The organism is Lentzea sp. NPDC051213, assembly GCF_044455585.1.
In the GTDB taxonomy this organism is placed as follows: Bacteria; Actinomycetota; Actinomycetes; order Mycobacteriales; family Pseudonocardiaceae; genus Lentzea.
The window spans coordinates 1,376,997-1,434,667 of sequence record NZ_JBITEX010000001.1 but is presented as its reverse complement, the minus strand read 5'-3'; the positions used below and the strand labels follow the sequence as shown (position 1 = coordinate 1,434,667).

At 68.5% G+C, this 57,671-nt stretch carries 49 protein-coding genes and 6 pseudogenes (2 of these 55 cut by a window edge); 21 read left to right on the top strand and 34 right to left on the bottom strand.

The window, feature by feature from the left end; genetic code table 11:
• From ACIA8G_RS06220 to ACIA8G_RS06185, 8 genes and pseudogenes are all read right to left on the bottom strand, one after another.
• Window positions 1-480, bottom strand: the 5' portion of a protein-coding gene (locus ACIA8G_RS06220) for a DUF3800 domain-containing protein (RefSeq protein WP_396417168.1). Its footprint begins 555 nt before the window's first position; 480 of the gene's 1,035 nt are visible here — the first part of the coding sequence; the start codon lies at window positions 478-480; the stop codon falls past the left edge of the window.
• 215 nt (window positions 481-695) lie between these two features.
• Entirely contained in the window at window positions 696-1,736 is a 1,041-nt protein-coding gene (locus tag ACIA8G_RS06215; protein WP_396417167.1) for a hypothetical protein, read from the bottom strand.
• A 365-nt stretch (window positions 1,737-2,101) separates the two neighbouring features.
• Window positions 2,102-3,544, bottom strand: coding sequence for a recombinase family protein (locus ACIA8G_RS06210; RefSeq protein ID WP_396417166.1), 1,443 nt, complete (start codon window positions 3,542-3,544; stop codon window positions 2,102-2,104).
• 314 nt (window positions 3,545-3,858) lie between these two features.
• Entirely contained in the window at window positions 3,859-3,993 is a 135-nt protein-coding gene (locus ACIA8G_RS06205; protein ID WP_396417165.1) for a hypothetical protein, read from the bottom strand.
• A gap of 1,105 nt (window positions 3,994-5,098) precedes the next feature.
• Window positions 5,099-6,070 carry a hypothetical protein gene (locus ACIA8G_RS06200; RefSeq protein WP_396417164.1) on the bottom strand — a complete coding sequence of 324 codons (972 nt, stop codon included), beginning with the start codon at window positions 6,068-6,070 and terminating at the stop codon, window positions 5,099-5,101.
• 199 nt (window positions 6,071-6,269) lie between these two features.
• The gene (locus ACIA8G_RS06195) at window positions 6,270-6,722 is read right to left on the bottom strand and encodes a hypothetical protein (RefSeq protein WP_396417163.1); all 453 of its coding nucleotides are present in this window, start codon (window positions 6,720-6,722) and stop codon (window positions 6,270-6,272) included.
• A gap of 347 nt (window positions 6,723-7,069) precedes the next feature.
• A pseudogene (locus ACIA8G_RS06190) lies at window positions 7,070-7,282 on the bottom strand (winged helix-turn-helix transcriptional regulator); the annotation flags it as partial.
• Window positions 7,283-8,074: 792 nt separating this feature from the next.
• Entirely contained in the window at window positions 8,075-8,548 is a 474-nt protein-coding gene (locus ACIA8G_RS06185) for a recombinase family protein (protein ID WP_396417325.1), read from the bottom strand.
• 110 nt (window positions 8,549-8,658) lie between these two features.
• Here ACIA8G_RS06185 and ACIA8G_RS06180 point away from each other — a divergent pair, with 110 nt between their 5' ends.
• From ACIA8G_RS06180 to catC, 5 genes are all read left to right on the top strand, one after another.
• Window positions 8,659-9,237, top strand: coding sequence for a transposase family protein (locus ACIA8G_RS06180; RefSeq protein ID WP_396417162.1), 579 nt, complete (start codon window positions 8,659-8,661; stop codon window positions 9,235-9,237).
• Window positions 9,238-9,301: 64 nt separating this feature from the next.
• Window positions 9,302-10,216, top strand: coding sequence for a LysR substrate-binding domain-containing protein (locus tag ACIA8G_RS06175; RefSeq protein ID WP_396417161.1), 915 nt, complete (start codon window positions 9,302-9,304; stop codon window positions 10,214-10,216).
• On the top strand, window positions 10,213-11,316 hold the full coding sequence (locus ACIA8G_RS06170) for a mandelate racemase/muconate lactonizing enzyme family protein (RefSeq protein WP_396417160.1): 1,104 nt from the start codon (window positions 10,213-10,215) through the stop codon (window positions 11,314-11,316). The genes ACIA8G_RS06175 and ACIA8G_RS06170 overlap by 4 nt, the downstream gene beginning before the upstream one ends.
• Before the next feature lie 21 nt (window positions 11,317-11,337).
• Complete coding sequence (gene catA, locus ACIA8G_RS06165; RefSeq protein WP_396417159.1) at window positions 11,338-12,204, top strand: catechol 1,2-dioxygenase; 867 nt, start codon at window positions 11,338-11,340, stop codon at window positions 12,202-12,204.
• A complete protein-coding gene (gene catC / locus ACIA8G_RS06160) occupies window positions 12,204-12,482 on the top strand; it encodes a muconolactone Delta-isomerase (RefSeq protein WP_396417158.1) in 279 nt (92 codons plus the stop codon). Before catA ends, catC begins: the two co-directional genes overlap by 1 nt.
• Window positions 12,483-13,067: 585 nt before the next feature.
• Here catC and ACIA8G_RS06155 read toward each other — a convergent pair.
• Window positions 13,068-13,208 (bottom strand): annotated as a pseudogene (locus ACIA8G_RS06155) (IS3 family transposase); the annotation flags it as partial.
• A gap of 624 nt (window positions 13,209-13,832) precedes the next feature.
• Between ACIA8G_RS06155 and ACIA8G_RS06150 the strand changes: the two are divergent.
• The 4 genes and pseudogenes from ACIA8G_RS06150 to ACIA8G_RS06135 form a co-directional block, all read left to right on the top strand.
• The gene (locus ACIA8G_RS06150; protein WP_396417157.1) at window positions 13,833-15,380 is read left to right on the top strand and encodes a substrate-binding domain-containing protein; all 1,548 of its coding nucleotides are present in this window, start codon (window positions 13,833-13,835) and stop codon (window positions 15,378-15,380) included.
• The gene (locus ACIA8G_RS06145; protein ID WP_396417156.1) at window positions 15,377-17,125 is read left to right on the top strand and encodes a hypothetical protein; all 1,749 of its coding nucleotides are present in this window, start codon (window positions 15,377-15,379) and stop codon (window positions 17,123-17,125) included. The genes ACIA8G_RS06150 and ACIA8G_RS06145 overlap by 4 nt, the downstream gene beginning before the upstream one ends.
• Window positions 17,126-17,145: 20 nt before the next feature.
• The gene (locus ACIA8G_RS06140; protein WP_396417155.1) at window positions 17,146-17,880 is read left to right on the top strand and encodes a class I SAM-dependent methyltransferase; all 735 of its coding nucleotides are present in this window, start codon (window positions 17,146-17,148) and stop codon (window positions 17,878-17,880) included.
• 50 nt (window positions 17,881-17,930) lie between these two features.
• A pseudogene (locus tag ACIA8G_RS06135) lies at window positions 17,931-19,892 on the top strand (DUF3367 domain-containing protein); the annotation flags it as partial.
• Between the two features lie 2,013 nt (window positions 19,893-21,905).
• Here ACIA8G_RS06135 and ACIA8G_RS06130 read toward each other — a convergent pair.
• Entirely contained in the window at window positions 21,906-23,111 is a 1,206-nt protein-coding gene (locus tag ACIA8G_RS06130; protein ID WP_396417154.1) for a lipopolysaccharide biosynthesis protein, read from the bottom strand.
• 92 nt (window positions 23,112-23,203) lie between these two features.
• On the opposite strand from ACIA8G_RS06130, the gene ACIA8G_RS06125 reads away from it, so the two are divergent.
• The 3 genes from ACIA8G_RS06125 to ACIA8G_RS06115 are packed head-to-tail and all read left to right on the top strand — an operon-like array spanning window position 23,204 to window position 25,780.
• Complete coding sequence (locus tag ACIA8G_RS06125) at window positions 23,204-24,892, top strand: hypothetical protein (protein ID WP_396417153.1); 1,689 nt, start codon at window positions 23,204-23,206, stop codon at window positions 24,890-24,892.
• Entirely contained in the window at window positions 24,880-25,050 is a 171-nt protein-coding gene (locus ACIA8G_RS06120) for a DUF2613 family protein (RefSeq protein ID WP_396417152.1), read from the top strand. Before ACIA8G_RS06125 ends, ACIA8G_RS06120 begins: the two co-directional genes overlap by 13 nt.
• 31 nt (window positions 25,051-25,081) lie before the next feature.
• Window positions 25,082-25,780, top strand: a complete 699-nt coding sequence (locus tag ACIA8G_RS06115) for a class I SAM-dependent methyltransferase (protein ID WP_396417324.1) — start codon at window positions 25,082-25,084, stop codon at window positions 25,778-25,780.
• On the opposite strand, the gene ACIA8G_RS06110 is transcribed toward ACIA8G_RS06115, so the two are convergent.
• From ACIA8G_RS06110 to ACIA8G_RS06100, 3 genes are read right to left on the bottom strand one after another with little or no spacing between them, the layout of a single operon-like run.
• Entirely contained in the window at window positions 25,777-26,778 is a 1,002-nt protein-coding gene (locus tag ACIA8G_RS06110) for a DUF3068 domain-containing protein (RefSeq protein ID WP_396417151.1), read from the bottom strand. The two genes, ACIA8G_RS06115 and ACIA8G_RS06110, sit on opposite strands and share 4 nt — an antisense overlap.
• Window positions 26,763-27,929 carry a glycosyltransferase family 4 protein gene (locus ACIA8G_RS06105; protein ID WP_396417150.1) on the bottom strand — a complete coding sequence of 389 codons (1,167 nt, stop codon included), beginning with the start codon at window positions 27,927-27,929 and terminating at the stop codon, window positions 26,763-26,765. Before ACIA8G_RS06105 ends, ACIA8G_RS06110 begins: the two co-directional genes overlap by 16 nt.
• On the bottom strand, window positions 27,930-28,685 hold the full coding sequence (locus ACIA8G_RS06100; protein ID WP_112224995.1) for a glycosyltransferase: 756 nt from the start codon (window positions 28,683-28,685) through the stop codon (window positions 27,930-27,932). It lies immediately after the preceding gene.
• Between the two features lie 555 nt (window positions 28,686-29,240).
• On the opposite strand from ACIA8G_RS06100, the pseudogene ACIA8G_RS06095 reads away from it, so the two are divergent.
• Window positions 29,241-29,420 (top strand): annotated as a pseudogene (locus ACIA8G_RS06095) (IS3 family transposase); the annotation flags it as partial.
• A gap of 239 nt (window positions 29,421-29,659) precedes the next feature.
• On the opposite strand, the gene ACIA8G_RS06090 reads toward ACIA8G_RS06095, so the two are convergent.
• The 7 genes and pseudogenes from ACIA8G_RS06090 to ACIA8G_RS06060 form a co-directional block, all read right to left on the bottom strand.
• The gene (locus tag ACIA8G_RS06090) at window positions 29,660-31,891 is read right to left on the bottom strand and encodes a hypothetical protein (RefSeq protein ID WP_396417149.1); all 2,232 of its coding nucleotides are present in this window, start codon (window positions 31,889-31,891) and stop codon (window positions 29,660-29,662) included.
• Window positions 31,888-33,405: a hypothetical protein gene (locus ACIA8G_RS06085; protein WP_396417148.1), complete on the bottom strand. Its 1,518-nt coding sequence runs from the start codon at window positions 33,403-33,405 to the stop codon at window positions 31,888-31,890. Before ACIA8G_RS06085 ends, ACIA8G_RS06090 begins: the two co-directional genes overlap by 4 nt.
• Window positions 33,406-34,390: 985 nt before the next feature.
• Window positions 34,391-34,729: a VOC family protein gene (locus ACIA8G_RS06080; protein ID WP_396417147.1), complete on the bottom strand. Its 339-nt coding sequence runs from the start codon at window positions 34,727-34,729 to the stop codon at window positions 34,391-34,393.
• A gap of 551 nt (window positions 34,730-35,280) precedes the next feature.
• Window positions 35,281-35,991, bottom strand: coding sequence for a cold shock domain-containing protein (locus ACIA8G_RS06075; protein WP_396417323.1), 711 nt, complete (start codon window positions 35,989-35,991; stop codon window positions 35,281-35,283).
• A 24-nt stretch (window positions 35,992-36,015) separates the two neighbouring features.
• Window positions 36,016-36,219 (bottom strand): annotated as a pseudogene (locus ACIA8G_RS06070) (cold-shock protein); the annotation flags it as partial.
• Window positions 36,220-36,780: 561 nt separating this feature from the next.
• Entirely contained in the window at window positions 36,781-37,140 is a 360-nt protein-coding gene (locus ACIA8G_RS06065; protein WP_396417146.1) for a cupin domain-containing protein, read from the bottom strand.
• Window positions 37,137-37,505 (bottom strand): nuclear transport factor 2 family protein, encoded by a 369-nt coding sequence (locus ACIA8G_RS06060; RefSeq protein WP_396417145.1) that lies wholly within the window; start codon window positions 37,503-37,505, stop codon window positions 37,137-37,139. The genes ACIA8G_RS06065 and ACIA8G_RS06060 overlap by 4 nt, the downstream gene beginning before the upstream one ends.
• Window positions 37,506-37,610: 105 nt before the next feature.
• Between ACIA8G_RS06060 and ACIA8G_RS06055 the strand changes: the two genes are divergently transcribed.
• The 3 genes from ACIA8G_RS06055 to ACIA8G_RS06045 all read left to right on the top strand — a co-directional run bounded on the left by ACIA8G_RS06055 (window position 37,611) and on the right by ACIA8G_RS06045 (window position 41,427).
• On the top strand, window positions 37,611-40,568 hold the full coding sequence (locus tag ACIA8G_RS06055) for an ATP-binding protein (RefSeq protein ID WP_396417144.1): 2,958 nt from the start codon (window positions 37,611-37,613) through the stop codon (window positions 40,566-40,568).
• A complete protein-coding gene (locus tag ACIA8G_RS06050; RefSeq protein WP_396417143.1) occupies window positions 40,552-40,953 on the top strand; it encodes an SRPBCC family protein in 402 nt (133 codons plus the stop codon). Before ACIA8G_RS06055 ends, ACIA8G_RS06050 begins: the two co-directional genes overlap by 17 nt.
• Window positions 40,954-41,019: 66 nt before the next feature.
• Complete coding sequence (locus ACIA8G_RS06045; protein ID WP_396417142.1) at window positions 41,020-41,427, top strand: nuclear transport factor 2 family protein; 408 nt, start codon at window positions 41,020-41,022, stop codon at window positions 41,425-41,427.
• Window positions 41,428-41,577: 150 nt separating this feature from the next.
• Here the strand turns inward: ACIA8G_RS06045 and ACIA8G_RS06040 are convergent, their stop codons facing one another.
• The 9 genes from ACIA8G_RS06040 to ACIA8G_RS06000 form a co-directional block, all read right to left on the bottom strand.
• A complete protein-coding gene (locus ACIA8G_RS06040; protein WP_396417141.1) occupies window positions 41,578-42,453 on the bottom strand; it encodes a hypothetical protein in 876 nt (291 codons plus the stop codon).
• Between the two features lie 46 nt (window positions 42,454-42,499).
• Window positions 42,500-44,152 carry a choice-of-anchor B family protein gene (locus ACIA8G_RS06035; protein WP_396417140.1) on the bottom strand — a complete coding sequence of 551 codons (1,653 nt, stop codon included), beginning with the start codon at window positions 44,150-44,152 and terminating at the stop codon, window positions 42,500-42,502.
• A gap of 62 nt (window positions 44,153-44,214) precedes the next feature.
• A complete protein-coding gene (locus ACIA8G_RS06030) occupies window positions 44,215-45,447 on the bottom strand; it encodes a cation:proton antiporter (RefSeq protein ID WP_396417139.1) in 1,233 nt (410 codons plus the stop codon).
• A 31-nt stretch (window positions 45,448-45,478) separates the two neighbouring features.
• On the bottom strand, window positions 45,479-45,709 hold the full coding sequence (locus ACIA8G_RS06025) for an anti-sigma factor family protein (protein ID WP_396417138.1): 231 nt from the start codon (window positions 45,707-45,709) through the stop codon (window positions 45,479-45,481).
• Window positions 45,706-46,314, bottom strand: coding sequence for an RNA polymerase sigma factor (locus tag ACIA8G_RS06020; RefSeq protein ID WP_396417137.1), 609 nt, complete (start codon window positions 46,312-46,314; stop codon window positions 45,706-45,708). Before ACIA8G_RS06020 ends, ACIA8G_RS06025 begins: the two co-directional genes overlap by 4 nt.
• Before the next feature lie 10 nt (window positions 46,315-46,324).
• Window positions 46,325-47,029, bottom strand: a complete 705-nt coding sequence (locus tag ACIA8G_RS06015; protein WP_396417136.1) for a flavodoxin family protein — start codon at window positions 47,027-47,029, stop codon at window positions 46,325-46,327.
• Entirely contained in the window at window positions 47,026-47,283 is a 258-nt protein-coding gene (locus tag ACIA8G_RS06010) for an SRPBCC family protein (protein ID WP_396417135.1), read from the bottom strand. Before ACIA8G_RS06010 ends, ACIA8G_RS06015 begins: the two co-directional genes overlap by 4 nt.
• 73 nt (window positions 47,284-47,356) lie before the next feature.
• Window positions 47,357-47,518, bottom strand: a complete 162-nt coding sequence (locus ACIA8G_RS06005) for a hypothetical protein (protein ID WP_396417134.1) — start codon at window positions 47,516-47,518, stop codon at window positions 47,357-47,359.
• Between the two features lie 63 nt (window positions 47,519-47,581).
• Window positions 47,582-48,388 (bottom strand): alpha/beta fold hydrolase, encoded by an 807-nt coding sequence (locus tag ACIA8G_RS06000; protein ID WP_396417133.1) that lies wholly within the window; start codon window positions 48,386-48,388, stop codon window positions 47,582-47,584.
• Window positions 48,389-48,475: 87 nt separating this feature from the next.
• On the opposite strand from ACIA8G_RS06000, the gene ACIA8G_RS05995 reads away from it, so the two are divergent.
• Both ACIA8G_RS05995 and ACIA8G_RS05990 read left to right on the top strand, forming a co-directional pair.
• Window positions 48,476-49,516 carry a class I SAM-dependent methyltransferase gene (locus ACIA8G_RS05995; RefSeq protein WP_396417132.1) on the top strand — a complete coding sequence of 347 codons (1,041 nt, stop codon included), beginning with the start codon at window positions 48,476-48,478 and terminating at the stop codon, window positions 49,514-49,516.
• Between the two features lie 15 nt (window positions 49,517-49,531).
• Entirely contained in the window at window positions 49,532-52,441 is a 2,910-nt protein-coding gene (locus ACIA8G_RS05990; RefSeq protein WP_396417131.1) for an ATP-binding protein, read from the top strand.
• Here ACIA8G_RS05990 and ACIA8G_RS05985 read toward each other — a convergent pair.
• Window positions 52,438-52,608: pseudogene (locus ACIA8G_RS05985) on the bottom strand (glutathione peroxidase); the annotation flags it as partial. The gene ACIA8G_RS05990 and the pseudogene ACIA8G_RS05985 overlap by 4 nt on opposite strands.
• Before the next feature lie 189 nt (window positions 52,609-52,797).
• Between ACIA8G_RS05985 and ACIA8G_RS05980 the strand changes: the two are divergent.
• Genes ACIA8G_RS05980 through ACIA8G_RS05970 form a run of 3 tightly spaced genes read left to right on the top strand, consistent with a single transcriptional unit; the run spans window position 52,798 to window position 56,011 of the window.
• Window positions 52,798-54,360: a S8 family serine peptidase gene (locus ACIA8G_RS05980; protein ID WP_396417130.1), complete on the top strand. Its 1,563-nt coding sequence runs from the start codon at window positions 52,798-52,800 to the stop codon at window positions 54,358-54,360.
• On the top strand, window positions 54,342-55,277 hold the full coding sequence (locus ACIA8G_RS05975; RefSeq protein WP_396417129.1) for a Dyp-type peroxidase: 936 nt from the start codon (window positions 54,342-54,344) through the stop codon (window positions 55,275-55,277). The genes ACIA8G_RS05980 and ACIA8G_RS05975 overlap by 19 nt, the downstream gene beginning before the upstream one ends.
• 14 nt (window positions 55,278-55,291) lie before the next feature.
• On the top strand, window positions 55,292-56,011 hold the full coding sequence (locus ACIA8G_RS05970; RefSeq protein ID WP_396417128.1) for a BTAD domain-containing putative transcriptional regulator: 720 nt from the start codon (window positions 55,292-55,294) through the stop codon (window positions 56,009-56,011).
• Window positions 56,012-56,075: 64 nt separating this feature from the next.
• On the opposite strand, the gene ACIA8G_RS05965 is transcribed toward ACIA8G_RS05970, so the two are convergent.
• The 4 genes from ACIA8G_RS05965 to ACIA8G_RS05950 all read right to left on the bottom strand — a co-directional run.
• Window positions 56,076-56,441, bottom strand: coding sequence for a hypothetical protein (locus tag ACIA8G_RS05965; RefSeq protein ID WP_396417127.1), 366 nt, complete (start codon window positions 56,439-56,441; stop codon window positions 56,076-56,078).
• A gap of 69 nt (window positions 56,442-56,510) precedes the next feature.
• Window positions 56,511-56,909, bottom strand: a complete 399-nt coding sequence (locus ACIA8G_RS05960; protein WP_396417126.1) for a hypothetical protein — start codon at window positions 56,907-56,909, stop codon at window positions 56,511-56,513.
• Window positions 56,910-57,027: 118 nt separating this feature from the next.
• Window positions 57,028-57,342, bottom strand: coding sequence for a hypothetical protein (locus ACIA8G_RS05955; RefSeq protein WP_396417125.1), 315 nt, complete (start codon window positions 57,340-57,342; stop codon window positions 57,028-57,030).
• Window positions 57,339-57,671 carry the end of an RHS repeat-associated core domain-containing protein gene (locus ACIA8G_RS05950; protein WP_396417124.1) on the bottom strand. 8,688 nt of this gene lie beyond the right edge of the window, so the window shows 333 of its 9,021 coding nt (coding positions 8,689-9,021); the start codon falls outside the window, past its right edge; its stop codon occupies window positions 57,339-57,341. Before ACIA8G_RS05950 ends, ACIA8G_RS05955 begins: the two co-directional genes overlap by 4 nt.

The window sequence follows — 57,671 nt, the reverse complement described above, 5'->3', positions numbered from 1 at the left end:
GTTCTGCTTGCCAGCGGCCATGTCGACGAAACACGCCAGCAGGTGCTGCCACGCCGACCTGTCCCCGATGACGGGACCCGTGTGGAAGTAGAGAAGTCCGATCCCCTTTGCCGACCCGTCCTCGTACATGTTGTAGCCCTCAGCGTCCATCGCCTCGACCACCAGGAGATCAACCAGCTTCGTGGCCGCCACGTACTCCTTGTCTGCCACAACAGCGAAGGCCGCGTCCTCCGGCAGCTCGCCAAGCACCTCAAGCAGCACCTGCTGGGTTCTTCCGTTCCGCAGCAACGACTTGGACTTGAGCTCATCCGGAGCGGTCCAGCCCAGTTTCGCGCTCACCTGCGCCACCAGGTCCGCCGCCTCGTCGTCGTCAAGCCGCACCCCCGCGAACGCGAACACCGGTTGCGCCGAATCGGACAGGTTCTCACCCGTGTTGCCCGACTCGTCGAAATGAACGACCACCGGTTCCTCGCTCTGCATCACGCAAGTGTGCGTGACGCCGCGGCCTCGGTCACGCGAGTTTGTTGTCGCCGTATGGCACTCGCCTCAGGTGGGCGCCACCCACCTGCCCGTAGACGCGTCTTCCTGCGATGGAACGGCCGGATCAGGCTGTCTCCCGTCCCTTCTGCGGGCACTTGCGGTGCAGCCGTGAGACGCAATGCGCGAGCCATTCGGCTTTCTTAACTCCCGGCTGTTCACCCAGATGTGCGATCAAACTCGTGAAGTCCACTTTGGAGTCTGTACAGGTAGGTGTAGTCGCTCCCCCTGCACTCCTGGGGGATCAGGTTCGAGGCCCAGTTCGCCGCAACCGAACCCGCGGCGGCACCGATCGGACCAGCCATCGCGCCCGCGCTGCTCGCCACGGTGAACCACGCGGCTCGGCGCATCCAACTCCCGAATGCTCGCCGTCCGGCTTGCTTCATGTCGGACAGCGCTTGATCGAGCTCTTCACGCACGTCACGATCGATGTCCGCCGGTTCATCCATTCCGTGCGCACGGGCAGCCTCCTTCACCAGGCGTTCAACGGCGCGGATAAGCCGTCTACGCTCGTCGTCGTAACGCTCCCTGAACGCGATCACGGCACTGGTATCGATGCCAGGCGGTGGTTCCGGCAGGAATCGACCTACGTCGACACGGGCCAGCAGATGACCAGCAGGACCTACAGCGGTGAGATCGCGTACAACCTGAGCCGCCTCGTTCGGGTAACACGGCACGACGAGCGGTGCTGTGGCATCACGTCGAAAGCGTCCAGCTAGTGCTAGGCCGGTTGCAATCAAGACTCCATTATGCCAATTCACTACAGAGGCTGGTGGCGATGATGTACAGCCGAACGGTTCTCCCTCAGGACCTTTTCGCATTTCTGCGAAGTATTCCATCCAGACTGTCGCTCTCGCATCGGTGATGAGTTCGAAGGAATATCGTCCGTCAATCTTGTCAAAGAGACCTGCCTGGATCATTGATCTGGCTTGAACAATGATCGGATCCTGGTCAGCCTCGCGTATGATCGCTCGAAGGTGGTCCGCCAACGCGTCAGTTGGCAGATCCTTTTGGCTCCATATCTCCCGCACCAAACGCGGCCGGAACACGCCAGCGTCGCGGGCAAGCTTGGTCTGATCCGACATGTGGTCGTCTGGGTTGTCTGGCAGCAGTGTCGAGATGCTGTCCCGGTAGAGGATCGCGTGGTGGAGCACCTGCTCCGGTGGGTTGATCTCCGGAACGTAGAGCAGTTCACGCATTAGGCGTCCTCTAGGTTGTGGCGGCCTCGGTTCACCAACCTACGCGCCCAAACGAGTTCCCGTGTACTTGCACCGTGTCCCACTGGCAGTTCCCGCCCGGCCACCTCTGAGCGGTTGAACAGGACGCAAGGGACAGACGGTTGGCGCCCCGTCCCGTGTCCGCTCGACCCCAATACCCGCTGGTAGTTGGGTTCAGGCACGACGAGTGAGGCCCGTCCCGCACGACCTCTGCGGGACGGGCCTCATACGCTGAACGGACCAGGTCGGCTTACGCGGAGTCGGGAAGCGCTACGTGGGTGAATAGTGTGCGACTTCGTCTCGGACACATAATTACCCCACGAATTCTGTGAGTTCGTGGGGTAATCTTATTTTCGGGACTGGTGGTCTGCAGATTCGCTCTCCCACTCCAGCGGCAAAGTCAACGCAGCTACTGCAGGTGCGGGTACGACCGTTCTGTCGCGTTCAGCTTTCCTCACCGTAGCCACGTCGGGTCCATGAACGATCTCCTGACCTCCTCGACGGAGCCAGTCGGCCGGCTCATCACCACAGCCTGGTGGCACCAACGAGCTGAGCGCCTCGAGCAGCACATCCTCCCGCACGTAGGTGACACGCAGCGCACGCACGGGTCTTCCGGAGGCGCTGTTGTAGCCATGGCGGCACCGGTATCCAGGTCGGCCGTGCACCCAGTGAGAATCCATTCTTCTGCCGCACGTCCCACACACGACCAACCCGGCCAGCGCATACCGCCGAGGCGTTCCATCCTTAGTCGGTCGCTGGGCCCTGATGGACTGGACCGCGACGAAAGTGTTGTCGTCGACCAACGGAATGTGTGCGATTTGCGCCGAGATTTCCCACTCGGTGGCAGGTTTTCTCGTCGCACGCCCGGAACCTCGCCCATCCGCTCGACCGCCAGTGCCGCGGCCGGTGGTTGATTGGCGGTTCCACACCTGCCGACCGGTGTAGCGCGGGTTCTCCAGGATCGAGGTCACCGTGGCCGCAACCCAGCGTGCCCCGGATCTGTGCTTGTTGCGCGTCGGGTCGGCGCTCGCAGGGCAAGGCACGAGCCGGTCGTTGAGTTCGCGGACGATCGACGCGACGGCGCGGCCGGAAGCCCTCTGAGCGAAGATCCACCTCACCCACGGCGCCGTTCGCGGATCCGGCGCCAACTTCTGCAACCGGCGACCCCACTGGCTGTGCCGGGAATTCGGGTGCTTTCCCGAGTCAACCAGCCGGTAGCCGTACGGCGGGCGACCTCCGAGGAATCTGCCCTGCTGCGCCGCCTGCACACGCATCGCGGCCAACACCCGTTGCCGAGCTCGCGCCACCTCCCGCTGTGCCTGCGCCCCGAGCAACACCATCAACGCCTGGTGCACCGGACTGCCCAGCTCGACCGGACCTCCCGCTTCCGGTAGCCACACCTCGATGCCGAGAGCGTTGAGCTGAGTGACGACCTCGCGGAACTGGTCACCATGGAACGCCCGCTCGTACTCCCCCACCACAACCGCATCGAACCTGCGGTCAGAACTCCCTGCCTCAGCGAGCAATGCCGCCGCCCGCGGACGGTCCGACCACGACCAGCGGCGCGACCGGCCCACGTCGAAAAACTCCACCGCCACCACGCCGACGCCGTCGATCAGCTCATCCGAGATCGCGCGCTGCCACGCTCGCGAGGTCCGCGGGTCCTGGAACTCACTCGTCGACATCCGGCCGTAGAAGGCAAAGCGCACACCGTGGTCGACCGCCGGTACTACGGAGCGTCTGTTTCCTGTCATCGCGGCTACGAGCTCCGCGTTCGTCAGCGCGATCATGGTCAGGCTCCTTCGTTCAGAGCCGAGACCGCGGTGAACCGCTCGCCATGACGGCGGCTGGACTTCGACCACCCGAACAGCTCAGCGCACAACCTCTGTTCGCTACGCCACCGGCTTGACACCGCCATCGTGGATGGCGGACAGCTTCGGTCCTGCCAGCTAACCTTTGCGGTGCAAGAACGCTGGCAAGCAACCCGGTGACGGCGAGTCCGACCCGTTCGTCAGGGGCACCTACGAGCTGGTCTAGCCGCGAGTCTTGTCGGAGTTCCTGAGGTCCTCGACGATCTGCTGGACGGCGTCCCTCACCTCGTCGGTCACCGAACCTCGGACACCGACACTCGCACGTTCCACCGCCCGGCCACGGCGTGCAGTGAGTACGTCTTGTCGTCGACAGTACCGGCCGTGCACGCCTTAGTCTCGGCGTCCAGCTTGCCGCCGGTGCAGAGCATCGGTGTCAGCCGTTCCGACTCCTCCGGACTCGAATAGGCGACGAGCCCACGCTGAGCGCCTGGCGTCCGGTCGAGACGAAGACATGGCAGCCGTTTGCCTCCACAGGTTTTACCTCCGAGACCTCGAAACCCTTGGTGATGACCGCGAGCGGCTCGGGCTTCACCAGGTCGGGACAACCCGACTTGACTTTGTCGGCGAGGCCTGCGGGCACGTCAGTGCCGCACGCAGTCATGGTCATGAGCATGGACGCCGTCAAGGCAGCCGCGAATCTGGTTCTCACTTGTTCCCCAAGGTGGTGCCCCGCGCCTAGTCGTTCGGCGCGGGGGGAAATGTTCGCACGACGTTCCCACGCGCACGGGTTCTGGCAAGATCACTGTCGTGCAACACGGTGTCCTCCGCACCCAGGACGTCATGGGTGCGGGTTCGAGAGGCTGGGACAACGTCCGCAAGAGTGTTGCGGCGGCGAGCGATCAGTGGGTCCTCGAAGATGATCTGCCTACTGAGCTGACCGCCAGGCCGATCGAGGCAGGCACTGCAAGCATGTTCGACAGCAGGGGCAAAGCCGAGGTTCCTGACCAGGCTCGGCTGGAGGCCCATGCCCGTGGCTGGCGGCGCGATCGGCGGCCGGTCGGGCCTAACGAAGACCTCACCGCACGGATCGGTGGCGGGCCGCTTCATCAGCGCCAGGGAGATCTGCGGACCGCTCGGGTCCCGGTAGGACTGCGAAATCTGAGCCGTGGCGCACTGGGCGCCGGGCGGGGACAGGGCAGGGCACCCAGCCGAGCACTGGGGTGGCGGCGTGGTCCGAATCAGGACCGGCAGGTGCCACGGCACCTGCCCGGGCGGTGAGACCGCGACACGGCCAGCGTCACGGTACTCACCGCGAGGCCACGACGGAGGCGTCGCGTACTGCTTTCATTTCGGAAGTCCTTTTCTGGCCGGGATTCCAGCCGTGCATCACCGGGATCGTTACATACCTCACGCCCGTCACCCTTGCAGGGCAACCAGAATTCGATGCACCCTTCACACGACAAGCCATGTCCTAAGTGGATCGTTTGACCACCGTGTCGCCGGCACCGCGACAAGATCGGCTGTGCGGCGGAACTAGCGCATGGTGCTGCGGAGGGCGTTGGTGGCTTTGGTCAGCGCGGCGCTCACCGTCGCCCAGTCGGCGTCCTGGCGCCAAGAGCTCATCAGTGTCACGGCATAGGTGCCGCCGAACTTGACCAACCCCGTGCTGTTGAGCACGCGGCGGCCGCCTGAGCTGCCCCAGCCCTGCTTGATCGCCCACGTCGCGCCCGGCAGGCCGCTGGGAATGCCGAAGTGCTGGTCGAATCCGTCTGCTGCGGTGCGCGGCGCCTCGGCCATCGCCGACGTCAGCAGTTCACGGTCCTCAGCCTCGAGGGCACCGGCGATGTGGCGGTAGACGGTCGAGATGTCCGCGGCCGACATCACCGTGCTCCCCCATTGACCCGCGGCCGCCGGCGGCCGCGTGTTGCGCAGGTTGAGCGCCTTGACCTGGCGAGTGACGATCGCCGACCCTCCGCCCTCCTGCCACAACCGGCTCGCCACGCCATCATCGCTACGAGTGAGCATCGCGATGACGTCGTTCTCCACAGCACCGGAGTTCGTGGAGGTTCTCTGCAACAAGTCCAGCACGATGAGCAGTTTCACCACCGAGGCAGCGGGTTGAGCAAGGTCGCCTTTCCAGGACACGGCCGTCGCACAGGTGTCCAGGTCGACAATCTCCATCGAAAGCAGTGGCTCATGTCCGACGCTCAAAAGCGCCTGGCGCGCCTTCTCCAAGGCGGGCACCACATCCGCAACCGGCGTGAACTCGGTACAGTCGGTGCGCCAGTCTTCAGAGCCGGCCTGAAACGCCACGACGAGGACCGCGACCAGCGCGGTCACCAATCCCGCCGAAACGGCCCACTTGATCCGGCCACGCCGCTTCGGCAGCCGCTGCGTGACCAGATTCAGGGTTACTTCTCGGGAGAGGAGACTCGCATCATCCGAATTGACCATTGATCCTCTCCAACCGAGCGAGAAGGAACTCTTCACAACGAGTTGCGTCATCTGTTGATCGACGCCGCCGAGTGATTCCAGATGCCCACCGCACGAATGAGATCAATGGGCGCGCGTGGTGTCCGGAAATCAGTGGACGTGAGACGACGCCCTGTGCACGCCTCTGTGGCCGGTCGTGCGGGACCACCTGGCAGAGCACGAGTTGACGTCCAGGACTACTCGGCCCAAAGGCCAAGCACTCCGGTCACCGTTACCGGGAGCAGGATTCGGACACGACGATGCGCTGTGCCGCACCATCTCCGCGGCACCACTCAGCCGTTCGCGGACCATGGACTCGCGCCGGGGTGTGGGTCGAGCCGACGAGCTTTCCCTCCACAGCGGACTCGTCGGCGGCAGCGTCGACCAGGATGCGATGCCGCGCGAGGACTTCTCGATACCGCCGTCGAACCGGATTCGGCCGTCGTCGATCACGCGCATGCGGTCGTACACCTCGTACCGGTTCGCGAGCTGGCGCATCGAGGTCGGTCACCAGCTCACCCAGGAGAAGCAGCCGGCCCGGCGGCGGCGCGATGGCCACCCAGACGCGGATGCCCTCGGACACGGTGCTGAACTGCGCCTCGCAGTCCACACAGGCCTGCCACCCGAGCGTTTCCTCGACCCGGTCGATGAACCAGCGGTCGTTCATGGCCGCGGCGAGGCGCACCAGTTCGCACACCGCGAGGCTGCAACAGAACGGCTGGTCCTGCTCCAGGGGCGACAACCCGGTTGTTCGGGATCACCAGGAACGTCCGCCCCAGCGCCCAGCTCGTACGGTGTCTCTTGCCCACACCTTCGGCGAGGACCGGAAGCTCGGACTCAGAATGTCTTCGCGTGTTCACGGCCACCTCCTTTCGCTGCCACCACATCAAGGTAGCAACTTTGAACAGCCCCATATCGAATGTCGTGAGGTTCGCCTCGCGAAGGCAACCCACCGACGGGATAGGCGTCTCAAGAGGTACGGCGGCGGCCGGGCCCAGCCCGCGATGCCCTGACACAGAACGGGTAGCGCTCCTAACGATCGAAGCTGCCGCGAGCCTCCTCGATGTCCCCCAGGTACCGCGTCGTCCAGGCGCACATCGCGTCCACGGTCGCCCGCAACGCCTGCCCCGGCTCGGTGAGCGTGTAGTCGACCCGCGGCGGCACGGTCGGATGCACGACCCGCGACACGAGCCCGTTGCGCTCCAACAACCATAGGTTCTGAGTCAGCATCTTGTGACTGATCCCGGCCGAGCGGCCTGACGTGCGTATCACGCTGCTGCAGGTTCACACTCGTTGATCAACAGACGACTCGTCGACCATACTCGGAACACGGCCGCTCAGCTTCGCCATCGGGTGGTCGGGGCGTGGTCGCGCGCAGTGCCGCGCTCTCGAGGTCGACGGTGGCTTCGCTGAATGCGTAGCAGTCCAGCACTGACTTCAGGTGATGAGCGATCTGAGAGTGCCAGCGAACCATTTCGTGTCGCAGTTGACCCGCGCACCCCCGGCGGGATCTTCATGACCTCAATACCGACGTCGAGAAGAACGAAATATAACGACGTCGCTGGACTGACTGGCGCTTGCATGAACCAAGAGGCGAAATTCATTGACACGAAGGATTGAACCGCACCCACTGGCCCTCTGTACCAGGTTCGAGCTATCCAATACCGCATGAACACGCAAACCGCGCAAGCTTGCTACACACGGGGACCCAAGTCTCGGACACATGATTACCCCACGAGCTCACAGAGCTCGTGGGGTAATCTCATTTTAGGGCCTGCTGGTCGGCCGATCCATTCCCCACTCCAGTGGCATCGTCAACACCGTCACTGCAGATGCGGGTATGACGGTTCTGTCGCGTTCGGCTTTCCTCACCGTCGGCCCGCCCGGTTCCTGGACGATCTCCAGGCCTCTTCCGCGGAGCAGTCCACCAGCTCATCGCCTCCATCCGGCAGCGCCACCGATCTCAGCACCTCAAGCAGCAGGTCCTCCCGCACGTAGGCGACAGGCGGAGCCTGCGTGGGTCTTCCGGACGCGCTGTTATAGCCATGCCACGACGCCGTGTGTGGATCTGGCGCCAGCTTCTGCAACCGCCTGCCCCACTGACTGTGACGGGAGTTCGGGTGCCTGCCCGCATCGACAAGCCTGTACCCGTAGGGCGGACGGCCACCAAGGAATCTGCCCTGCTGCGCCGCTTGCACCCGCATCGCGGCCAGCACGTTGCCGCGCTCGCGCCACCTCGCGTTGCGCTTGCGCTTGCGCTCCAAGCAAGACCATCAGCGCCTGGTGCACTGGGCAGTCCAGCTCGACCGGACCTCCCGCTTCAGGTAGCCACACCTCGACTCCGAGGTCGTTGAGCTGTGTGACGATCTCCCGAAACTGATCACCGTGGAACGCCCGTTCGTACTCTCCCACCACAATCGCGTCGAACCGGCGATCGGGGTTCGCCGCCTCGGCGAGCAATGCTGCCGCCTGCGGCCGATCCGACCACGACCAGCGGCGTGACCGACCCACATCGAAGAACTCTGCGACCACCGCACCAACACCATCGACCAGCTCATCCGCGATCGCACGCTGCCATGCTCGCGAGGTTCGCGGGTCCTGGAACTCGTCGCCATCCGACCGTGCCCGCGCGGCGCCGCCTGGCAGCTCACGGATGCGATGCGCGGCTCATCTGGCTCAGGAGCCGCAACGAGATCGGCGCCCACACCGCGCAGGCCGCGTTGCGCGCCGCGGAACGCGATGCCGACCTCACCGGTCAGGCGATCATGTATCGCGCGCTGGGCACGTTCAGGGCGTACGCCGACGTGCTGGCGCATTTACGCAACGGCGACATCTACCAGCGCCTCGCGTCCGGGTTCGGCGTCGGCCTGGCCACCGCTTACCGCTACATCCGCGAGACCACCGCACTGCTGGCCGCACGAGCACCCAGCCTCGACCGCGCCGTCACCCGGCTGGCCGGATCGTTCTCCAACTTCGCGCTGCTCGACGGCACCGTCATCCGCATCGACCGCTGCGGTGACCGGGACCGCCTGAAAGCCTGCTACAGCGTCAAAGTCCGCCACCACGGCATCACCCTGCAGGTGCTGACCGACCCCTACGGCCGGCGCTGTCACCGCGTGGCGGCCCTCACACGAGCCGAATGCCTAGTCCTGACCCAAAGTGCGATTGATCGGTGTTGCTTATCAATGCGCCCTGAATGAGTATTTGTGTTGACTCAATCTTGGTACTTACCGTGAATCAATCGCTCGACCGGAGGTCCTAGACATGGAGCTGCGCCACCTGCGCTACTTCGCCACCGTGGCGGACACCTGCCACTTCGGCAGGGCCGCTGAACGCCTGCACATGGCACAACCCGCCCTGTCGCAGGCGATCCGGCAACTTGAAGACGAGCTCGGGGCCGCCCTTTTCACCAGGACCACGCGGCAGGTCCGGCTGACCCCGGCCGGCGAGTTCCTCCACGAAGAGGCGAAGCGGATGCTCGACTCCGTCGAGGAGAGCGTCCAGGGCGTCCGCCGGATCGCCCAGGGACGACTCGGCCTGGTGCGCATCGCCTTCACCGGCACCGCCGGGTTCACCCACCTGCCGCAGATCGCACGTGCCGTGAAGCGGGAGCTGCCGGACGTCGCGCTGGAGATCCACGGCGACATGCTCACCCCAGCCCAGTGCGACGGCCTGCGCAACGGCAGTCTCGATCTCGGACTTCTCCGGCCACCCGCCATCGGTGAAGGGCTTTCGGTCCGCACGATCGAGGTCGAGCCGCTCGCGCTGGCCGTGCCGTCCGATCACCGGCTCGCGGCCGAGCCCGTGATCGCAATGACCGATCTGCGCACAGAGCCCTTCATCCTCTACGCCAGTCCCGATTCCGCGGTGAACGAGGCGGTCGTCCGCAGCTGCAAGCAGGCGGGCTTCCTGCCACACCGCGAACACGACGCCCCCGGCACCGCGGTCCTGCTCGCGCTCATCGCCGCGGGGCTGGGTGTCGCCCTCGTGCCCGCTTCGGCCAGGGCCATGCCTCTGGCCGGCGTGGTGTTCCGCGAAGTGGCCGACGCGGGCTCCGTCGAACTCGCGCTCGCCTGGCGCGAAAACCGCGAGTCCGCGCTGGTCACCTCCATGCTCGACGTTCTCGACGGCCTCTTCACGACGGACTCGTCCCGTCCCGTTCAGAAAGCCACCCGATGAAGATCATCAAGATCGAGGCGATCCCGTTCGCCATCCCGTACCGCAAGCCACTGAGGTTCGCGAGCGGCGAGGTGCACGTCGCGGAGCACATCCTCGTGCGCGTCCACACCGACGACGGCGTGGTCGGCATCGCCGAGGCACCCCCGCGTCCGTTCACCTACGGGGAGACCCAGGACGGCATCCGCGCGGTGATCGACAAGATCTTCGCCCCGCAGATCGTCGGGCTGTCGTTGCTCGAACGCGAGGTCGTCGCCGCCCGGCTGAACCGCACCGTCGGCAACCCCACCGCGAAGTCCGCCGTCGACATGGCGATCTGGGACGCGCTCGGCCGCACACTGAACCTCCAGGTCACCGAACTCCTCGGCGCCTACAGCGACCGGATGCGCGTGTCGCACATGCTGGGGTTCGACGAGCCGGCCGCGATGGTCGCCGAGGCCGAGATGATGCGCGACACCTACGGCATCACGACGTTCAAGGTGAAGGTCGGCCGCAAGCCGTACCGGCTCGACACCGAGGTCGTGCGGGCTCTCCGCCAGGCGCTCGGATCCACAGTGGACCTCTATGTCGACGGCAACCGCGGCTGGACCGCCGCGGAATCGGCCCGAGCGATGAACGAGATGTCCGACCTCGACCTGCTGTTCGCCGAGGAGCTCTGCCCAGCCGATGACGTGCTCGGCCGCCGCTGGCTCGTCCAGCAGTGCGATGTGCCGTTCATCGCCGACGAGTCCGCGGTGACGCCGGCCGACGTGACGCGGGAGATCCTCGGCGGCAGCGCGACCGCCGTCAGCATCAAGACGGCCCGCACCGGCTTCACCCACAGCCAGCGCGTGCACCACCTCGCCGAAGGACTGGGTCTCGAAGTCGTGATGGGCAACCAGATCGACGGCCAGCTCGGCTCGATGTGCACCGTCGCGTTCGGCGCGGCCTACCGGCTCACCACCCAGCGCGCCGGTGAGCTCTCGAACTTCCTCGACATGAGCGACGACCTGCTCACCGAGCCGCTGGAGATCTCCGGCGGCGAACTCACCATCCGCCCCGGCGCCGGCCTCGGCGTCGAGATCGACCCCGACAAGCTCGCCCGCTACCGAACCGACAACTGACCCCACCACCGGAGAGCACCGATGAGCACCGACACCGCTGTCGACACCGCCACCGCCGCCGCGTCCGGAGCCTCGGCCACTGAGCGCTTCCAGACCGACAAGTCCCCCTTCGAAGCCGTGCGCGACACCCCGGCGGAACGCGTCGACGTGCTGGCCCGCGAAGTCCTCGAAGCCGTCCACGCGACGATCCGCAGGAACAAGGTCACCTACGACGAGTACAACGCCCTCAAGGCGTGGATGATCCAGGTCGGCCAGGACGGCGAGTGGCCGCTGTTCCTCGACGTCTGGGTCGAGCACGTCGTCGAGGAGGTCGCCACCGACCACCGCGAAGGCAGCAAGGGCACCATCGAGGGCCCCTACTACGCCCCAGGCGCCCCGGAAGGCGGCTCCCGCGGCGCCGTGCCGATGCGCGCCGACGAGCAAGGCACGCCCCTGACGTGGACAGGCACCGTCACGTCTGTCGACGGAACCCCGTTGCAGGGAGCCAAAATCGAGCTGTGGCACGCCGACGCCGACGGCTTCTACAGCCAGTTCGCCCCCGGCCTGCCCGAGTGGAATCTGCGTGGCAGCTTCACCTCCGACAACGATGGCACATTCGAGATCCGCACCATCCGGCCCGCGCCCTACCAGATCCCGACCGACGGCTCCTGCGGCAAGCTCATCGCCGCCGCCGGCTGGCACGCCTGGCGCCCGGCACACCTGCACGTCAAGGTCTCCGCCCCAGGTCACGAAGAATTGACCGCGCAGCTGTACTTCCCCGGCGACGACCACAACGACGACGACATCGCATCCGCGGTCAAGCCCGAGCTCATGCTCGACCCCAAGCCCGTCACCGGCGGCTCGGCAACCGTCGACTACGGCTTCGTCCTGGACCCGGTGCGCGGCTGATGCTGTTCCACGTGCGAATGGACGTTCGCCTCCCCCACGATCTCGACCCCGCCGTCCGGGACGAGATCGTGGCCCGGGAGAAGGCCTACTCCCAGGAGCTGCAACGAGAAGGCCGCTGGCCGCACATCTGGCGCGTCGTCGGCGAGTACGCCAACCACTCCATCTTCGACGTCCAGTCGAACGACCACCTGCACGAGCTGCTCTCCGGCCTCCCGCTGTTCGCCTTCATGGACATCAAGGTCACCCCATTGGCGAAGCACCCTTCAGACGTCCGGTAAAGATCTTTACCCCGGTCGTGTGCTCGGAGCACGTCGAGCCACTACGAACAAATGCAGGTAGGGCGCCAGCAGCAGCGCTCGGCCTTGAACAAGGCCAAGTCCAGCTCGTCGGTTTTCACCAGCGATACCCTCCTGGCATTCCAACATCCGTCACTGCTGACTTGCTGGCTGTCTTCGCCCGCCCGCGACCGTCCCGGATGGACAGTCATCGGGCGACTGTCGGGTGGTTCCCACGTTCACCAAGTAATCGATCGGCCAGTGGGGCGCCCGGCTGTACTCCGGCAGCATCGCCACGGCTACGCCGCAGACCTTCACCACGACCTCCCCACCGTTGGAACTACACGGCTTCGGAGTTGACGACCGGACACAAACCCGTCCGGACATCACGCGCTGCACACCGGCCCATATCCACCAGATTGGAGCCGGCTTCGCTGTTACGGAGCGTCAACCCACTGGTTCACTCTCGTTACACCGTCTGGCTTTGCCGAACAGGCCCGCACCGTCTGGCAGTCCCGACAGCCGGGCGGGAAGGTCTCTCACCCCTCCTCGATCACCTCGGCGCATCGTGGCGCACAACTCCGCCGCAAAGAAACTGGCCGCTGACCTCAAGATCTGGTTCGGCCGCCGCAGCTCACGATTCTCCCGCTCCAGCCGCGCAACCCGCTCCGCCTCGCTTGACGTGGTGCCCGGCCGGTCACCGGCGTCGATCTCCGCGCGCTTGCCCCAGGCGGCTGACCGAGCTGGCCGCCACCCTGGCCTGCAGCAAGACCCGCCGTGGACGCCGAGATCGAACGGATCTGCCACGACAGTTGGGCCAGCGCGTCCTGACCCGGCAGTTGACTGGAGACACCCCCTCCAGGCACCGGCTGACCTTCACCGTCGATGACACCGCTCGCGCCGCGCTGGAAACCGAGATCTTCGGCAAACGGGTGCTGATCACCGACCGCGAGGACTGGTCCGTCGCCGAGGTGGTGGCCGGCTACCGTTCCCAGTCCGGCGCCGAGTTCTCCTTCCGTCAGCTCAAAGACCGCCACGTGGTGTCGTTCTCCCCGATGCGCCACTGGGACCGACCACACCATCCGCGTGCACCTGTTCACCTGCGTGCTCGCCCTCCAACTCGCCCACCTCATGCGCCGCACCGCTCTGCAGGCCGGGATGCGGTACTCCGTGCGGGAAATGCTGGCCCAGTTGGCCGGCATCGGAGAAAGAGTGTTGATCTACCCCTCGATCGGAGGTCGATCCAAAGCCCGTCGCATGCTCACCGAAACCACCCCCCGAACAAGACCGACTCGTTACCGTCTTCGGGCTAGGGTGGCTCGACCAGTCAGCGGCGACGAGGGGTTGGGGCCTGTGGCTCGGCGTTCTGACTCACCGGTGGTGATCCTGAGCATCCTGCTCGTGCTTTCGCTCGCCGGGTGGTTCGGCTTCGACTACCTGCACGAACGGCTCTCATCTTCGAGCTGTGACACGGTCGCCACGCTCAGCGTCGTGGCCGCGCCGGGCATCGCCTCGGCCGTGGCCCGCGTGTCGGAACAGGACGGTGCCGCGTGCTATCGAGTCGAGGTGATAGCGCGGGATTCCGCTGAGGCCGTCGAGTCCCTCGCGCAGGCCAAACCGGATGTGTGGATCCCGGAGTCGTCCCAGTGGCTGCTGCGCGCCCAGCGGCGGGGTGCGTGGGACATCCCCGTCACGGGCCCGTCGATCGCGTCCTCGCCCATCGTGCTGGGGCTGACCGAGACCGCCGCGCGGCGGTTCGGCTGGCCAGAGCGAACGCCCACCTGGGCCCAGGTGTTCAGCGGCGAGCCGGCGATCGGATTCGTCGACCCGGCCGTCGACCCTGCAGGCCTGTCGGCGTTGATCGCCACAGGTGAGCTGACCGGATCCGCTCCGGACCCGGCCGGTTCCTATGCCCTGATGCTGCGCAAGCTCACCAAGCACGCCGTCCAGAAGCCCGCCGAGCTGTTCGATCCCGCCCGGCCACTGGACGGCGTGGTGACACCGGAGTCGGGCTTGGGAAAACATGGTCTGGTCGGGGTGTACGCCGATCCCGCCGTGCCTTCGCTGGACTACCCGTACGTCGTCCTGCCCGGTTCCGATCAGGGCAAACGTGATGTGGCGCAACAGTTCCTGAGCCGCTTGCTCGACCAGACCTCCGCCGGGCAGTTCGCCGAGGAGGGCCTACGCGGGCCCGACGGGCGGGCGCTCGGGGGTTCGAGCGCCGCGGTGGTCCGGCCGGTCGCGCCTCCCGCCGACCCCGACCAGCTGCTCAACCAGTGGGCGGCGGTCAACCGCAGCGCCCGGATGCAGGTGCTGCTGGACGTGTCCGGGTCGATGGCCCAGGTCGTCCCCAAGGCCGCCGCCGACCGGATGACGCTCACCATCCGGGCCGCCGAGTTGGGGATCAGGCTGTTCAAGCCGACCACGAAGATCGGCCTGTGGCGGTTCTCCACGAACCTCGACGGAGACAAGGACTACAAGGAACTCCTGCCGGTGCGGCCGGTGGGTGAGCTCCTGGCCGACGGCTCGCTGGACGAGCTCCGCAAGGTCAAGGCGATCCACAACGGCGCCACCGGCCTGTACGACTCGGTGCTGGCCGCCTACACCTCGGCCCGGCAGAACTGGGAGCCGGGCCGGATCAACCTGGTGGTGGTGCTCACCGACGGCAAGAACGAGGACCCCCAAGGGATCAACCAGCAACAGCTGCTCGCCCAACTGGCCGAGTTGCAGGACCCGAAACGGCCACTGCAGATCATCGGCATCGGCATCGGGCCGGACATCGACCCGGCCGAGCTGCGGGCGATCTCGCGGGCGACCGGCGGCGACGCCTACACCACCGAGGACCCGACCAAGATCGTCGACGTGTTCTACGCAGCGATGGGCAGGTTGCTGGAGACGTGACCACCACCACGACCACCACCACCGAACCGCGACAGATCGTCCTGGCCTGGCCCCGGCCGATCACCCTGGCCGCGGTCGCGATCGGCGTCATCCCGTTCGTGATCCACGCCTGGATGGCGTTCAACGGATACTTCGGGCACGACGACTTCGTGATCCTGCACCGGGCGGCGGCCCACGGGCCGTTCGACCTCGACTACCTCTTCCAGGACTACAGCGGCCACCTGGCGCCCGGCATGTTCCTGCTGGCGTGGTTCATCACGGCGGTCGCGCCGCTGAGCCACGTGTTCGCCGTGCTCCCCCTGCTCATGATGCTCGCGGTGGCGTCCGTGCTGTTCTGGCGGGTGCTGACGCGGTGCTTCGGGTCGCGCTGGACACTGCTGTTGCCGTTCGCGGTGTACGCGTTCTCCCCCCTGATCTTGTACCCCACGCTGTGGTGGGCCTACGGCGTGCAGCTCTTCCCGTTGCTGCTGACCATGTTCGGCGCGATCAACGCGCACCTGACCTACCTGCGCACTCGCGCCACGAAGCAGGTCGTCATCACCCTGCTGTGGACCGTCGCCGGGCTGGCCTTCTACGAGAAGGCGGCGTTGTTCATCGCCGTGCTGTTCGGGCTCACTCTGCTGCTGGGCGAACGGGTGCCGTGGCGAGTGTGGCTGGCGCACGGGGTCCCCCTCGTCGCGTTCGCCGTCCTGTTCCTCAGCCTGACCACCAGCCGTGTCAAGAACGACCTGCCGTCCGCGTACTCCATTGTGGAGTTCGTCGGCCTCGCTGTGGTGAACACCTTCCTGCCGGGGTTGTTCGGCGGCCCGTGGACCGGTCCCGCGCCCGGCGCGACCATCTCGACGTCACCGCTGTGGCTGCGCCTCACCGTGGCCGCGGTGGCCGTGGCGGTGCTCGTGGCCGGACTGCTCAAGGCGCCGCGGCGCGCTGGGGCGGCGTGGCTGATGCTGGCCGGGTACTTCGCGGTCGACCTGGGGCTGGTGATCGTGACCAGGCTGCCCGAGATCGGGCCACTGATCGGCAACGACCCGCGGTACATCGCCGACGCGGTGCCGATCGCCGTGCTCTGCGCGACGTTCGCATTCCTCGAACCAGGCGAGCGCGCCGGCGGCCTGAAACGGCCGGTCGTGCTCGGCCTGGTGACGCTGCTCGGGATCAGCGCCACGTTCAGCTTCCTGTGGCTCGCACCCGGTCTGCGGTTCGCCAAGTCGGAGCAGTACGTCAGCACCGCGCGTGCCGCGCTGACGGCGAACCCGTCGATCGTGCTTTACGACACGCATGTCCCGGGCGAGGTCATCTCGGAGTGGTTCGTCTACGACGGCCTGGCATCCAGGGTGGTCGGTCTGCTCCCTCAGCGGCCGAAGTTCGACCAGCCCGCGGAGGAGATGTTCCTGCTGGACGACAACGGATCGCCGCGCAGGATCACCGGCGTCAAGGATCCGGTCGTCGGCAGGAAAGGTCCGGTGGCCGACTGCGGCTACCCGGTCGGCGGCCAGGTCGTGACGATTCCGCTGAGCAGCCGGGTGGAGGGCCGTCGGCTGCTGCGGATGGAGTACTACACCTCCAGCGCCGGCCCGATGCGGCTCGCGCTGGGAACGGTCGCCCAGGAGGTGAACGTCGCCGAGGGCCTGCACGTGCTGTACGTCGTCGTGAACGGCGGCTCGGACCGGCTGGAGATCAACCGCGGCAGCGAAGTGGACCCGATGTGCGTTGTGGACGTCCGGATCGGTTCCCCTACAACGTGACCGGATCTACACTCCGCCGAATGACATTCGACCAGGTGCGCCGCGACTGGACCCGGCTCGGCGAAGCGGATCCGCTGTGGGCGGTGCACGTGGCGCCGGACAAGCGCGGCGGCCGGTGGGAGGTCGACCAGTTCCTCGAACTGGGGCGGCAGGACGTGGCGATCGCCCGTGAGTGGCTCGCCCGGCTCGACCTGCCGGTGACCTGGCGGCGGGTGCTGGACTTCGGGTGCGGGGCCGGGCGGTTGTCGCAGGCGCTGGCCGAGCACGCCGACGAGGTCGTCGGCGTGGACGTCTCGCCGCCGATGCTCGCCACCGCCGAGAACCTGGACCGCAGCGGCGGGAGGTGCCGGTTCGTCCACAACGACACGCCGGATCTGCACCGGTTCCCCGACGGCGACTTCGACCTGGTCTACACCGAACTGGTGTTGCAGCACCTGCCGCGCACGGCGATCGAGGGCTACCTGGCGGAGTTCATGCGCGTGCTGCGTCCCGGTGGCGTGGCGGTGTTGCAGTGCACGACGAGTCCGTTGTGGACGGTCAGGGGGATGCTCTGGCGGTTCGCGCCCTACCGCCTGGTGGCCTGGGGGCAGCGCGTCGTGCTGCGCTACCCGGCGCCGATGCGGATGACCGCGCTGGCGCCGGACCGGCTCCGCGCCGTGGTGGCCGAGCACGGCGGTGAGGTGGTGGACAGCGTGTCCGAGGACATCCCGGTCAGCCACTGGCGGTCCACGAGATACGTCGTCCGCAAGAGGTGACGCGCGTCAGAGTGGCCGTGGGCTTGCACCGCAACCCCACGGTGTGGGTCATGCTGGGTCTCACGCTGCTGTCGTTCCTGCAACGCCCCGGCCGCACGACCTTCGACACCAAACTCGACCTCGTGGTCGACCCGCTGGCGTTCCTCGGCCGCGCGCTGCACCTGTGGAACCCCGCGGCCAGCGGTGGCGAACTGCAGAACCAGGCGTACGGCTACCTGTTCCCGATGGGGCCGTACTTCGCGGTGTGCCAGGTGCTCGGGCTGCCGCCCTGGATCTCCCAACGCCTGTGGTGCGCCCTGCTGCTGTGCGGCGCGTTCGGCGGTGTCCTCGCGGTCGCGCGGGCGCTGCGGATCGGCACCGCCCCGGCGCAGTACCTGGGGGCCGTCGCGTACGCGCTGGCGCCGCGGATGCTCACCGAGATCGGCCCGCTGTCGGCGGAGATGGTCGCCGCCGTGATGCTGCCGTGGATCCTGCTGCCCTTGATCAAGGCCGACCGGATCTCCTCGCCACGACGGGCGGCCGGCTTGTCCGGGCTGGCGACCCTCGGCGTCGGCGGGATGAACGGCGCGCTGGTGCTCACGGTCCTGCTGCTGCCCGGTCTGTGGCTGCTGACCCGGCAGTGGACCGCGCGGCACGTCCGGCTCGTGCTCTGGTGGGTCGCGTCCGTGGTGGCGGCCGTGCTGTGGTGGTTGCTGCCGCTGATGCTGCTCGGCGAGTACAGCCTGCCGTTCATCGACTACGTCGAGTCGGCCGCCAACACCACGGCGCCGACGTCGCTGTTCCAGGTCCTGCGCGGCACCAACCAGTGGGTGGCCTACGTCGTGCAGGGCAGCCCGTGGTGGCCCTCCGGTTTCATGCTGGTCGACAACCCGGTCCTGATGCTGGCCACCGGGCTCCTCGCGGCGGCCGGCCTCGCCGGGCTGGTCCGCCGCGGACTGCCGGAGCGGCTCTTCCTGACGATCGGCGTCATCGCGGGCGTCGCCGTGATGACCATCGGCTACGTCGGGGCACTTGACAGTCCGCTGTCCCACACCGTTCGCGCCCTGCTGGACGGTCCGCTGGCCCCCTTCCGCAACGTGCACAAGTTCGAGCCCGGCCTGCGGCTGCCGTTGATGCTCGCGTTCATGCACGCGGTGTCACGCGTCCGAATCCCGGCCGCCGCGACCACCGCGGTCGCGGGCAAGGTCCGGCTCGCCGTCGGAGTCCTGCTGGTGGCCGTGATGGCCGTGCCCGCGTGGACGCTCACGTTGCGGCCGGGGCCGGGGTGGCAGGAGATCCCGGACTACTGGCGTTCCGCGATGACGTGGCTGGCCGACAACGACCCGGACGCCCGCACCCTCCTGCTGCCCGGCACCGGGTTCGGCGAGTACACCTGGGGCAAGACGGTCGACGAGCCCGCCCAAGCGCTGGCCCGGTCACCCTGGGCGCTGCGCAGCCAGATCCCGCTCGGCTCGGAGGGCAACACCCGGCTGATGGACGCGGCCGAGGACGCGCTCGCCGACGGGCGCGGCGCACCAGGACTGGCCGACTTCCTCGCTCGGTCCGGGCACAGGTTCCTGTTGGTGCGCAACGACATCGACCGGGTCGCCACCGGTGCGCCACCGGTCACGATGATGCGGGACGCGCTGGCCCGCTCCGCCGGGATCGAACGTGTGATGACGTTCGGCCCGTTGGTCAAGCCGGGTGACCAGCCGGTCGTCAACTCGATCGACCTCGACGCCGCGCCCGCGCCCGCGTTGGAGATCTACGAGGTGAAGCGGTCGGTGCCGCGCGCGGTCGCGGTGAACGCCGAGAACATCGCGACGGTGAGCGGTGGGCCGGAATCCCTGTTGCCGCTGCTCGACTCGGGAGTGCTGCGGGGAGATCGTCCTGCCGTGCTGGCCGGTGACGGCGGCGCGCCCGAGAGCCGGGACTGGCTCGTCACCGACGGGCTGCGCCACCGGGAGCGCAACGTCGGGCGGGTGCGCGACAACCTGAGCCAGACGCTCGCTGCCGACGAGCGGCCGAGGCAGGACCGGCCGGTGTCCGACCTCCTGCCGTTCCCCGGTCCGGAGCACCTGACGGTCGCGGCCTACCGCGGGATCCGCGGCGTCACCGCGTCGAGTTCGGCCGGGTTCGCGGACTCCGTCCGCGCCTCCGACCCGTCGTCCATGCCATTCGCCGCGATCGACGGAGATCCGTACAGCGCCTGGCAGTCCTCCACCCTCGCCGGACCGGCCGGGCAGTGGCTCGAAGTCGGCCTCGACACACCGCGGGTCGTCGACAAGGTGACGCTGCGGATGGTCGACGACATCCGGGTCGGCTGGCCGGTCACCCGGATCAGGATCACCACCGACTCGGGTTTCCGCGACCACGAGGTCGCCAGGGGCGCCGCGGAGCAGGCGTTCGCGGTGTCGCCGGGGCTCACGAGCAGGGTCCGGATCACCGTGCTGTCGGTGGCGGCGCAGTTGACCAGCGGCTCCGTCGGCATCGCCGAACTGTCGGTGCCCGGAGTGACCGCCCACCGGGCGTTGCGGGTGCCCACCGACGTCCTGCCCGGCCCCGAACAGCGGACGACCTTCGCCTTCAGCCGCGGCCCTCAGCCGCGCTACTCCTGCACCGGCACCGACGGCGACCAGCGGTGCGACGTGGGACTGGCCAGGAGCGGCGAGGAACCCGACGGGATCCACCGGCTCTTCCGCACCCGCGACGACGCCAACTACCGTCTCGAAGGGACGGTCCTGCCCACCGTCGGCGGCACCCTCCCTGTCACCGCACCGGGGTTGACCGTCTCCAGCTCGACCCACTTGGCCGGTGACCCGGCCGCCGCGCCTCTGGCCGCGGTCGACGTGAACCCTGCCACGACGTGGATCGCCGACTACACCGACGAGGAACCCACGCTGCGCCTGGCCTGGCCCACCGCCCGCGACGTGACCGGCTTGCGGCTGACCACGTCGGCGCTGTCCGGCGCGTCCCGCCCGACCGAGGTGCAGATCACCACCCCGGCGGTGAGCCGGACCGTGCCGGTGTTCTCCGACGGCTCGGTCGACTTCGTCGCGACCACCGACCGGCTGGACATCACGATCAAGAAGAGCGAAGGGGCTCCCGACCGCGTTCCGGGACCGGCGGGCATCAGCGACGTCGAGATCGTCGGTGCGCCCGACCTGGTGCCGCCGATCCCGCTGGACACCCCGTTCACCGTGCCGTGCGGCTCCGGCCCGGCCGTCACCATCGACGGAACCGCCTACGCCACCACGGTTTCCGGCACGCTGCGGGACGTGTTCCAGCACCGTCCGCTACCGCTGGGCACCTGTCGGGACCTGGTCGAAGGCGTCGACCTCGGAGGTCGGGAGCACGAGGTGAGCACAGCTCGATCGGCCTCCTTCGTGGTGCAGGACCTCATCCTGCGGCCCAGCACCGCGGCCGCCATCGAGCCACCGCCGGGTCACCGCGCGATCGACTTCGAGCAGTGGGGTGCCGCACACCGTGAACTGCGGGTGGCCGCAGGGCAGGCCGCGGTCCTCAGCATCCCGGAGAACGCCAACGACGGCTGGGTGGCCGAAGTGGACGGCCAGCCGCTGGCCCGCACCAGGATCGACGGGTGGCAGCAGGCCTGGGTGCTGCCGGCCGGAGGCGTGACGACCGTGGTGCTGGACTTCGAGCCCGACACCACCTACCGGCAACGGCTTCTGGTCGGCGCCGTCGCCGCGGCGCTCCTGCTGTTGGTCACGCTTTTGCCGGTGCGCAGACGGGTCCGGATCACCACGTCCCCCGCGGGCAAGCGGTGGGTGCCGGCGGTGCTGGTGGTGCTGCTCGTGGCCGTCGGCGGGATCCTGCCGGTCGTCCTGCTGATCGCGAGCCTGCTCGTCCGTGCCGTGGCCCAGCGGTTCACCGCGCGGTTCAACGTCACGGCCTTGATCGTCGTCGCCGGGATGGCGACCGCCACCGGGATCGCGGTCGTCGGACGCCTGCAAGGACACGGGCAGGGCTGGGCGTACGGAACCGCCACGCAGGCCGCCATCCTCGTCGCCCTGGCCGCGGCGGTGTCACCGTGCCTCGACTGGTTCGACACGGGACCGGAACTCGATCAGGGCTCCGAAGCAGGCGAGCAGGGCGGTGGCGGCGACGGCCCCGGCGACGACCTGGGTCGGCGAACCGTGCCACCAGCCGAGAACGAGCACGACCTCGAACCCGACCGCCAGCCAGGTCAGTAGCGTGGACCGGCGGTCGGCGCCCGCGATCCTGGAGTACAACAGGATCTGCACGAGCGACAGCAGCGATCCGACCAGGGCGAACGGCCACACCGGAAGGCTGCTCGCCGCGTAGGCCGAACCGCCGACGAGCGACACCACCGTGCGGCCGAACACCGCGCAACCCAGCACCACCACCGCGTCCACGGCGGCGCAGACGCCCAGCGCGATCAGCACGATCCGGCGGCGGGCCTTCTCGTCGGCCAGCTTGGGCAGGACGACGACGGCGATCGCGTACGGCAGCCAGTACGCGATCTTGGTGATCACCGAGCCCACCGCGTACTCCCCCGCCTCACGGGCGGGAAGGCTGTGCCGGGCCAGCACCAGGTCCAGGTTCACCAGCAGCACCAGTGCCAGCAACGCCTGCACGGTGTGCAGCACGTCGCGCACGTGCCCTGCGCTGCGCGGGCCCGGCACCGGTCTGCCGCAGATCAGCCAGCCCACGAAGGCGACGACGACCGACCCCGCAAGCGTCCCGGCGAACGCCCCGGCGGGCGTGCGGAACACGAGCAGGCCAAGCAGTGTGCCGCCGACCCGCCCGACCCCCTCGGTCGCGATCAGGTGGGCCATCGACCGGAACCGCTGCGTGCCCTGCAGGACTCCGTAGCACAGGCCGACGAGCGTGATCGGCGCGAGCGAGCAGGCGAGCAGCAGCACCGCCCACGGCCCCGGCAGGTGCAGCAACGCCATCAGCACGGGCGAGACGGCCAGCGCGGTGACCAGGACGGTGGCACTGGTCATCAGACCGAGCGTCACCAGCGGCCCGCGATCCTGTTCGGGCGCCCGCGCCACCCGCAGGGCGATCACGGTCTGCAAGCCCATCGCCGGCACCGCACCGATCGCCAGGAGCGCGAGCAGCGAGCCCAGTTCCCCGAAGACCGGCGGCGCGAGCAGCCGCGCGGCGATCACCGTGAGCAGGTAGCTGGCGACATTGCTGCCGCCGAAGGCCACCGTGACCGCGATCGCGTCGACGCGGGTCCTGGCCGGAAGTGTGTCCGCCACTGGCTTCGTCCCCAAAGTTACCGAGGGGTAATGGTTGGGAACTATAGTCCCGCAGTCCAGGTTCCGGGCTGCCGACGAGAAGAGCGGGTGCGATGCGGCTGGTTCTGCCCGCGGTGTCCGCCGTGCTCGCCCTGCTCGTGCTCACACCGTTGCTCGGCCGCGGCTTCGTCCTGAACTACGACATGGTGTTCGCGCCGGACCAGTCGCTCCTGCCCGACGGCCTCGGCCTCGGCTCGGCGCTGCCCAGGTCGGTCCCGGCGGACGCGGTGATGTCGTTCGCGACCGCCCTGTTGCCGGGCGACGTCGTACAGAAGATCGTGCTCCTGGCGGCCTTGTTCGCCGGTCCGCTCGGCGCGGGCAGGCTCGTGCCCACGAACTCGGTGGCGATCCGGGTCGTGGCCGCGATCTGGTACGGGTGGAGCGCGTACGTGGCCGAGCGACTTTTCATGGGCCATTGGCCGTACGTGTTGACGTACGCCTGCCTGCCGTGGATCGCGGCGGCCGGGCTCGCGGTCCGCCGAGGGGAACCCAAAGCGCTCCCGAAGCTGATCCTGGCCTGCGCTCCCGCGGTCCTCACGCCGACCGGTGGAATCATCGCCGCGGTGCTCGCGGTCGTGTGCTCGGGCCGCCGCAGACTCACTGTCACCGTGCCGGTCACGGTCCTGCTGAACATGCCGTGGCTGCTGCCTTCCGTGCTGCACCCCGGCGGCTCACTGTCCAGTCCGGACGGTGCCGGGGCGTTCGCCGCCAGGGCCGAGAACTGGGGTTCTCCGGTCACCAGCGTGCTCGGCCTCGGTGGCATCTGGAACGCCGAGGTCGTGCCGGGCAGCCGGGGGATGCCACTGCTGCCGGTGATCACCCTGCTGTCGGTCGCCATAGCCCTGGCAGGGCTGCGTTCGCTCGCGCCGCGGTGGGGCCTGGCGCCCGCGCGTTCGTTCGTCGTCCTCGGCGCGATCGGCGTCGCGATCGCGGTGTTCGGCACGCTGCCGGGCGGTGGTGACGTGCTGGCGTGGGCGGTTTCCCACGTGCCCGGCGCGGGTCTGCTGCGGGACTCGCAGAAGTGGGCCGCGTGGTGGGCGCTCCCGCTCTCGCTCGGGTTCGCCCTCGGTGTGGAGGCGGCGGGGAAGTACCTGACCAACAGGACCGCGCTCGTGGCGCTGGCGGCGCTGCTCCCGCTCATCACGATGCCCGACTTCGCCTGGGCGGGGTTGGGGCGCCTGGAGAAAGTGGACTACCCGGCCGACTGGAGTGCCGTGCGAACCGTGCTGGCGGAAGAGGACGGAGCGGGCGACGTGCTGGCCCTGCCGATGTCCGCGTTCCGGCGGTTCTCCTGGAACGGCGACCGGACGCAACTCGATCCGGCGCCACGGTTCCTGCCGAGGACCGTCGTCATCGACGACGTCGTGCACGTCGGTGGCAGACCGGTGTCCGGGGAGGACGGCAGGGTCGCAACGATCCGCCGGGCGATGGCCCGGAACGACGATCTCGGCGCGTTCGGGATCGGCTGGGTGCTGGTGGAGCACGGGACCCCCGGCTCGGTCGACCCCGGTGTGCTCAGGGGTCTGCGGGAGGTGTGGTCCGGGTCGTGGCTGACCCTCTACCGGGTGCCGGGGGTGATCGCGCCGCCACCGGCCGGAGCGCCGCGATTGCCTGTTGTCGCAGGAGATCTCGGCGCATTGGCGGTTGTCGCGTCCGGCCTATTGTGGCTGCTATTACCAGCCGGTAGATTCAGCCGATCTAGCCACTCGCGGACAGCCGAGGAGCAAGCGTGCGCACATTGATCGGTGCCGTCATCGCGGTCGTCGCCGGGCTCGCGTTCGCCGGTGGCGGAACATACGCCCTGGTCAACTCTCTCGCACCGGACAAGGCCGTCCAGCTCAAGAACGCCCCGGCGCCCAACAACTCCAACCCCGACACCGTCAACTACGGCACGCCGTAAGGTGCCGGGCCAGGCGACACTGGACCGGTCGATCCGCCTGTTCAAGGCATTCCGCAACGAGCAGACCGATCGGGACACCTTCTACCGGTTGCTGGCCGAGGACTCCGCACGACAGGTCGCCGAGTTCACCTCCCTCGCCGGCCGGAGTCTTCTCGACGTCGGTGGCGGCCCCGGGTACTTCGCCGACGCGTTCCGCGCGGCCGGCGCCTACTACGTCGGCCTGGATCCCGATGTCGGCGAACTGACGGCCCGCGGCGAGTACGCCGAAGGGATGATTCGGGCCAGTGGCACGCGATTGCCCATCCGAACGGCCTCAGTGGACATCTGCTATTCGTCGAACGTGCTGGAACACGTGGACGAGCCGCGCACGATGCTCGACGAGATGGTGCGCGTGACGAAGCCCGGCGGGACGGTGTTCCTGTCGTTCACGCCGTGGTACTCCCCCTGGGGCGGCCACGAAACCTCGCCGTGGCACTTCATCGGCGGCCACTACGCCCGCCGCCGATTCCGGGACAACCACGGCCAGGAGCCCAAGAACCGTTACGGGGAAAGCCTTTTCGCGGTGTCCGTCGGCTCGGCGCTGCGCTGGGCACGGAACCACCCGGAGGCAGAACTGGAACGCGCACTTCCCAGGTATCACCCGTGGTGGGCGACCTGGGTCGTGCGCGTTCCGGTGCTTCGCGAGGTCGTGTCCTGGAACCTCGTGCTGGTCCTGCGGAAAAAACCTTAGGCGGTACGGCGGCGGCCGGCGAGCAGCAGGACGACGCCGACGGCCAGCAGGACGCCACCCGCGATCCACAGGATCACCGGAAGGCCGGTGAGCAGCCACAGCTTGGACGTGTTCTCCTCGGCCACCCGCACGTTGTTGTCGACCGTCACCTTGTTGAGCTCCAACGTTCCGTCGAACACTGCGGTGCCGTTACCCGCGCTCTGGCCCGAGGTGCGCAGCTCCTGCTTCACCGACTGACGCACCTTGATGAGCGCGCCGGTGACCGGCTCGACCCACAGCGTCTTCTCCGCCTGGTAGTACAAACTGACCGACACGGTCGGTTCGGGCCTGTCGATCAGCGAGCCGGGCACGTCCCGGCTGTCGACGTTGGTGGCCGGCACGGACTGCTTGAACCGGTACACCGGCAGGCCTTGCAGCGTCTCCTCACCGTCGAACTTGGCGTCCACCGGCTTGCCCACCCCGCTGTCGTACCAGGGGTAGGTCCGCTTCTCGGTCTGGAAGGGGAACTTGAAGTTCAGGCCGGGGAACTGAGCCTGGCCGCGCGTGCCGGGGATCTTCGTGTCCTTGCCGTTCTCCGACTTCTCCTTCTGGAGGTACTGCGTGGTGCAGGGCGCGACGGCCTCCGCGGTGAACCGGTCCAGGCACAGCTCACGCACGCTCGCGCTGAGCGTCAGCCTGTCCTTGTCCTCCGTGATCTGGGTGGCCTCGTTCCACACGGTCACGCCGCTGTCGGCCTGGACCTCGGGCGCCCGCAGGTCACCGGAGACGTACGTGCTCGACGTCAGGCTGAGGTTGCGGCGGATCTCGGGCTTTGCCGGGCCTCCGTCCTGCGGCACGTAGACGAGTGCGGTGACGCCGCTGCCCTGGGCCACCGCGGTCGTCTTGGGGTTGTGCGGGATCTTGGCGAGGGCCGGATAGGCGTAGAACCGCAGCAGCAGCCCGGTCGCGATCCCGAACACGCCGAGTCCGAGCAGGACGAAGGTCAGGACGCGTCGCAAAGGTCCTCCTCAGGAGCTGGGCCGCCGACGCGGCCTGTGGTTGAACTGTCGAGCAGGGTGGACACCACAGCGACGAACATCCGTCCGCTGGTGGCCCAGTCGAAACCGGCGGCCCAGGCCCGGCACGCGTCGGCCACGACCGAGGCGTCGTCGGGGCGGGCCAGCAGCGTGAGAGCGTCGTGGATCGCGCCGCCGACGTCCTCGTCGTCCCGTACCAGCCAGCCGGTCTCCTTGTGCCGCACGGAGTCGCGCAACCCGTCGACCTCGCGACAGACGGTCGGGACGCCGTGCGCGGCCGCCTCGATCACGGCCAGTCCCCAGCCTTCGCCGTCCGACAGGGTGACGTTGAGCCAGGATTCCCGCAGCAGAGCGCTCTTCGTCGAGTCGTCGACGAAACCGTGCACCACGACGGAATCCGCGAACGGTGCCGCGGCCTTGCGCACCGCGGCTTCGTCCGGTCCGCGGCCGATCACGTGCAGGCGCAGACCGGGCCAGCGGTCGCGCAGCGTGCCGACGATCTCGATCAGCCGGTCGACCCGCTTGTGCGTGACGAGCCTGCCCAGGCACACCAGCGAGGGGTGCGAGGAACGTGTGCCGGCCGCGGACGACGGGTGGTCCGTGCCGTTGGGCACCACGAAGATCCGGCCACGCCAGGCGAGGCGCTCGCGCATCGCGCGCACGGTGGACCGCGACACGGCGACCGTCACCGCGTGGCGGTAGACCTTGCGCGCGGCAGGACCTTCGAGCCAGCGGCCGATCCGGGCCAGCCACGGCGGGAAGTGCACGGCGAACTGGGCGTCGTGCACGTGGTGCACCACCAGCACGACCTTCGTCCACCTGGCGACCACCAGGGGACTGAAGAAGGGGATCCCGTTCTGGCAGTCGATCACCAGGTCGATGCGACTTCGGTTGCGCAGCAGCCACAACAGCGCCCAGAAGTACACCGTCCACCGGCCGCCGCGACGCACGGTCGACTCGTCGCCGCCGCTCTGCCCCTCCCCCTTGGCCGTGAGGAAGGTGACCTGCGCCCCGGCGGCGGTCATCGCGTCCGCCACGCGGGCGGCGTATTCCTCGGCGCCACCGGCGTGCGGATGCCCGCGGTCGCGCCAGTTCACCACTACCACCCGCGCACCGTTGAGCGGTGGTCTCACTCAGGCCACCTCCGCCACGGATGTCATGACCGGGGCGACGGCGGGCGTCTTCTCCGCGCCGAGGATCGCCCGGATCCTGGCGAGCGCGGCGAAACTGCGGTAGCCGTCCCGCATCGGGCGGAACGTGGACCCCGGCACGTCCCTCCAGCTCACCGGCAGTTCGACGATCATCGCGCCGATCCGTTGCGCCCTGGCGAGCAGTTCGACGTCGAACGCCCACCCCGGTGTGCGCAGCGGCCGGAAGATCGCGTCGGCGGTGTGCCGGTCGAAGAACTTGTAGCCGCACTGGGTGTCGCCGACGCCAGGCACGATCGTGTTGGCCGCGCGCCGAAAGGCCCACGCGCCTGCCCGCCGGACCTGGTTGTGCCTCGCACGCACGATCGAGTTCGGGTGCGCCCGCGATCCGACGACCACGTTCACGCCGGTGCTCAAGAACCTGAGCGTCGGCGCCAGCGCTGCCATGTCGGTCGCCAGATCGGCATCGCAGAAGCCGACGTAGCGGCTGTCGGTCCGCAGCACTCCGGTCCGCACCGCTGCACCCTTCCCCGGCTGGGCACAGCGGATCAGCCGCACCGGGATGGATCCGGACCGGTGCTCGCGGGCGACCTCGCCGCTGCGGTCGGTGCTGGTGTTGTCGACCACGACGATCTCGCACGGTTCACGGATGGCCGCGAGCGCCACCGTGAGCGCGGACAACGTGGCCGACAGCCGCGACTCCTCATTGCGCACAGGCACGACAATGGAAAGCAGTGTCATGTCCTCGCCGTTATTCCGGGCGCACAGAACCCAGCGTGGTGTCGCAAGAGTCCTCCCATGACGTGACGCAGGTCTCAGGACGGCGAAAGTTACCCAACGGTAGTTCCCTGGAAATAAAAGGGAAGTGTGATGTGTGTCACATTCCCTGCGGAGCGCCAGACACCTTCGAACTTTGTACCGTTCAGCGTCAAAAATTGAGCTGGACGGGCTAATCAGATGACCGATGATCGGAAGGACCAGCTGTCGGCGAACAAAGATCCGGCGATGCTCCCGCCACGCGCCAGGCGGGAACATCGCCGATAGACGAAGAACGCAGGTCAAAACATCTGAATGGATCTACCAACATGTCGAAGTAGCAGGTCAGGCGCTCCCGATACCACAAGTCCACGCACTTGACGTCGCCATCCCAGGCGTCAGTTGCATATCGGTTCAAACAAGATCTCGACCATAAACGCAAGGAAACAGCCGCCCGATTCAAATAGTTAATGGATACAGTCCGTTCCGTAATAAAAGCAAGGAATTCGGCCACATCACGATCAACGTGTCCATTCACGGTTGAGTACCCGCCCACCCTCGGCCCGTGACCAGGAGCTGACCGGGAAGATCAAGCGAGTACACAAGGACAACTACGACGTCTATGGGGCGCGCAAGGTGTGGAGGCAGCTGAACTGGGAAGGCGTCGACGTGGCCCGGTGCACCGTCGAGCGGCTCATACGCGAGAGCGGGCTGCGTGGCTTGCTACGCGACAAGTCGCCGCGCACCACACGCCCGGCGGCGGAGACCGCAGGCCTGCTGACCTGGTGGAACGTGACTTCACGGCCACGCGTGTCAACGAGTTGTGGGGCGCGGACATCACCTGGGTTCTCTTTGGCGAGAACCTGCCTTGGGCCGCGAACCAGGGAGTCAGCAAGCACTGGATCCGGCAACACGCCGATGCAGGCTGATCAGCACTGCGTCGATCCGCGCTCGAATCATCAGGCTTGCTCAGCAGGCTGCACCGAGCGGCTGAACTCTTCGAGAAACTGTCGCACCGCCGGCGTGAGAGCCCTGGTGCGCAAGGTCTTGAGCCAGATACCTCGCTGGTTGAGCGCCGATATGTGCAGGTAGTAGTACTCGCCGTCGACATCAAGGACGCCGCAGCCGCTGAGGTAGGCAAGGAGCTGCTGGAATCTGGGCGATGTCGAGACCCAGCGCACCTGCCTCCAGTTCGCCCACCGGCTGTCGGCGCGCGTGGTCATGTTGGGATGTCCGGTAGTCCCACGGCTGCCGAGGAGCGCGGTGGTGAGCCTGTTCAGCAGAACGAAGTCGCCGAGCAGTACGCGTTCGTCGACCTCAGGTGGTGGCGGAGGTCCGCTGGCGTGCTGAACCCACGGAAATCGGATGTCGTCCCAGTGCACGCCAAAGGCACCCGCTCCCTTGATGGCGACTTCCGGTTCGTGGTGCCCGAACGCACTCGAGACGTATCCCTCGTTCGCGAAGATTTGCACCTGATCTTCTGGCCGGCACGAGACGCGGATGTATCGGGCCGGGACATCGAACAGACTCGCGTGGACGCGGACGTTGGGGCCCAATGTGAACGAGCTTCCCGAGACGCCGAGACTGACGGGCAGGTCGCCGATGACATCGGCGTTCGAGAGCCGCCGCCAGAACCGCAGGCCGTTGTCCGGTTCGAGCACCCGGACGAGCGAGGCGGTCGAGTCGTTGCCTCCCAGCACCATTGTGGCTTCGGACTCGTCCGGCAGGCGGCTGATGATGAGCGCGGGCCGCTTCTCCACCGAGCGTTCGGCGACCAGCGACTCGTAGATCAGGCCGACATCCTCCGCGCGGCATGTCGGCGGCGACGCCGGGTCCGCGGCCACGAGGTGGAACCTCCCGAGCATCGGGCTCACCTGGTAGGTCTCGCGGTTCACCGCACTCTGCACGATCTGCCGCAGCGATGGATCCGGTTGACCGAGCGCCCATGCGTAGGCGAAGTCGCGCATCACCACGTTGACGAACGATGCCGTCGGTCCGAGGAACGGGTGGTTGGGCAACGTGGTCCGCACGAGATCGCGGTACGTCGACTCCTGATCGAGGGCGAATCCCGCAGGGAGTGCCACCGACGGCTCGCGCCCCACGGTCCGGAGGAGGATCCGGGTGAGTTGCTCGTCCCTGTCGTAGAGCTGCTGCCAGTAGGCGGCTGGTGCCGCGAGCAGAACCTCGCGTGCCTGTTTCGTGAACTTGGCCTGCTCGCGGTCGAGCAGGTGCAGGACGATCGACCGCAGCAGTGACCAGTGGGCGCCCCCGGTCGCGGCCGGTCTGAGCAGCGTGTCCCTGATGTCGCTCGCCAGCCGGACATAGAAGTTGCTGCCTCGGCCTGTCTCGGTGCCGTCGAGGTAGTCGCTGATGGACTCGAGCACGGGGGCGTAGCCGAGAAACGCGCGGGACCGTTCGCTTCGCCAGTTCGGTCGTGACGACCGGATCTCCTCGTCGTCGAAGGAGTCCGGGTCCGGGCTGAGGTTCATCTCCAGCGCGTTGAGCAGGATGTCGCGGGCCCGCTCGAACGTCGCCCTGGCATGGCGGTGCGCCGCGTACCCGGCCACCTTCGCCCGCTGGTCGAGCCGGTGGTCGATGAACTGCAGCGCAGCCGGCTTGTCGAACTCCTCGATGTCCAGTCTGGCGATCTGCAGTGTGGACTCCAGCACGAGGTTGACGTACTCGATGGTCTCCGAGCGGCCGAACATCACGACAGCGGGCTTTCGGCGTGGCACGGCCAGCAGCTCCCCCAACTCCTCCAGGAAGGCGTCGAAGCCCCGGCCGGCCGACCGCAATTCGGCCTCGTCGACGGCGTCGACGATCAGCAGCGCCCTGCCTTCCATGAGATTCGCGATGACGGCGGGGAGGCCGGACGTGCCGAACGTCTTCGCCAGCCGTCCCCAGACGGTGCCGTGACCGGCGAGGATCTCAGACATGTCCCAGTACAGGCCTCCGGTCACATGAGCCAGGTAGCGGGCGACCATCGACTTGCCGACTGCGGCACGTGCCTCGACGACCACCAGCCCCGCCGAGTCCAGACCGCGCTCGAGGACGCGCAGCCGGGGCGGTACGAACACAGGGTCGCGTTCGGTCACATAGCTGATCTCCGTCGTGGTGGCGATGGGCACCTGGTCCGTCCAGTGCGCGAACACGCCGGCGAACTGATCGAAGGTGATGACCTCGGGTGTCATGTCAGTTCGCGGGGAAGTGCCGTGCCGGGTGCGATGACGGCGGCGTCAGCGGGATCGAGCGACAGACCGTCGATGCCGGCATATGCGCCCACGTCCAGCGTGTAGAGCAGGTACCTGGTTCCGGGTGCGTCGGCTCTGGTCAACCCACGTCGAACCAGGTGGATCAACCGGAGGTCGTACAGCTCGCGGATCGCGGCGACGCTCGCGAATGCGCGGTCGAGGAGGAAGTACGGACAGCCGGTATCTCCGACGACGTCGCGCACCAGCCTGCGGAAGGTCTCGTACATCTCGGCGGAGAGGTTGGCCAGTTTGTCGATCTCGAACCACTCCGACGCGGTGGTGTGGACGGCGTCGGCGGTGATCTTCGCGTCCTTCGACCGCATGCTGTGGAAGAACGCGTGCGTATGTATTCCCAGGAAGTCCCGCACGACGCCGTGGCCCGCTCGAACGAGGTCGGTGAATGCTTCGGGGGTGTCGAACAGGTGCAGGACGAGCTGTTCCGCCGAAGTGACCGAGTGGACCGCAGCGAGGTATGCGTGCGGCAGCACGGCGCGCAGGTGCCGATAGAGCAGTTCGCTCATGAAAGTGGCCGCGCCGGCCGGATTGCGGTCGTGGCTGTAGTAGTCGTCGAGGTCGAGGTTCGCGAAGGCGTCACCACCCAGCTCGAATCCGATTCGCGCGCCGGTCTGGGTGCGTGTCATGAACGTCGACTGGTGCTCCAGGCTGGCGATCTTGACGGTAACCTTCGGCGAGGGGAACACGGTCCGCTTTAGGAACTCGGCGACGTAGGGCTGAACATCGGGCGGGATGGACGCCCATTCGTCGATGAACAGCACCAGCCGGTCGACTCCGAGCGCAGCGACGGCCGCGTCCAGGTGATGTGACACTTCGGCGAACACGACGGTGCTCTCGAAGATTTCGTTGTAGTGGTAGGTGCGCTTGCCGACGAATTCGTTGTGGCCCTTCGACTGGGCATCCAAGGACGCTCCAGTGAGAGACAGTTTCAGCCCGGTGCCGCTGTCACTGGTCCGGGTGGACTGCCACTCGTCGGCCGTCTCGCGCTGGGTCATCACCGTGGTGACCGCACGTATCGAGTCGGCGAAGTCGCTGACCTCCTCAAGGCCGCCTCCGTCGAGGGAGACCGAATGTTCCAGAAGGCGTTGCTGCAACAGGGACAACAGATCCTTGAAGATGCTGACGCTGCGTGTCCCCAGGCCGCGTCCGGGCTCGGTCATCAACTGCGCCGACCCGAGCAGCCGGACATCGGCGTACACCGCAAGTTCGCGCTGCTGTCGCTGTGATCGGGCGGCGAGGACGCGCAACACGTGAGACTTACCGGTACCCCGTCGCCCGAACATGATCTGTGAGTTTCGGCCCGTCAGCTGGGCCAGCACACCGGTGTCCACGAAGACGTCCTCGAGGACGCGGAGGTCGGGTTGTTGCTCGGACCGCAGGATGATGCCACTCATTGCGGCGGCCACCGTCATGTCCGCGAGTAGCGACGTCTCGGTCAACGAATCTCCTCACCTCTCCCTACAACTTAACCTCGGTCACACGAGCAGGTTTCGTTACATTTGCAGGGATAGATGGTCCGGCGTGTCGAATTCCTGATTTGTTGGAATCTCGGCGTTAAGACGGCCACCTGAGCGATCACTCGAACGAGTCATAATGGCCGTTGAGGTGCAGCGATACGGAGCTGATCTCCTGATGGAAGGTGCGCTCCCGGTGCACTTCGATTTCTGATATCCCCGTGTCGCGCATCCGGTGCGAAGAACACCGCGAACACCTGCTCGGTAACAGGTCGCCGTCCGGCGCGATAGCTGAGCCACGAACAGGCGCCGTTTGACGAGGAGGCCACGTGCTTCCCGTGATCGACAAGCCTTCGGCTACGCCGTCGCCCGCGCTTTCGCCGGTCACAACGCCCCATAGCTGGCCCAGGTCGAGCGGGATTGGCCTCCCATGAAGGAAGCGCCGTCTGCTGGAGTTCCACGGCCAGCCGCAACGCGCGAGACGAGTCTGGTGATCGAGAACGCCGAGGTGCTCCGCCGGCATGTCCGAGGAGTGGCGGCGAAACGAAGAGGTCTTCGATGTGGCGGCGCGTATGCGTGACTGGCTTCGCCAAAGCGGCGTTAGCCAGGCCAATAACCGTCCTGACTGGACTCGCCCTGCGCAATGTTCAGCGTGCGTTCGACGCAACGTTGCCCGATGGCTCCCAGATCGCAGGTCCGCTCTACAGGCTCGTCGGCGACCTCGTGGTAACCGACCGCGGTATCGAACACCTCGACGGACGACTGCTCGTGCCTGTCGCAAACCTCCCCGAACGGCCCACGAGCAGCGAACTACTTGGCCGAGACAGCACCGTGTGGACACCGCCACGTCCGGACGACGTCGACGAGGCCGAGTGGAAGCGTGGTTTCCAAAGGCCGTTGGCTACAACAACCTCTGATCCGATCAGTTGGGGCTGCCCGCTCGATGGGATCCCTGTCAACGACGGTGATGTCAGGAAGACGTCAGGCAGAAGGGATGGCCAGCCGGATCCAGGAGTACCCGCCAGCGTCCGTCGCCGGGCCGATGGTCCGGTTTGGTCGCTCCGCGTGCCAGTGCCAGCTCTTCCATCGCATCGAGGTCGTCAGCGCGGAGATCCAGATGCAACTGTTGTGGCACGTCCTGACCTGGCCACTGCGGAGCCCGGTATCCGTCAACCCGCTGGAATCCCAGATCACAGCCGGAGCCGCCCGTCAGAACAACGAACTCGTCCGTGCTGAAGAGCTCGCGCATCCCGGTCAGTGCACCGTAGAAGCTAGCCAGCGCCCGCGGGTCGACACAGTCCAGGGTCACCCCTCGCAGTTCAGCGCCTGGCAACACTCGCTCCTTCGTGTCCGCACGTGTGTCTCCGCAAGCCGCCGCTGCACGCGATCACCGGCCACAGCCACACCGTACGCACCAGATCCACCGATGAACTAGCGGTTTACTCCCTGCCACAGAGCAACGGGTGGCTGTGACCGGCGCTTTCGATACGCGCTCTAGGAGCAGGCAGCTCAACTCACGACGAACGGCTGCTGACCTTAGGCCGCAACCGTGACGCTGACCGCCGAATCGCCGGTGCATGGCCGCGAGTTGATGCGCAGAGCAAGGATCTCGGCGTCCTTCTCTCGATCGGTCATACGCAAGGGCCATAGCGCGGCGAAGGCGTGGGAGACGGCGAGGTAGGCGAAGCGAGCCTGCCCGGCCGCGATCATGCCGGACGACGAGCGCTACCCGCCGATGCCTGGTGACCTGCACGGACGTATTTCTCGGCACGCACAGGGCTACGACCACTGCGCGGTCGAGACGCCGTGGCAGCGCCGCTACATCGCCCGCTTCGGGCGCCGTAGGACCGTCCCGCACGGTCAGGCGTGCTCGACGGCATCGGCCTGCGGGCCCCGGTCGCTCTGCCGGATGCGGAAGCGCACCCGCTCGCCGGCCACCAGGGGCTCGCCGGAGACCACCGAGACGTGCACGAAGAGGTCGGGCCCACCCGCGTCGGGGGTGATGAAGCCGAAGCCGCGGTCGGCGTCGTAGCGGGCCACCGAGCCGTTGCCGGCGCGGGCTCCGGGCCGGGCGGCCGGACGAGCCTGACTGGGGGCCGCGGCGGCCTCCACCGGCTCGCCGGTGGCCACGAACCGCACCTCGCGCGCCTGACGACCCTGGTCCACGGTGACCGTGGTGAACGTGACCCGGTCGCCCTCGGCTGGCAGGTACAGGTCGTCGACCAGGGCGCGCACGTGCAGGAAGACGTCGCCCGCCCCGTCGTCGGCGGCCACGAAGCCGAACGACTTCTCCTCGTCGAACCACAGGACGGAGCCGTCGGCGCCGTCACCGGGCGCGACAAGAGGGGCCCTGCTGACCCCGGCGTCGAAGCTCAGCGGCACCACGTGCTGGGCCTGCGGCCCCTTCTCCCCGGCGATGACGACGAAGGCCACCCGCTGCCCGGCCGCGAGGACGCCCCCGGTGACGATGGAGGAGGAGTGCACGAACACCTCCGCACCCCCGCCGTCCGGCGCGGCGAACCCGTAGCCCTTGGCCGGCTCGTACCAGGAGACGGTGGCGAGTACGCCCAAGGCCGCGTCGGGCGCGACGTCCCCGGTGACGGCGACGTGCAGCGCCTGCGGACCGCGGGGTCCCTCACCGGTCTCGAACTCCACCGTCTGGCCCTCGCGCAGCGCCCGGGCCGCGCCCTCGCCCTGCACCTGCGAGACGTGCACGAAGATGTCGGCGCTGCCGTCGTCGGGGGCGAGGAAGCCGAAGCCGCGCTCGAGGTCGTACCAGCGGACGGTTCCCTGCTGCACGGTGCACTCCTGGTCTAGCGGGTGGTCGAGGGTCCAGTGTCCCAGGCGCCGTATGTACATCCTGATCCCGACCCGCGGCAGCTCCGCCGTGAGTACATCGCCGAAGTCACCGAAGTTCGCGCGCCGTCACCTGCCGTTGCCCGAGTATGCGGACGTGTGGGGTGTCAAAACTATGCCTGGTGGTCTGACCTGCGCCTCAGGCCGCCGCAGATTCGTACGCGTTGATCAAGCCACCGAGTACTCGCCGACGATGAACGTCGCTACAGCATAATTCTGTGAGCGGGTCACCGGGCCGTGGTGGAGTGCGCCAAAGCTGAGGGTCACGTTCGTTGGTCAGTAGTGTTCCACAGATAGCCGACATCGCGAATGACCGCTGTCGTACTCCACAAAGGACTCTCACCAATCGGAGGCAGCTGGTCGCGATAGGACTGGCGCCTGCGGCGAAAGCCAGGATGATCCGAGCGCGGCTGTCCGATCGCGGACATCAGTCGAGCCTTCCGTGCTCTTCGGCATCGACCGCGAGTGGGAGCGGCTGCGACTGCCCGCTCCCACTCGGTGCGGCTACTGATGTTCGGCGTAGTGAGTAGCACCCCACCAGTCCACGACGACGACGTCCTCGTCGCCGACCACCCAGGCGTCGTGCCCCTCTGGCAGGCTCGTGACCTGCCCGGGAGTGGCGTCGAACTCGGTGCCGTCGGCCATCCGCACCCGCAGCGTTCCCGACACGTGGTACTGGAAGTGCGGTGCTTCGCAGAGGTCGGTGCCCGCGATCGGTTTGACGTGGGTGGACCAGCGCCAGCCCGGCTTGAGGGTCAGCCTGCCGACCTCGCGGGAGTCGATGCGGAGGAGTTCCACCTGTCCGTACTCGAAGTCGCGGACCTCGTCGGGCTTGCGAAAGTCGCGGTGGTCGAACGTCGTCATCGCGCACCGTCCCATGCCTGCACGCCGAGTTGGCGGCTGATGCGTCCGCCTGCCAGGTCGAGCACCGCGGCGCACAGCACCCGGGTGCCGTCCGGATAGCGGCAGGACTCCATGTAGGCGACGTGGTCTCCGGTGACCACCACGCGGTCGAGGGAGTGGGTCATGTCGCGGGCGGCGATGTCGTCCAGGTAGGCGCCGATCGCGCTGCCCCGCAGGATCCTCGGGGCACTTGGGGAGTTGACGCTGTCCACGATCTGCAGTTCCGCGTCGTCGGTGTAGAGCGCGGACAGGGTGGCCGCGTCGCGCTCCTCGATGCCGCGGCGCAGTGCCTCGACGTCGAACGTCGTTTGTTCGGTGGTGCTCACGGTTCCGCTCCTTCCTGTGGCGTGGGGAGAGCGTGCGCGGCGACCGTCAACACACCGTCAAACACGCGCGTTGCTGGAGTGGCGTGGTGGACCGACACTGACGCGGTGAGCACTTCGCTGGCGGTGCGCCTGTTCGGCGGGTTCGAGGTCGTGGCCGACGGCACGCCCGTCGTGCTGCCGCGCCAGCGCAAGGCCTGCGAGCTGCTGGCCTGGCTGGCGGTGCATCCTGGCCAGCACTCCCGGTCGCGGCTGGCGGCCCGGTTCTGGCCGGACGTGCTCGACGCCAGTGCCCGCGCGAGTTTGCGCAGTGCGATCTGGACGTTGCGCGGCGCACTCGGACCCGCGCGGGCGTGGTTGATGGCCGACCGCGAACGCGTCGCGCTGAGAGCTGACGGGCTGACCATCGACCTGCGCGAGTTCGACGAACTGGTCGCGGCGGGGAGGCTCGCCGAGGCCGAGCGGGTGCGCCGCGGCGATGTGCTGCACCTCTTCGACAGCGACTGGGTGTTCGAACTGCGCGCCGAGTACGACGACAAGTTCGCCGCGCTGCTCGACGAGCTGGCCCACAACGGCGACCCGGACTACGCCCGCCGCGCGCGGAGCCTGCGCGGCCGTCTCGACCTGCCGGCCGACACCGCGCCGGCGGTACCGGAGCACGATCTTGTGGGCCGTGGCGCCGAGATGGGTGTGGTGCGCCGGTGCTGGGACGCGGCGCGCGCCGGGTCGGGCACGGTCGTGGCGATCACCGGCGACGGCGGGATCGGCAAGACCCGCCTGGCCGAGGAGGTGCTGGCGATCGCGGGTGCGGACGGGGCGCACGCCGCGGGTGGGGCGGGCCCGGCGGTCCCGTTCGGACTGTGGCTGGAGGCGCTGCGCACGCTGGCCGGTGACTCACTGCCGGACGCGTGGTGGCCGCAGGCTCTGTCCGGCTTGCTCCCCGGTGCCGCGCCGGGTAACAAACCGAGTCACGACCTCGACCGGGTCCGCGTGTTCGAGGCCGTGGTCTCACTGCTGACCTGGGCGTGCCGATCGGGTCCAGTGGCGATCGTGTTGGAGGACCTGCACCTGGCCGACCCGTCGAGCCTCGAGCTGCTCGCGTACGCGGGACGGCGGGTGACCAAGCTGCCGGTGCTGCTCGTGGTGACCCGCCGCCGACTGCCACCGCGCCCGGACGTGGACCGTGTGTGCGCCGCGCTGCGGGCCGGCGGGGCCCTCGGGGTGGAGGTCGACCTCGCGCCGCTACCCCGCGAGTCGGTGCGATCGCTGGCACGCGCGACGGCGCCGTTGTCGGCCGGGCAGGCCGAGCAGGTGGTGGCGGTGGCCTCGGGCAGTCCGCTGCTGACCGTGGAGCTGGCCCGCGCGCTGGCCGGGGGCGCGGACGCCGCCGAGGGCCTGCGCTCCGCGACCCGGTGGGCCACCGGCCGGTTGCACGGCCCCGCGCGGGTGTTCGTCGAGCTCGCCGCCGTGGCAGGCCGTGACCTGCACCGCGCTGAGATCGCCGCACTGCCGGGGCTCGCCGACCCCGCGCAGGCGGCCACCGAAGCACTGGGCTCCGGACTGTTGCGCGAACGCGACGGCACGATCGGGTTCCGCCACGCGTTGCTCGCCGACGCGGTCGCCGCCGACCTCTCGGACCCGCTGCGTTCCCGCAGGCACGACACCATCGCCGCGGCTCTGCGCCGCGCACGGATGAAGACACCGGGCCGAGCGGCGGAGATCGCCCGGCACCTGCGGCTGGCCGGGCACGACGAGCTAGCCGTCGCGCACCTGGTGAAGGCCGCCGCCGCGGCGCGCTCGGTGTGCGCATTGGTCGAAGCCGCCGATCTGCTCACCGAGGTCACCGAGATCGACCCGCACGACCCGGACACGTTCGTCGAACTCGCCGAGGTAGAGGCATGGCGCGGGCTGCTCGGCGAGTCGGACGCCGCGTTCGACCGGGCACTGGAACTGATCGCCCCGCTCGACCGGGGCGCGCTGGTCAGCGCCTGGCTGCGCCGGGGGAAGTGGCTGCGCGGCGGGCTGTGCATCCCTCGCGAGTGCCGTCGCTCCTACGCCGCCGCGCTGGACGTGCTCGACCGCGACCCCGACGCCGACCCGGACGCGCGGATCGAAGCACTCGCAGGCATGGCCTGGGCGGAGGCCGTGACCGGCGGCGTGGCCGCGGCGGAGGACCTGCTGCTCTCGGTCGACGCGCTCACCCACCGCAAGCCGGTCGGTGACCTGCTGGCCCACGACGTCAGCGTCGCTCGCGCGCACATCCTGCTCCGGACGGGCCGGTTCGCCGACAGCTACGCGCCACTGACCGCCGCCGCAGCAGCGGCCAACCGGGCTGGGCGTCCCGACCTGGCCTTCCCGAGCCTGCTCAACGCCGCGTCGGCTGCCGCCTGCCTCGGCGCGTTCGACCGTGCCCTGGACTTCATCGACCGCAGCGTGCCACTCGTGGTACCCAACGGACTGCTTCGCCTGGGCGTCTACGCGCACTCGGCCCAGGTCTCCGTGTTGTGCAGGCTGGGCCGGGTCGGTGAGGCCGCGGCGAGCTGCGACCAGGGCGCCGTGCTGGCGGAGCGGATGAGCCTGGCCGACCTCGTGGGCCTCGTCCACCACGACCGAGCCACCATTGCCCGCGCCACCGGCGACTGGGACCGCGCCGCCCACGAACTCGCCGCCGCGATCGACCTGAACGCGCCCGTCGGCCGCGCACTGACCCGCCTGTACCGCGCCGACGCCCTGGCCAGGGCGGGCAAGCCTGATGAGGCGGAGGCGGAACTGCGCGCGGTCACGCAGGAACCGGTGTCGCCCGCCGACTTCCCCGACACGCTCGTCGCCCGCATGTCGGCGGTTCAAGGCCTGATCGCGGCGCGCCGGCACGATCCCGTGCTGGCCAAGCGACGGCTGAGCGAGGCAGTACGCGGATGGCAGCGACGCGCCGGAGACGCCGGCCCGGGCTATGTCGCCGCGCTGATCGACCTGGGCCGTCCACCTCTGACCGCGCTGGTGGAGCCCGATCGCGAACTGGCCGCCGTCACCGCCGATCTGAGGAGCATCGATGCCGACGTTCGCTGAGACCGCACGCAGCACCGCCCCGCCGGAAGAGGTGTGGAAGCTGCTGTACGACCCGAACCGCTTCCCGGAGTGGTGGGCCGGAGTCGGCACGGTCGAACCATCCACTCAGGACGGTGAGCCCTACATGATGTACCCGGACGGCTACCCGGATTTTCCGATGCCACAACTGCTGCGCGGCGACCGGAGACAAGGCAACGTCACGATCTCCTGCCTGGTGTCGGATCTCGTCTTCGAGTGGCGGCTGCGCGTGGTGGACGGCGGCACGCAGATCGACGTGCACGTCGAGATCCCCGACGCCGAAACCCACCGTCTGGACACCCAGCGAGATGTGATCCACCGGTCGGTGCGCGCCCTCGCCGCACTCGCCGCCCTCGAATGCGCGTGAGTTCAGCGCATTGTTCCTGAGCGGCGAGGGCGCCAAATACTCCGCAGCGTGTGCGACCATCCGGACATGGCGCGAAAACCGTTGCCCGCGCTGGCGGTCGCAATCAGTTTCATCGACTGCATCAACCGCACAGACCTCGTCGGGCTTGCCGCACTCATGCACCCCGACCACCGCCTGGTCGTGGCCGACGAGCCGCCGGTCGTGGGACGGGACTCCAACGTCGACGCCTGGCGCGGCTACTTCACCGCCTTCCCCGAGTACGTCGTCTACCCGCGCTTCCTCGTGGAGAACGCGGACCAGGTCGCCGTTCTAGGCGCGACGACCGGGTCACATCTGAACCTCCCGGACGAGGAAGAACTCAGGCTCGACGTCATCTGGATCGGCGAGGCACTCGACGGGTTTCTGACGCTGTGGCAGGTGTGCGACGACTCCGCCGCCCTGAGACGAGACCTGGGCATCCCTGTGGACGTATGACGCTCGCGCACCATTCGGCGGTCGTTCAAGCCAGCAGGAAGAAGAAGACCAGGTCTCCCACTCGACGTCGGCGCTCACCGGTGCCATGGGAGCTCCTGCCGTCGGCTTTCACCCACGCCGACCAGGCTTCCCGGCACACCACCGCCAGACTTACCGCGCCACAGCGACGGTGAAAGCCGCGGTGTGCAGCTGTCCACCGTGGCGGAACTCCAGGAACAGCCGGTACTCGCCGCGTTCTGCGAACACCGAGCGGAACGTCAGCTCGCCGTTGATGAGCGGCGCGCCGGCCGGTTCCACGGGGTGCAGGTGCGTCGCGGACAGCAGCATCGTGTGGAAGCCGGTCATGTGCCCGTTCGCGCCCAGGTGCTGTTCGAGTTTCTCCACCGGTGCGCCGTCCGGGGTGCGGATCGCGAACCGCAACGCCCTCTCGCCCAGCAGCGGGAGCTCGGCGGGCTCGTCGACACGCGTCACCGTGTAACCGGTCTCGGTGACGGTGTGCGCGTCGGGCTCCGGTACCGGCACCAGCGATGTGTCGCCGGCGACGCTGAACGGGACGCCCAGCACCACCGGGTGGCGGGGATCCTTGGTGTCCAACGGGATGAACTCGGCGAACATGCGGTAGGCGCCGCCGTCGGGCAGATCGACCGCGGTGTGCCAGGTGTCGCCGTCCAGGTTCGGGTGGACGTGGCGGAACACGTGCATGTCGTCGCGGACGACGAAGAAGTGCATCTGCTTGGTCTGGTTGTCCAGGAACCGGGTCACCGGTTTCCCGTCCGCGGCCAGGATCCGGAACGCGACGGGTACGGCCAGCCCTCGCCCGGACGGCATGACCACGCGTTCGAACCGGTATCCGCCCTCCACTTCGGACAGTCCGTCGCTGTGGCTCGCGGGCACGATGGCGGCGGCCTGCTGGTGCTGCGTGTGCGCGGGACCGGGCGTGGAGCGGAACAGCATGACGCCACCGCCGGCCACGACCAGGACGGCCACCAGCGCGAAGATCCCGTCGACGAGGCTCGGCTTGCGCATGATCAACTCCTGGGCGGGGTGCCCCGGCAGGGACACCCCGCATCGGTCAGAACTGCAGGCTCCAGGCGTCGACGTAGCCGGTGTCGGCCTTGGCGACGTCCTGCACCTTGAGCTGCCAGGTGCCTTCCGAGGTCTTCGCCGAGGCGTCGACCGTGTAGGTGGTGATCACGTTGTCCGCCGAGTCGTTGTTCGACCCCTTCAGCCGGAACGTCGAACCGTCCGGTGCGACGAGGTCGATGACAAGGTCACCGCGGTAGCTGTGCTTGATGTCGACGTTGACCTTCAGCGTCGCCGGCGCCTTGCCCGTGACACCGGAGACGGCCGCGGAGGAGGTGACCGCCGCGCCCGCGTCCGGAATGGCGACGTCGGTGGTGTTCTCGAACTTCTTGCCCGCGGGCGGCGGTTCGACGGTGCCGAGGTTCGGCTTGACGACGACCAGGCCCTGCTCGATGCCGTTGACCAGCACGATGCCGCTGGCGAAGTACGGGTAGTTGCTCCAGGCGCCGTTGAACTTGGCCTCGTTCCCGGCCGGGTAGATGTCGAAATACCCGGCTTCGGAAAGCTGGGCGGAAGCGACACCGCTGACGTCGAGGATGCGCAGTCCTGCCTGGTAGTTGGCCTGGTAGGAGTACTTGCCCTTGATGTACTGGTTGTGGTCGATCGCGGTGGCCGGCGAGCTGTAGACGCCCGTGTGGACCGGGTTCGCCAGCGACGCAAGGTCCCAGATGTAGGTCTTGGTGCGCTTGTCGGTGCCGCGCGACTCGTCCAGTTCGTCGTCGAGCAGGAAGTAGCGCTGGTCCTCCGTCAGCCAGCCCTGGTGCGAGTACTGCGCGCCGGAGTAGCCCTTGCGCACGATCTGCACCGGGTTGGCCTTGTCGGTCACGTCGACGATCGTCAGCGTGTCCTCGTTGGAGTTGAAGCAGATCTCCCTGCCCCGGTAGGCCGCGTCCGGGCCGCGGTAGATCACGCACTGGTTGTCGTGCGTGTAGCCGTCCTGGGAGACGCAGCCCGCGTTCTTCGGCTGCTTCGGCGTGCGGATGTCGACCATGTGCGGGCCGCCGCTGCACGTGTTGGAGCCGATCGCGTACGCGTACCCGGTCTCCTCGTTGATGGCGATGTTGTGCGCCGGGCCGAACTCCTTGTAGACGGTGTCGGCGGTGAGCGTCTGCGGCGTCGTGATCGTCCGGAGGCGGGTCAGGTCGAACACCTGCATGCCGTGGCCGGTGATGAAGTCCGCGACGATGAACGCGTGGTCCTTGTAGACCTTCATGTCGCGCCACGAGCTGCTGCCACCGTTGGACGGCAGGTTGCCCAGGAACTTCGGCGCCGTCGGAGTGCTGACGTCGACGAACGCGGTGCCGTTGGTGCGGCCGACGATCGCGTACTCCTTGCCGGAGGACGGGTCGGTCCAGCCCCAGATGTCGTTGCCGTTGCCACCGCCGATCTGGGCCAGCGGCAGGACGCTGAGCAGATCCACGTTCTTGCAGGGGTAGATGTCGGCCTTGCCGTCGACGCACGGCACCCCGGCCGCGGTGCTGGTGACGGCATGCCGCTCGGCAGGCTGGAAGTCGGCCATGAACGTCCTGGCCGCCGCCTGTCCCTCGGGAGTGTCCGGGTCGTGCGCCGAGGCGCCCGACATCGTGAGGGCGATCGCCGATGCCGTCAGCACCGCGAGCGTCCCAAGACGCAGGGTTTTCATGAAGTTGGGCTCCTCACGGAAATCCCGGCCGCTCAGGACGCGGACGGGTGCAGGGTTTCCGATCAGTCACCGACGGTAGGACGATCGGCTACCCGGCGTGCACCGTCGTTCGTCTGGTCTGTGTTACGACTGGACAACAGGCTGACCGCGCTGACCGGGAACACCAGAACCGACAGCAGACCCGCGCAGACGAGCGCGGCGGCGGTCACCGAGGACATCGCGCCGAGCACCACTCCGATCTGCGTCGCCGTGACGATGAACGGCAGCGACGTCGCCTGGAGCAACGCCACCGCGGCCACCTCCCGCCGTCGCAGCGTCCGCACGAAGACCAATGCGGGCACACCACGCACGAGCAGCAACGCCACCAGGAACAACGGCACTCGTGCGAGCGCCGCGGGTTCGGCGACGAGTCCGCTGAGGTCCAGGCGCACTCCGCTGGAGACGAAGAAGACCGGGATGAGGAAGCCGTAGCCGACGGCCTCCAGCTTGATCCGGAACCGCGGGTGCGAGGTGGTGTCGCGGTCGACCACGCTCACCACCACGCCCGCGAGGAACGCGCCGAGGATGGTCTCCAGGCCGAACTTCTCGGCCAGCGCGACGAACGCGACCAGCAGCAGCACCGCCGCCCGCACCCGGATCTCCGCCGTGGTGTCCTGCAACCGCGACAGCACGGTCCCGAGCCGGCGCGACCGTCCGGTGAACGCGAGGACGACACCGGTGAGCACGACCAGACCACCGAACACCGCCAGCGAGCCCACCCGGCCGGACACCGTGCCGCCCATCGTCGAGAAAGCCAGCGACAGCAACACGATCGCCACGAAGTCCGCGACCGACGCGGCGGTGATGGTCGCCTGCCCGGCGGCGCCGTCGAGACGTCCGGCGTCCTTGAGCACGGCGACGACCAGGCCGAGCGAGGTCGCGGACAGCGCCACCGCCAGCAGCAGCGGATCGCGCACCCACCCGGCCGCACCGAAACCGACGCCGACGGCCAAGCCGACGGCGATGCTGATCGCGTAGCCGAGCAGCGCCAGCCACGTCGTCGGGCCGCGCAGGCGACGCGGGTCGAACTCCAGCCCGGCGAGGAACAGCAGGAACGCGAGCCCGAGCAGTGCGACGATCTGGACCGGCAGGTCGATCTCGACCCAGCCCAGCCCCGACGGGCCGACCACGATCCCGGCGACGATCTCCAGCACCACCGCGGGGACCCGCAGCCGTGGCGCGAAGCCGAGCAGCAGTGGTGCCGTCACCGCGATGGCGGCGATGATCAGCAGGTTGACGAACTCCACATCCGGCATGGGGGTTCAGTGCCACCAACGGTGCTGGACGTTACGCGCGGGGCCAGTTCCGGAAGGCGTCCAGCAGCCGGTCGCGGGTGTCACCGGACAACGACTCCGGCGGCAGTTCGCCCAGCTCGGCGATCGTCGTGCGGAACTGCTCGAGATAGCGCTCGCAGCCGGGGCACTCGGCGAGGTGCTCGACGAAGTCGCTCTCGGTCGCCTCGTCCAGCGCGCCCTCCAGGAACGCGGTGACGAGCTCCACGAACTCCTCGCAGGTCATGCCGCTCCCCCAGTCGCGAAATACGCCTCCAGCCGCGTCCGGACGAGAGCACGGCCGCGATGCAGCAGGACGCGTTGGTTGGCAGGCGAGATCTCCAGCATCGCGCACACCTCCTCCGACGTGTGCCCCTCCACGTCTCGTAGCGCCACCACCGCGCGTTGCCGTTCCGGCAGTTCGTCGAGCGCCCGCCCCACCACGGCCCGGAACTCGCCGTCGAGCACCCACGGTTCGGGGAACTCACGCCAGTGACCGGGGTACTCGTCGTCGGCGCCGCGGAACCGCGAGGGGTCGACCGTCGGCCCGCCGTCCGGTTCGACGCTGGTCCACGGGATCGTGCGTTTCTCCTTCACGCCGCGTTTCTTCGCGGTGTTGACCAGGATCCGGTACACCCAGGTGCGCAACGACGATGCACCCTGAAAACCGTGCACACCGCGGATCACGGCCAGCCACGTGTCCTGCACGACCTCCTCGGCCGAGGCGTCTGTCGACACGAATCCGCGCGCCAGCCGCAGCATCGACGCCGACCACGTGTCGAGCACGGACGTGAACGTGGCTTCGTCGCCGGACCGAAGTCCGGCGACGAGCACGTCGTCCGAGGGCAGCACGCCCCGGAATCTACCGGTACTCGGGGTTTTCGAAGTCGTACCGGCATCCAGCGTCCCAGCCGGAGCGCTGGTTGCCGTGCGCCGGGATCCCGCCCGCGTCCTTGAGCATCCGCGCAAGATGCAGCAGGTTCCACGTCATGAACGTGGTGTTGCGGTTGGTGAAGTCGTTCTCCGGTCCGCCCGATCCGGGGTCCAGATAGGACGGTCCAGGCCCGGCCTCACCGATCCACCCGGCGTCGGCCTGCGGCGGGATCGTGTAACCGAGGTGCTGCAGGCTGTAGAGGACGTTCATGGCGCAGTGCTTCACGCCGTCCTCGTTGCCGGTGATCAGGCACCCGCCGACGCGACCGTAGTAGGCGTACTGGCCGGCGTCGTTGAGCAGGCTCGAACAGGCGTAGAGGCGTTCGATGACCTGCTTGGTCACGGAACTGTTGTCGCCCAGCCAGATCGGGCCCGCGATCACCAGGATGTCGGCGGCCATCACGCGTTCGTAGATCTCCGGCCAGGCGTCGGTCGCCCAGCCGTGCTCTCTCATGTCCGGCCACACGCCGATCGCGATGTCGTGGTCGATCGCGCGCAGCACCTCGACCTGGACGCCCTGCTTCTCCATGATCGCCTTGCTGACGTCCACGAGGCCCTCGGTGTGGCTGCGCCCCGGAGAGCGCTTGAGAGTGCAGTTGATGAACATCGCCTTGAGGTCGCTGTAGTCGGTCATGCGAAACGCTCCTTCGGCAAGCCAGCGGTGTCCTCGAACGCGTACCGGGTGCTGCGTGCGGTGTCATCGAGCGCCACGAGCCGTTCGCGGTGGCCGCCTGCAGCCGGAAACACCCTGTCGCCGGGGCCGCCGGCTTCGATCTTCGCCTCGGGCAGGTTCGGGTGCCACGAGCCGATGGCGGAGAAGTCGCGCAGCAGTTCCCACACCTCGTCAGCGGATGCGTCGAGCACCGGGCTGGTCACGATCCTGGGCATTCGTCAGCTCCTCTCGGGTGCCGACTCAGTGCCTCGCTGCCCCGCAGGCGTTACACGTGTTCGAGGCAGTTCTTTAGAACTCGCGGCCGAGGAACCTCGCGGTGCGGACCACGGTCGCACCCTCGGTGAGCGGACCCGGTCGCGCCGGGCGGCTGGAGGTGATCCCTCCGGTCCACTCGAGGTCGTGGGCCGGGTCGAACATGAACGCGGCCACCTCGCCGCGCGGCCGGTGCACGAGCACCTCAGGCCGGACGTCAACTGGTACGACTGACGCGCCCCGGCTGGGTCGCGGCGCGGACTAGAGCCACTCCCGCACGATCTTGGTGAAGCGGTCGGGCTCCTCCACCCACGGGAAGTGGCCGCTGTGCTCCATCTCGACGACCTGCGCGTGCGGGATTCGCCGGGCGATGCGGCGGGACTGGGCGGGGCTGGTGATCCGGTCGTGGCTGCCGACGATGACGAGCGTCGGCACCTGGATCTCCGCCAGCCGGTCCGCGGCGCTCCAGCCCGCGAGGACCTCCATCGAGCGCACCATGGCGCCGACGTTGAAAATCGTCTGACCCATGGCCTCCTGCACGGCGGCGAGGTTGGCCTGGTCCGCGAGGTAGTGCGGCAACAGCGCGCCCAGGGTCGCGGCGAACTCGGCGTCGTCCGCAGGCACGGAGCTCGCGACGGCGATCCACTCGGGCGGGGGCGGCGGGCCCTGGTCGTCGTCGGGGGAGTCGGACGCGCCGAGCTGGCCCGGCGTGGTGTCGACGAGGACGAGGCCTGCGACGTGTTCGGGGTGGCGCAGGGCCAGTTCCTGGGCGACGAACCCGCCGTAGGAGTGGCCGATCACGATCGCCGGGCTCGCGTCCAGCCGCACAGCGAGCGCCGCCGCGTCGTCGGCCAGTTGCTCCATGGTGAGCGTGTCCAGCGGCGCGCGTTCTGACCGGCCGTTGGCGCGCTGGTCGAAGTAGACGAGCCGCAGCCGGTCGGACAGCGCGTCCAGGCCGCGGTAGAAGGTGTGGTCGAGGCCGAGGCCGCCGTGCAGCACCAGCGCGGCCGGTCCCTGACCGACTTCCTCGTAGTGGAGGGTCGTCCCGTTCACGGTTGTTGTGCTCATGCCCCGTAGGCGCGCGTTGGGTTCTGGCGCGCCGCCAGATCGGACCTGGCGCCTGAGAGATACAAGCCTCAGGACGGGAGAGAGACCATGACCACCACAGAACGGTCACCGGACCAGGTGATGGCGCAGATCACGACCGAGCTGGGCGCGGGGCTGGGCACGTTCCTGACCGCGCTCGGCCTGCGGCACGGCCTCTGGGCCGCGCTGGCCGGCGCCGGGCCGCTCGGCGTCACCGAGGTCGCGGCCAGGACCGGACTCGCCGAGCCGTACGTGCGCGAGTGGCTGCGGTCGCAGGCAGCGGCCGGCTACCTGGACTACGACGCCGACACCTTCAGCCTGCCGGAAGCCGTGGAGATCGCGATCCTGCACGCCCCCGGTGGAGCGATCGTCGACGCCTGCGCGCACCTGATGGCGTCGATGGGCGCGAGCTTCGCCGACTTCGAGAAGGCGTTCCGCGGTGGTGCCGGATTCGCTTGGCACCAGCGCGATCCCGAGTACTGGGCGGGCACGGACGCGCTGACCCGCAGCACCATCCACACCGGACTGATCGCGGCCGCGATCGAAGCGCTGCCGGGCGTCGCGGACGCGTTGCGGGCCGGTGGGACCGTGGCCGACATCGGCTGCGGGTACGGCGCGCCCACCCGGATGATCGCGGAGGCGTTCCCGGCGGCGCGGGTGACCGGGTACGACTACCACGACCGGTCGATCGCCGAGGCCCGGTCGCGTGCGGACGGCGAGGTGCGGTTCGAGGTCGCGAGTGCCTCCGACTTCCCCGGCACCGGACACGCGCTGGTGACGTTCGTGGACTCGTTGCACGACCTCGGCGATCCGGTCGGCGCGCTCGCCCACGCCAGGCGTTCTCTGGCGCCGGGCGGGGCGGTGCTGCTGATCGAGCCGCCGGGTGGTGATCACGTCACCGACAACCTCAACCCGGCCGGGCGGATGTTCTACGCGGTGTCCCTGCTGGTCTGCACGCCTTCGGCATTGTCCCAGGCCTCGACCGCGCCGCTCGGCACGCTGGCCGGGGCGCCGGCGCTGCGGGAGGTGGCGGAGGCCGCCGGGTTCCGGACAGTGCGGCGGATCGGCGTCGACGCGCCGATGAACCTCGTGCTGGAGCTGCGGCCGTAGCGCATGCTGAACACCGTGCCGGAACACCTTGTCGGTCGCGACGCGGTACTGACCATCGCCCGCACCGCCCTCGCCGATGCGCTCGCCGGGACCGCACAGCTCGTGCTGGTCACCGGCGAGCCCGGAATCGGCAAGACCGCGGTGCTCGCCGCGCTCGTGGCCGACGCCGGGGAGCGCGGCGTGGCCGTGCTGCGCGCCACCTGCTGGGACGGTGGCGTGCCCGCTTACTGGCCGTGGATCCAGATCCTGCGCGCGGTTCCTCCTGACTCGCTGGGCGCGGCCGGCGAACTGCTCGAACCCGTTGCGAGGGGCGAGGAGGCGGCGGACGCGCGGTTCCGGCTCTGCGACGCGGTGGCCGGGCTGCTTTCGCGGCTCAGCCGGGACTCCGGGCTGGTCGTGGTGCTCGACGACCTGCAGTGGGCGGACGAGGCGTCGTTGCAGATGCTGGAGTTCCTCGCCCACCACCTCGGGCAGGCCCGCGTGCTGCTGCTCGGGGCGTATCGCGAGCTGGAGCGGGGTTTCTCCGGCAAAGCGCAGATCGTGCCGCTGCGCGGGCTCGCCGCGGACGAGGTGAGCGCCGTGATGACCGCCGTCGCCGGGCCTTCGCCGGACGCGGAGCTGGCGGCGCGGGTGTGGCGGCGGTCCGGCGGCAACCCGCTGTTCGTGCGCGAGCTGACCCGGTTGATGCAGGTCGGGCCCGCGGACGCGGTGCCGGAGACGGTGCGGGAGATCCTGCTCAGCAGACTGGCGCGGTTGTCCCAGCCGTGCGCCGACCTGCTCGCGGCCGCCGCGGTGTGCGGCCTGGTGGTCCGGCCCGAGCTGCTCGCCCGGCTCACCGACGCCGACCTCGACGTGCTGGAAGAAGCGGTGGCCGCGCGGGTGCTGACCCGTGCCGCGGACGGCCTGCGGTTCAGTCACGACCTGTACCGCGAGACGTTGCGGGACGGGCTGCCCGCCGGGCGCCGTGCCGCGTTGCACCTGACCGCCGGGCACGTGCTCGCCGACCTGCGGGACGCTGGCGCCGCGGTCCCGGCGAGCGAGGTGGCGGCCCACTTCCTGGCCGCCGGACCGGACGCCGCTCCCGAAGCGATCCGATACAGCGCGCTCGCCGGTCGGGAAGCAGCGGCACGCACGGCCCACGACGACGCCGCCGCCCACTACCGCGCGGCACTCGACCTGGCCGTGGCCGGACGCGAGCGGCGCGACTTGCTCGTGGCGCTCGCGGAGTCGCTGGGCCACGCCGGCGCCACCTCGGCCGCGCAGGCGGCCTACCGCGATCTCGCCGAGCTGGCCGAGCGCACCGGCGACCCGTTCGCGCTGGCTTCGGCCGCACTGGGTCTGCACGGCCTCGGCTTCCGCGGCGTCGCCGACGCCACCCACCTTCGCCTGCTGTCCGACGCCGCCGCGCAGGTGCCGCGCGACGCGCTGGCGTTGAGGTCGCAGCTGCTCACCGCGCTGGGCCGGGACCTGAGCATCACGCAGTCACCGGGCCGTGCGTCGGCGATCGTGCGCGAGGCCCGCGCCCTGGCCGCCGAATCGGGTGACGCGCAGACTCTGGCCCGTGCGCTGCTCGCCCAGCACGACCTGGTCTGGCGGCCGGGTGGCGCTCTTGAGCGACTGGAGATCCTCGCCGACATGGCCGAGGCCGCCGACCGGGCACAAGATCCCGACCTGGTGGCCCAGGCCGCTTTGTTGCGTGCGGCCGCCTTGATCGAACTCGGTGAGCCGGAAGGAGTCGCGCTCCTGCACACCTACGTGCAGCTGTCGGAGGGTCTCGGCCACGCCCGCGGCCGCTGGGGTGCGCTGAGCCGCCACGCCACGCTCGCCGCCATCGCCGGACGCCTCGGCGAGGCGCGCTCGTTCGCCGACTCGGCGCTGAAGCTCGGCTTGATGATCGGTCAGCCCGACGTGTTCGCGGTACACGCCACCTTGGGGCTGTCGGTCGGGGTGCTGGACCCGAGCGCCGAATCGGTGCAGGACCTGGACGTCGACCCCTCGGACCCGGTCACGCCGATGCTGCCCGTGCTCCGCGCCGCCCTGTCGCTCTCGGCCGGTGCCACCGACAAGGCCAGGGCGGAGTTCGCCGGATTCGCCGTGCCCGCCGCACAAATGGGCTATCACCTGGAGATGCAGGCCATCACGGCGTTCGTCGCCGCCGCGGTCGGATCAGCCGAACAACGCGAGCAGGCCTACGCGTTGCTGGCGGACTACGCGGGCACGCACGTGGTCGTCGGCGGCTGCGCGTCCTACACCGGCGCGGTCGACCACCACCTGGGCATGCTGTGCGCGGCGCTGGGCCGGCGCACCGAGGCGGTGGCCCGCCTGGAGGCCGCCCTGGCCCAGCACGAACGTCTCGGCGCACCGGCGTGGGCCGAGCTGGACCGCGCCGAGCTCGCGAAACTCGCCGACGTCACCGCGTTCGTCTTCCGCCGTGATGGCCGCGTGTGGACGCTCGGCTTCCACGGCCAGGAGGTGCACCTGCCGCACACCAAGGGACTGGCCGACCTGGCCGTGCTGCTGGCCAAGCCGGGCAGCGACATCCCGGCCCTGGAACTGCTCGGCGCCCCGGCGACCACCGCCGCCCCGGTGCTGGACGACCAGGCCCGCCGCGCCTACCGGGCCAGGATCACGCAACTCGACACCGCGATCGCGGAGGCCGCCGACGAGGCCGAAGCCGAACGCCACCAGGCCGAACGCGCCGAGCTCGTCCACGAGATCACCGCGGCCGCCGGGCTGGGCGGGCGGACCCGGCAGCTCGGCAGCGACGCCGAACGCGCGCGCAAAGCCGTGAGCGCCCGCATTCGCGACGCGCTCGACCAGATCCTGCAGGCACACCCCGAGCTGGGTGTGCACCTGCGCGGAACCGTCCGGACCGGCACCTACTGCGGCTACCACCCGTCCGAACCGATCCATTGGCGCTTCTAACGCAGTGCTGCCTCGGGCTCGACCTCGGGACGGAACCGGACGAGCACCTCGCCGTCACCCGACACCAGGAACTTCTCGAAGTTCCACTGCACGTCACCGGCGGTGCCGTCGGCGTCGGGCTGCTGCGTCAACGCCTGGTAGAGCGGGTGCGCTTCCGGCCCGTTGACCTGGCGATCGGCAGGTTGCCCACCTCAGTTGCACACCTACGAGCCGTGTCCCAGCAAGCTGATCAAGACCCCTTTTGGCGGTATAAGGGCCCCCTATGCCGTGGCAGCCTCGAAGGCGCGCGGGCCACGCGACACCTGGGGGCGCGGACGTATCACGTCCGCCAGTCATTTTTGGGGGCTCTGTTTCGCATGCGCGGATTAGTTGCAGCGTTGGTTCTCGCCGCCACTGTCATCCCTGCCGACGCCCAGGCGGCCGTCGGCGAGGTGCTCAGACCGGTGGGGGCTGAAGTGATCGCGGGCAAATACATCGTCACTTTGAGGAAGTCCAGCCAGGTCAACGCATTCGGCGTCGCCGCGAGCTACGGCGGTCAGGTTGATCGCGTCTACGGCGCGGCGTTGCAAGGGTTCGCGATGACCGCCACCGAGCAGCAGGCTCGCCGGCTCGCCGCCGACCCGCGCGTCGAACGCGTCGAGGCCGACTCGATCGTGCGCGGTGACGCGGTGCGGACCAATCCGATTTGGAACCTTGATCGCATCGACCAGCGCGTAACCGTGCTGGACAACCGCTACGACTACCCGGACCAGGCTGGTCAGGGCGTCACCGTGTACGTCATGGACACCGGTGTACGCACCGCACACGCCGAGTTCGAAGACCGGGCGAGCGTCGCGTTCGACGCGATCGGCGACGGCTGGAACGGCCAGGACTGCAGCACCACCGGCCACGGCACGCACGTGGCCGGCACCATCGCGGGCAAGACGTTCGGCGTCGCCAGCAAGGCGAAAGTCGCTTCGGTGCGCGTGCTGAGCTGTGAGAACAGCGGCACGATCAGCCAGATCGTGGCGGGCATCGACTGGATCACCGCGAACGCGGCCAGACCCGCCGTGGTGAACATGAGCCTTGGCGGCGGCCAGAGCACGACCGAGGACAACGCGGTCAAGGCGTCGATCGCGGCCGGTATCTCCTACGTCGTCTCGGCGGGCAACAGCGAGTCGAACGCCTGCTTGAAGAGCCCGGCCAACGTGCCGGCCGCGATCACCGTCGGCGCGGCCAACCCCGTCAACGAACGTGCCCGCGGCTGGGCCAAGTTCGGCGACACCGGATCCAACTACGGCCCGTGCCTGGACCTGTTCGCGCCGGGCGAGTCCATCGAGTCCGCGCACAACGCCACCAACCAGTCGACGGTGGTGCTCAAGGGCACGTCGATGGCCTCACCGCACGTCGCAGGTGCGGCGGCGCTGCTGCTGTCGCAGACGCCGAACCTGACGCCCGCGCAGGTGCACGCGGAGATCCTCAACCGATCCGTGACCGGCGTGCTGGACCCCACCACGCTCGAACCGCCGATGGACCCGCCCACAACGCAGAAGTCTCCCAACAGGTTCCTCCACACCGGACCACTCGCGCAGCCGGCCTGCACCGTCTCCGACACCACCCGCCGGGCCGTGCCGGACCAGGACAGCATCACCGTTGCGCTCGACGTGACGGCGTGCGGGCGCAAGGTCGCCGGTAACGCCACCGTGCGAGTGCAGGCGGAACACCCGTTCCGCGGCGACCTGTCCGTGCGGCTGATCACGCCGAGCGGCACAGAGGTCGTCCTGCGCGAGGCGAACGCCGCCGACAACGCGGTCAACCTCGACCAGACGTTCCCGCTTTCGCTGTCCACTCTGGACGCGAACGGGACGTGGAAGCTGGTCGTGCGCGACAACTTCAGCATCGACGAAGGATCGCTGGTCGGGTGGACGCTCACTCTCTGACCAGACGTGCCTTTCTGGCGGGACTGGCGGCGGCGGGTCTGACGGCGTGTGACACGCCCTTGCCCGCTGCCGTTCCCGTCCACCACCAACCCGGCGTATTGGCACCGAGCCCGGCCGCCGCGGGGGTGGCCGCGTACGACGTCACCGCGCGCACCCGCGCCGAGCTCACCTCGACACTGCGCGCGGCGAGCTCGCGTGGCGCCACAGTGGCCGTCGGCGCGTCATTGTTCGACGACAGGTTCGGCCTGCGTGCACCACGGCGGCTGACAGCCATGCCGAAGTTCGCCGGCGACGTGCTGCAAGACCAGTGGTGCCACGGAGATCTGCTGCTGCAGGCGCTGGCGGACACACCGGCACAGGTGGATACCCAGTTGTCCGACGTGCCCGGTCTGGCGCTTCGCTGGCGGATGAACGGTCACCAACTGCCTGAGGAACGCAACGCGTTCGGGTTCAAGGAAGGCGCGGGCAACCCGGCCACGCCTCAGGTGTGGGTCGCGGACGACGAACCGGCGTGGTGCCTGGGCGGCACGTACCAGGTGGTGCGGCTGATCAGGCTCGCGACGCCGACGTGGGACCACAAGTCCACGGAGGACCAGGAGCGGGTTTTCGGCAGGCGCAAGGAGTCGGGCGAAGAGCTACCCGCGATGCTCGACTCGCACGTGCGGCGCGCCCGGCCCGCTGAGGAGAAGCACAAGATCCTGCGCCGCGGCTACCCGTTCGTCACCGAACCGGGCCAGATCTTCATGTGCTACCAACGTGATCCGGAAACGGGCTTCGCCGCCGCACAACGCCGTCTCGCCGGGGAGGAGTTGGAGAAGTACCTGCTGCCGTTCGGCGGCGGCTACTTCTTCACGCTGCCCGGAGTGGACGGCACGAAGGACGACTACCTCGGCCGCGCAATGGTCGAATCGTCGTGACTACGGGGGGAATCGTGTTCGAGTTCGGAATCCTTGGCCCGGTGGAGGTGCGAGCGGACGGCGCGCCCGTCCCGATCAGCGCCGCCAAGCTCCGCACACTGCTGGCCGCGCTGCTGCTCAGATCGAACCGCACGGTGCCGACCACGACCCTGATCGAGCACGTGTGGGGCGACCAGCCACCCCAGCGCGGTGTGGCGGCGCTGCAGAACTACGTGATGCGGCTGCGGCATGTTCTGGGTGACTCGCTCATCCGCACCACGCCTGGTGGTTACTCGATCTCGCTGGCTCCGTCGCAGCTGGACCTGACGCGGTTTGTTCAGCTGGCCGCGGAGGCCGCTTCGGCTGCTCCTGCTACCAGGTCCCGGTTGCTGGCGGCGGCTTTGGAACTGTGGCGCGGGCCCGCGTTGGAGGGGATTCCATCGCTGCCGTTGCAGCGGGCCGAGGTGCCTCGTTTGGAGGAGCTTCGTCTTGATGCGGTGGAACAACGGATCGACGCTGATCTGGAGTTGGGGCTGCATGGTGCTCTGGTGTCGGAGTTGCGGTCGTTGACGGCTCAGCATCCGTTGCGGGAGCGGTTCTGGCACCAGTTGATGCTGGCTTTGCGGCGTTCTGGGCGGCGGGCGGAGGCTTTGGCCGCCTATCGGAGTGTTTCGGAGTTGTTGTCCGAGGAGTTGGGCTTGGATCCCGGGCCTGAGTTGCGGGAGCAGTTCGCGGCGATTCTGCAGGCAAGCTGAGCGTTTCAGGCTGCGAAGAGCTCGGCGCCTCCACGTAGTTCGTGGAAGCGCCGAGCTCTTCGCATCAGACGGTGTAGGGGAACAGGTGGACCGCCGCCCTGTCCACGACCACCTCAACCACCTCACCGTCGGTCGTCGTGTCACCGTCGGCCACTTCCACCGACACCGGTGAGCCCGCCACCTGGAGATAGGTCGCGCCGTCCTCGGTCACCTGCCACAGGCCGCCGAGCACCACCGACGTGCCGTCGAGCCGTACCCCGGCGACGCCACCGGGGCGGGGGCGAACGTCGTCGTCGACGTCCATCTCGACGTCGTACTCCCGGCCTGCCACCGGTGGTTCCTCCGACTTCCACACGCCCGCGCCTGCACCGGCCGAGCAGCGGAACGACACGAGACCAGCCGTGCCGACTGCGGACACCTCGATCCTCATCACGATCCCTTCGGGTAAGGCACCCCGAGTTGGACATCGTCCACGTATCGCGCCCTACTGCCGTATTGCCTATTCCGCCTGTCCCAGGGCGAACCGCCGGAATCCGTTCAACGCGTCGTCGAGCGAATGGAGGTCCACAGGACGACTCGTACCGCTCGCCGTCCGACGATGCCCAGATCCACCGTCCCTCACCCGGTTCCGCCTTCGACCGGTCGAGGGTGCGCCCTTCGAGATCGGTGTCCACCAGGCCTGCCACAGCCCGCCGAGCACCACCGACGTGCCGTCGATCCTCATTCCGGCGACACCACCGGGACGGGGGCGGACGTCGTCGTCAACGTCCACCTCCACGTCGTACTCCCGGCCTGCCACCGGTGGTTCCGCGGACTTCCACACGCCCGCGCCCGCCCCTGCCGAGCAGCGGAACGACACGACCCCGCCCGTGCCGACGGCGGACACCTCGATCCTCATCACCACGATCCCGTCGGGTAATGGCGTTCCCTTCGAGGAACGCACGGCGGGGAGCTGAACGAGCCGGCTCCCCGCTGCAACAACGGGGAGCCGGCCACGAACACATCGGAAGTACCGCCTACATCTGCTCGATCCGGAACTCAGCGCACCAGAACGACGCGATGTCGTTCCCAGGATCGGTCACCTTGAAAGTGACCCCCTCCCAGCCCGCATCACCCATGTCGATGATCTGCAGGTCGATCGGGAACCCGCTCTCCTGACGGAACACGAGCTGCACCACTCCGTCGAAGCACAACGCGACGCGCTCGGACTCGGCGGATCGGGCTTCCACCCTCAGCGACACCTGTCCGTCGTCATCCGTGATGACGACTCGGCTCATGTGCCAGGAGGCATCGCGGAGCAGCTTGTCGTACTCGTCGATCACGGAACTCACGGACGGTACTCCCCAGGTGCGTGTTTGATGTACTCGTGCCCACCCGGCGTGTGCCGGTTGTACTGCCACACGTGGTGGTGCACGTCAGGAATGTTCTGGGAGGGCAGTTTCGCGTTGTAGTCGGTGCGGCCGATCAGTCTCCCGTACTGATCGTAGTACGCCACCCACGGTTCGACTCGGACATTTCCATGCCCGCGGTCGTTGATGTACGCACCCTCCAGCACACGGGTGCCTGGCGTGACCTGCTTCGGTGCCTTGAACGCCTTGTCGACCAGGTACTGACCCGGAACGTAGTCGTCATCGTCCGTCCGGCCGCTGTTGTTGCCGCT

Excerpts from the sequence above, each read along its gene's own strand:
- ACIA8G_RS06215 (WP_396417167.1), bottom strand. The coding sequence starts at position 1,736 with ATGCGTGAACTGCTCTACGTTCCGGAGATCAACCCACCGGAGCAGGTG.
- ACIA8G_RS06210 (WP_396417166.1), bottom strand. The coding sequence starts at position 3,544 with ATGATCGCGCTGACGAACGCGGAGCTCGTAGCCGCGATGACAGGAAAC.
- ACIA8G_RS06205 (WP_396417165.1), bottom strand. The coding sequence starts at position 3,993 with ATGCTCTGCACCGGCGGCAAGCTGGACGCCGAGACTAAGGCGTGCACG.
- ACIA8G_RS06200 (WP_396417164.1), bottom strand. The coding sequence starts at position 6,070 with ATGACGCAACTCGTTGTGAAGAGTTCCTTCTCGCTCGGTTGGAGAGGA.
- ACIA8G_RS06175 (WP_396417161.1), top strand. The coding sequence starts at position 9,302 with ATGGAGCTGCGCCACCTGCGCTACTTCGCCACCGTGGCGGACACCTGC.
- ACIA8G_RS06170 (WP_396417160.1), top strand. The coding sequence starts at position 10,213 with ATGAAGATCATCAAGATCGAGGCGATCCCGTTCGCCATCCCGTACCGC.
- catA (WP_396417159.1), top strand. The coding sequence starts at position 11,338 with ATGAGCACCGACACCGCTGTCGACACCGCCACCGCCGCCGCGTCCGGA.
- catC (WP_396417158.1), top strand. The coding sequence starts at position 12,204 with ATGCTGTTCCACGTGCGAATGGACGTTCGCCTCCCCCACGATCTCGAC.
- ACIA8G_RS06140 (WP_396417155.1), top strand. The coding sequence starts at position 17,146 with ATGACATTCGACCAGGTGCGCCGCGACTGGACCCGGCTCGGCGAAGCG.
- ACIA8G_RS06125 (WP_396417153.1), top strand. The coding sequence starts at position 23,204 with ATGCGGCTGGTTCTGCCCGCGGTGTCCGCCGTGCTCGCCCTGCTCGTG.
- ACIA8G_RS06100 (WP_112224995.1), bottom strand. The coding sequence starts at position 28,685 with ATGACACTGCTTTCCATTGTCGTGCCTGTGCGCAATGAGGAGTCGCGG.
- ACIA8G_RS06090 (WP_396417149.1), bottom strand. The coding sequence starts at position 31,891 with ATGACACCCGAGGTCATCACCTTCGATCAGTTCGCCGGCGTGTTCGCG.
- ACIA8G_RS06065 (WP_396417146.1), bottom strand. The coding sequence starts at position 37,140 with ATGACGACGTTCGACCACCGCGACTTTCGCAAGCCCGACGAGGTCCGC.
- ACIA8G_RS06050 (WP_396417143.1), top strand. The coding sequence starts at position 40,552 with ATGCCGACGTTCGCTGAGACCGCACGCAGCACCGCCCCGCCGGAAGAG.
- ACIA8G_RS06045 (WP_396417142.1), top strand. The coding sequence starts at position 41,020 with ATGGCGCGAAAACCGTTGCCCGCGCTGGCGGTCGCAATCAGTTTCATC.
- ACIA8G_RS06040 (WP_396417141.1), bottom strand. The coding sequence starts at position 42,453 with ATGCGCAAGCCGAGCCTCGTCGACGGGATCTTCGCGCTGGTGGCCGTC.
- ACIA8G_RS06035 (WP_396417140.1), bottom strand. The coding sequence starts at position 44,152 with ATGAAAACCCTGCGTCTTGGGACGCTCGCGGTGCTGACGGCATCGGCG.
- ACIA8G_RS06030 (WP_396417139.1), bottom strand. The coding sequence starts at position 45,447 with ATGCCGGATGTGGAGTTCGTCAACCTGCTGATCATCGCCGCCATCGCG.
- ACIA8G_RS06025 (WP_396417138.1), bottom strand. The coding sequence starts at position 45,709 with ATGACCTGCGAGGAGTTCGTGGAGCTCGTCACCGCGTTCCTGGAGGGC.
- ACIA8G_RS06015 (WP_396417136.1), bottom strand. The coding sequence starts at position 47,029 with ATGACCGACTACAGCGACCTCAAGGCGATGTTCATCAACTGCACTCTC.
- ACIA8G_RS06010 (WP_396417135.1), bottom strand. The coding sequence starts at position 47,283 with ATGCCCAGGATCGTGACCAGCCCGGTGCTCGACGCATCCGCTGACGAG.
- ACIA8G_RS06000 (WP_396417133.1), bottom strand. The coding sequence starts at position 48,388 with ATGAGCACAACAACCGTGAACGGGACGACCCTCCACTACGAGGAAGTC.
- ACIA8G_RS05995 (WP_396417132.1), top strand. The coding sequence starts at position 48,476 with ATGACCACCACAGAACGGTCACCGGACCAGGTGATGGCGCAGATCACG.
- ACIA8G_RS05980 (WP_396417130.1), top strand. The coding sequence starts at position 52,798 with ATGCGCGGATTAGTTGCAGCGTTGGTTCTCGCCGCCACTGTCATCCCT.
- ACIA8G_RS05965 (WP_396417127.1), bottom strand. The coding sequence starts at position 56,441 with ATGAGGATCGAGGTGTCCGCAGTCGGCACGGCTGGTCTCGTGTCGTTC.
- ACIA8G_RS05960 (WP_396417126.1), bottom strand. The coding sequence starts at position 56,909 with ATGAGGATCGAGGTGTCCGCCGTCGGCACGGGCGGGGTCGTGTCGTTC.